The 57,671-nt window shown below is 45.7% G+C and carries 58 protein-coding genes and 1 riboswitch (2 of these 59 only partly in view); of the genes, 48 read left to right on the top strand and 10 right to left on the bottom strand.

What is annotated here, in order from left to right:
• Both FS666_RS00615 and FS666_RS00610 read right to left on the bottom strand, forming a co-directional pair.
• Positions 1-207: the beginning of a YqhG family protein gene (locus FS666_RS00615; RefSeq protein WP_120068446.1), read on the bottom strand. It extends 588 nt beyond the left edge of the window; the window shows 207 of its 795 coding nt (coding positions 1-207); its start codon is at positions 205-207; its stop codon lies beyond the left edge, outside the window.
• A complete protein-coding gene (locus FS666_RS00610; RefSeq protein WP_120068443.1) occupies positions 176-1,867 on the bottom strand; it encodes a DEAD/DEAH box helicase in 1,692 nt (563 codons plus the stop codon). The genes FS666_RS00615 and FS666_RS00610 overlap by 32 nt, the downstream gene beginning before the upstream one ends.
• A 135-nt stretch (positions 1,868-2,002) precedes the next feature.
• A riboswitch (glycine riboswitch) is annotated at positions 2,003-2,095 on the top strand.
• A gap of 173 nt (positions 2,096-2,268) precedes the next feature.
• Between FS666_RS00610 and gcvT the strand changes: the two genes are divergently transcribed.
• Genes gcvT through gcvPB form a run of 3 tightly spaced genes read left to right on the top strand, consistent with a single transcriptional unit; the run spans position 2,269 to position 6,197 of the window.
• Positions 2,269-3,375: a glycine cleavage system aminomethyltransferase GcvT gene (gcvT, locus tag FS666_RS00605; protein WP_120068440.1), complete on the top strand. Its 1,107-nt coding sequence runs from the start codon at positions 2,269-2,271 to the stop codon at positions 3,373-3,375.
• A gap of 21 nt (positions 3,376-3,396) precedes the next feature.
• Complete coding sequence (gene gcvPA, locus FS666_RS00600) at positions 3,397-4,740, top strand: aminomethyl-transferring glycine dehydrogenase subunit GcvPA (protein WP_120068965.1); 1,344 nt, start codon at positions 3,397-3,399, stop codon at positions 4,738-4,740.
• The gene (gcvPB, locus tag FS666_RS00595) at positions 4,737-6,197 is read left to right on the top strand and encodes an aminomethyl-transferring glycine dehydrogenase subunit GcvPB (RefSeq protein ID WP_144460220.1); all 1,461 of its coding nucleotides are present in this window, start codon (positions 4,737-4,739) and stop codon (positions 6,195-6,197) included. Before gcvPA ends, gcvPB begins: the two co-directional genes overlap by 4 nt.
• 47 nt (positions 6,198-6,244) lie before the next feature.
• On the opposite strand, the gene FS666_RS00590 is transcribed toward gcvPB, so the two are convergent.
• Positions 6,245-6,625 (bottom strand): rhodanese-like domain-containing protein, encoded by a 381-nt coding sequence (locus tag FS666_RS00590; protein ID WP_120068435.1) that lies wholly within the window; start codon positions 6,623-6,625, stop codon positions 6,245-6,247.
• Between the two features lie 421 nt (positions 6,626-7,046).
• Between FS666_RS00590 and FS666_RS00585 the strand changes: the two genes are divergently transcribed.
• Together FS666_RS00585 and FS666_RS00580 are read left to right on the top strand one after the other, a co-directional pair.
• Positions 7,047-9,602: a vitamin B12-dependent ribonucleotide reductase gene (locus tag FS666_RS00585; protein WP_144460222.1), complete on the top strand. Its 2,556-nt coding sequence runs from the start codon at positions 7,047-7,049 to the stop codon at positions 9,600-9,602.
• A gap of 118 nt (positions 9,603-9,720) precedes the next feature.
• Positions 9,721-10,605: a patatin-like phospholipase family protein gene (locus FS666_RS00580; protein ID WP_144460224.1), complete on the top strand. Its 885-nt coding sequence runs from the start codon at positions 9,721-9,723 to the stop codon at positions 10,603-10,605.
• A gap of 20 nt (positions 10,606-10,625) precedes the next feature.
• On the opposite strand, the gene FS666_RS00575 is transcribed toward FS666_RS00580, so the two are convergent.
• On the bottom strand, positions 10,626-10,979 hold the full coding sequence (locus tag FS666_RS00575; RefSeq protein ID WP_144460226.1) for an SA1362 family protein: 354 nt from the start codon (positions 10,977-10,979) through the stop codon (positions 10,626-10,628).
• Between the two features lie 378 nt (positions 10,980-11,357).
• On the opposite strand from FS666_RS00575, the gene FS666_RS00570 reads away from it, so the two are divergent.
• The 4 genes from FS666_RS00570 (at position 11,358) to aroD (ending at position 14,426) form a co-directional block, all read left to right on the top strand.
• A complete protein-coding gene (locus FS666_RS00570; RefSeq protein WP_144460228.1) occupies positions 11,358-11,840 on the top strand; it encodes a YqhR family membrane protein in 483 nt (160 codons plus the stop codon).
• Between the two features lie 127 nt (positions 11,841-11,967).
• The gene (locus FS666_RS00565) at positions 11,968-13,029 is read left to right on the top strand and encodes a M24 family metallopeptidase (RefSeq protein ID WP_144460230.1); all 1,062 of its coding nucleotides are present in this window, start codon (positions 11,968-11,970) and stop codon (positions 13,027-13,029) included.
• Between the two features lie 21 nt (positions 13,030-13,050).
• Entirely contained in the window at positions 13,051-13,608 is a 558-nt protein-coding gene (gene efp, locus FS666_RS00560; RefSeq protein ID WP_120068417.1) for an elongation factor P, read from the top strand.
• A 65-nt stretch (positions 13,609-13,673) separates the two neighbouring features.
• A complete protein-coding gene (aroD, locus tag FS666_RS00555; protein WP_144460232.1) occupies positions 13,674-14,426 on the top strand; it encodes a type I 3-dehydroquinate dehydratase in 753 nt (250 codons plus the stop codon).
• A gap of 88 nt (positions 14,427-14,514) precedes the next feature.
• Here the strand turns inward: aroD and FS666_RS00550 are convergent, their stop codons facing one another.
• A complete protein-coding gene (locus tag FS666_RS00550; RefSeq protein ID WP_120068412.1) occupies positions 14,515-15,048 on the bottom strand; it encodes a shikimate kinase in 534 nt (177 codons plus the stop codon).
• Positions 15,049-15,391: 343 nt separating this feature from the next.
• Between FS666_RS00550 and spoIIIAA the strand changes: the two genes are divergently transcribed.
• The 24 genes from spoIIIAA to FS666_RS00430 all read left to right on the top strand — a co-directional run bounded on the left by spoIIIAA (position 15,392) and on the right by FS666_RS00430 (position 36,518).
• Positions 15,392-16,306 (top strand): stage III sporulation protein AA, encoded by a 915-nt coding sequence (gene spoIIIAA / locus FS666_RS00545; RefSeq protein WP_144460234.1) that lies wholly within the window; start codon positions 15,392-15,394, stop codon positions 16,304-16,306.
• Positions 16,299-16,814: a stage III sporulation protein SpoIIIAB gene (gene spoIIIAB, locus FS666_RS00540; protein ID WP_120068406.1), complete on the top strand. Its 516-nt coding sequence runs from the start codon at positions 16,299-16,301 to the stop codon at positions 16,812-16,814. The genes spoIIIAA and spoIIIAB overlap by 8 nt, the downstream gene beginning before the upstream one ends.
• Before the next feature lie 18 nt (positions 16,815-16,832).
• Positions 16,833-17,036, top strand: a complete 204-nt coding sequence (gene spoIIIAC / locus FS666_RS00535) for a stage III sporulation protein AC (protein ID WP_018705962.1) — start codon at positions 16,833-16,835, stop codon at positions 17,034-17,036.
• A 24-nt stretch (positions 17,037-17,060) separates the two neighbouring features.
• Complete coding sequence (gene spoIIIAD, locus FS666_RS00530) at positions 17,061-17,444, top strand: stage III sporulation protein AD (protein ID WP_120068402.1); 384 nt, start codon at positions 17,061-17,063, stop codon at positions 17,442-17,444.
• Between the two features lie 27 nt (positions 17,445-17,471).
• Complete coding sequence (gene spoIIIAE / locus FS666_RS00525) at positions 17,472-18,656, top strand: stage III sporulation protein AE (RefSeq protein ID WP_120068400.1); 1,185 nt, start codon at positions 17,472-17,474, stop codon at positions 18,654-18,656.
• Positions 18,657-18,670: 14 nt separating this feature from the next.
• Positions 18,671-19,297, top strand: coding sequence for a stage III sporulation protein AF (gene spoIIIAF, locus FS666_RS00520; protein WP_164876244.1), 627 nt, complete (start codon positions 18,671-18,673; stop codon positions 19,295-19,297).
• The gene (gene spoIIIAG, locus FS666_RS00515) at positions 19,294-19,962 is read left to right on the top strand and encodes a stage III sporulation protein AG (RefSeq protein ID WP_120068393.1); all 669 of its coding nucleotides are present in this window, start codon (positions 19,294-19,296) and stop codon (positions 19,960-19,962) included. The genes spoIIIAF and spoIIIAG overlap by 4 nt, the downstream gene beginning before the upstream one ends.
• Positions 19,962-20,492, top strand: coding sequence for a SpoIIIAH-like family protein (locus FS666_RS00510; RefSeq protein ID WP_120068390.1), 531 nt, complete (start codon positions 19,962-19,964; stop codon positions 20,490-20,492). The genes spoIIIAG and FS666_RS00510 overlap by 1 nt, the downstream gene beginning before the upstream one ends.
• 207 nt (positions 20,493-20,699) lie before the next feature.
• A complete protein-coding gene (accB, locus tag FS666_RS00505; protein WP_120068388.1) occupies positions 20,700-21,200 on the top strand; it encodes an acetyl-CoA carboxylase biotin carboxyl carrier protein in 501 nt (166 codons plus the stop codon).
• A 12-nt stretch (positions 21,201-21,212) separates the two neighbouring features.
• Positions 21,213-22,568, top strand: coding sequence for an acetyl-CoA carboxylase biotin carboxylase subunit (accC, locus tag FS666_RS00500; RefSeq protein ID WP_144460236.1), 1,356 nt, complete (start codon positions 21,213-21,215; stop codon positions 22,566-22,568).
• A 16-nt stretch (positions 22,569-22,584) separates the two neighbouring features.
• On the top strand, positions 22,585-23,001 hold the full coding sequence (locus FS666_RS00495) for an Asp23/Gls24 family envelope stress response protein (RefSeq protein WP_164876243.1): 417 nt from the start codon (positions 22,585-22,587) through the stop codon (positions 22,999-23,001).
• A 130-nt stretch (positions 23,002-23,131) separates the two neighbouring features.
• Entirely contained in the window at positions 23,132-23,515 is a 384-nt protein-coding gene (gene nusB / locus FS666_RS00490; RefSeq protein WP_120068383.1) for a transcription antitermination factor NusB, read from the top strand.
• A gap of 16 nt (positions 23,516-23,531) precedes the next feature.
• Positions 23,532-24,398, top strand: a complete 867-nt coding sequence (gene folD / locus FS666_RS00485) for a bifunctional methylenetetrahydrofolate dehydrogenase/methenyltetrahydrofolate cyclohydrolase FolD (protein WP_120068380.1) — start codon at positions 23,532-23,534, stop codon at positions 24,396-24,398.
• 95 nt (positions 24,399-24,493) lie between these two features.
• Complete coding sequence (gene xseA / locus FS666_RS00480; protein WP_120068377.1) at positions 24,494-25,846, top strand: exodeoxyribonuclease VII large subunit; 1,353 nt, start codon at positions 24,494-24,496, stop codon at positions 25,844-25,846.
• Positions 25,843-26,073 carry an exodeoxyribonuclease VII small subunit gene (locus FS666_RS00475; protein ID WP_144460238.1) on the top strand — a complete coding sequence of 77 codons (231 nt, stop codon included), beginning with the start codon at positions 25,843-25,845 and terminating at the stop codon, positions 26,071-26,073. The genes xseA and FS666_RS00475 overlap by 4 nt, the downstream gene beginning before the upstream one ends.
• The gene (locus FS666_RS00470; RefSeq protein ID WP_164876242.1) at positions 26,070-26,954 is read left to right on the top strand and encodes a polyprenyl synthetase family protein; all 885 of its coding nucleotides are present in this window, start codon (positions 26,070-26,072) and stop codon (positions 26,952-26,954) included. Before FS666_RS00475 ends, FS666_RS00470 begins: the two co-directional genes overlap by 4 nt.
• Before the next feature lie 683 nt (positions 26,955-27,637).
• Positions 27,638-28,252 carry a hypothetical protein gene (locus FS666_RS00465; protein ID WP_120068368.1) on the top strand — a complete coding sequence of 205 codons (615 nt, stop codon included), beginning with the start codon at positions 27,638-27,640 and terminating at the stop codon, positions 28,250-28,252.
• 18 nt (positions 28,253-28,270) lie between these two features.
• Positions 28,271-30,154, top strand: a complete 1,884-nt coding sequence (gene dxs, locus FS666_RS00460) for a 1-deoxy-D-xylulose-5-phosphate synthase (RefSeq protein WP_390614528.1) — start codon at positions 28,271-28,273, stop codon at positions 30,152-30,154.
• Between the two features lie 4 nt (positions 30,155-30,158).
• Entirely contained in the window at positions 30,159-30,980 is an 822-nt protein-coding gene (locus FS666_RS00455; protein WP_120068365.1) for a TlyA family RNA methyltransferase, read from the top strand.
• Between the two features lie 181 nt (positions 30,981-31,161).
• Positions 31,162-31,611, top strand: a complete 450-nt coding sequence (gene ahrC, locus FS666_RS00450; protein ID WP_120068362.1) for a transcriptional regulator AhrC/ArgR — start codon at positions 31,162-31,164, stop codon at positions 31,609-31,611.
• A gap of 14 nt (positions 31,612-31,625) precedes the next feature.
• On the top strand, positions 31,626-33,299 hold the full coding sequence (gene recN / locus FS666_RS00445) for a DNA repair protein RecN (RefSeq protein WP_120068358.1): 1,674 nt from the start codon (positions 31,626-31,628) through the stop codon (positions 33,297-33,299).
• 119 nt (positions 33,300-33,418) lie between these two features.
• Positions 33,419-34,705: a SpoIVB peptidase gene (spoIVB, locus tag FS666_RS00440; protein ID WP_120068355.1), complete on the top strand. Its 1,287-nt coding sequence runs from the start codon at positions 33,419-33,421 to the stop codon at positions 34,703-34,705.
• Between the two features lie 221 nt (positions 34,706-34,926).
• A complete protein-coding gene (gene spo0A / locus FS666_RS00435) occupies positions 34,927-35,709 on the top strand; it encodes a sporulation transcription factor Spo0A (RefSeq protein WP_144460240.1) in 783 nt (260 codons plus the stop codon).
• 77 nt (positions 35,710-35,786) lie between these two features.
• The gene (locus FS666_RS00430; RefSeq protein WP_144460242.1) at positions 35,787-36,518 is read left to right on the top strand and encodes a glycerophosphodiester phosphodiesterase; all 732 of its coding nucleotides are present in this window, start codon (positions 35,787-35,789) and stop codon (positions 36,516-36,518) included.
• A gap of 126 nt (positions 36,519-36,644) precedes the next feature.
• On the opposite strand, the gene FS666_RS00425 is transcribed toward FS666_RS00430, so the two are convergent.
• Complete coding sequence (locus FS666_RS00425) at positions 36,645-36,893, bottom strand: DUF2627 domain-containing protein (protein ID WP_144460244.1); 249 nt, start codon at positions 36,891-36,893, stop codon at positions 36,645-36,647.
• A 200-nt stretch (positions 36,894-37,093) separates the two neighbouring features.
• Here FS666_RS00425 and bcd point away from each other — a divergent pair, with 200 nt between their 5' ends.
• The 10 genes from bcd to FS666_RS00375 all read left to right on the top strand — a co-directional run bounded on the left by bcd (position 37,094) and on the right by FS666_RS00375 (position 49,622).
• Positions 37,094-38,170 (top strand): branched-chain amino acid dehydrogenase, encoded by a 1,077-nt coding sequence (gene bcd, locus FS666_RS00420; protein ID WP_390614526.1) that lies wholly within the window; start codon positions 37,094-37,096, stop codon positions 38,168-38,170.
• An 89-nt stretch (positions 38,171-38,259) separates the two neighbouring features.
• Positions 38,260-39,684 carry a dihydrolipoyl dehydrogenase gene (gene lpdA / locus FS666_RS00415; RefSeq protein ID WP_144460247.1) on the top strand — a complete coding sequence of 475 codons (1,425 nt, stop codon included), beginning with the start codon at positions 38,260-38,262 and terminating at the stop codon, positions 39,682-39,684.
• A 39-nt stretch (positions 39,685-39,723) separates the two neighbouring features.
• On the top strand, positions 39,724-40,722 hold the full coding sequence (locus FS666_RS00410; RefSeq protein WP_144460249.1) for a thiamine pyrophosphate-dependent dehydrogenase E1 component subunit alpha: 999 nt from the start codon (positions 39,724-39,726) through the stop codon (positions 40,720-40,722).
• 14 nt (positions 40,723-40,736) lie between these two features.
• Entirely contained in the window at positions 40,737-41,720 is a 984-nt protein-coding gene (locus FS666_RS00405; protein ID WP_120068333.1) for an alpha-ketoacid dehydrogenase subunit beta, read from the top strand.
• A gap of 40 nt (positions 41,721-41,760) precedes the next feature.
• Complete coding sequence (locus FS666_RS00400) at positions 41,761-43,029, top strand: dihydrolipoamide acetyltransferase family protein (protein ID WP_120068330.1); 1,269 nt, start codon at positions 41,761-41,763, stop codon at positions 43,027-43,029.
• A 137-nt stretch (positions 43,030-43,166) separates the two neighbouring features.
• Positions 43,167-45,029 (top strand): methylmalonyl-CoA mutase family protein, encoded by a 1,863-nt coding sequence (locus FS666_RS00395; RefSeq protein ID WP_120068327.1) that lies wholly within the window; start codon positions 43,167-43,169, stop codon positions 45,027-45,029.
• Positions 45,022-47,190, top strand: coding sequence for a methylmalonyl-CoA mutase (gene scpA / locus FS666_RS00390; RefSeq protein WP_144460250.1), 2,169 nt, complete (start codon positions 45,022-45,024; stop codon positions 47,188-47,190). Before FS666_RS00395 ends, scpA begins: the two co-directional genes overlap by 8 nt.
• On the top strand, positions 47,183-48,202 hold the full coding sequence (gene meaB / locus FS666_RS00385; protein WP_244943808.1) for a methylmalonyl Co-A mutase-associated GTPase MeaB: 1,020 nt from the start codon (positions 47,183-47,185) through the stop codon (positions 48,200-48,202). Before scpA ends, meaB begins: the two co-directional genes overlap by 8 nt.
• Positions 48,203-48,416: 214 nt before the next feature.
• Positions 48,417-48,854, top strand: a complete 438-nt coding sequence (locus FS666_RS00380; RefSeq protein ID WP_120068317.1) for a BrxA/BrxB family bacilliredoxin — start codon at positions 48,417-48,419, stop codon at positions 48,852-48,854.
• 264 nt (positions 48,855-49,118) lie between these two features.
• Complete coding sequence (locus FS666_RS00375) at positions 49,119-49,622, top strand: L,D-transpeptidase (RefSeq protein WP_144460254.1); 504 nt, start codon at positions 49,119-49,121, stop codon at positions 49,620-49,622.
• Positions 49,623-49,682: 60 nt separating this feature from the next.
• Here FS666_RS00375 and prli42 read toward each other — a convergent pair whose 3' ends face one another.
• On the bottom strand, positions 49,683-49,787 hold the full coding sequence (gene prli42, locus FS666_RS19610) for a stressosome-associated protein Prli42 (protein ID WP_306463590.1): 105 nt from the start codon (positions 49,785-49,787) through the stop codon (positions 49,683-49,685).
• Positions 49,788-49,897: 110 nt separating this feature from the next.
• On the opposite strand from prli42, the gene mce reads away from it, so the two are divergent.
• Genes mce through FS666_RS00355 form a run of 4 tightly spaced genes read left to right on the top strand, consistent with a single transcriptional unit; the run spans position 49,898 to position 54,232 of the window.
• The gene (mce, locus tag FS666_RS00370) at positions 49,898-50,311 is read left to right on the top strand and encodes a methylmalonyl-CoA epimerase (RefSeq protein WP_120068310.1); all 414 of its coding nucleotides are present in this window, start codon (positions 49,898-49,900) and stop codon (positions 50,309-50,311) included.
• Between the two features lies 1 nt (position 50,312).
• A complete protein-coding gene (locus FS666_RS00365; protein WP_186306428.1) occupies positions 50,313-51,863 on the top strand; it encodes an acyl-CoA carboxylase subunit beta in 1,551 nt (516 codons plus the stop codon).
• A gap of 18 nt (positions 51,864-51,881) precedes the next feature.
• On the top strand, positions 51,882-53,003 hold the full coding sequence (locus FS666_RS00360) for a M20/M25/M40 family metallo-hydrolase (protein ID WP_144460259.1): 1,122 nt from the start codon (positions 51,882-51,884) through the stop codon (positions 53,001-53,003).
• 14 nt (positions 53,004-53,017) lie between these two features.
• Positions 53,018-54,232 (top strand): DNA polymerase IV, encoded by a 1,215-nt coding sequence (locus FS666_RS00355; protein ID WP_144460260.1) that lies wholly within the window; start codon positions 53,018-53,020, stop codon positions 54,230-54,232.
• On the opposite strand, the gene FS666_RS00350 is transcribed toward FS666_RS00355, so the two are convergent.
• Positions 54,233-54,697, bottom strand: a complete 465-nt coding sequence (locus tag FS666_RS00350; RefSeq protein ID WP_244943807.1) for a YueI family protein — start codon at positions 54,695-54,697, stop codon at positions 54,233-54,235.
• Positions 54,698-54,802: 105 nt separating this feature from the next.
• On the opposite strand from FS666_RS00350, the gene rnz reads away from it, so the two are divergent.
• The gene (gene rnz / locus FS666_RS00345; protein ID WP_144460263.1) at positions 54,803-55,726 is read left to right on the top strand and encodes a ribonuclease Z; all 924 of its coding nucleotides are present in this window, start codon (positions 54,803-54,805) and stop codon (positions 55,724-55,726) included.
• A gap of 400 nt (positions 55,727-56,126) precedes the next feature.
• On the opposite strand, the gene namA is transcribed toward rnz, so the two are convergent.
• Both namA and proC read right to left on the bottom strand, forming a co-directional pair.
• Complete coding sequence (gene namA / locus FS666_RS00340; protein WP_144460265.1) at positions 56,127-57,143, bottom strand: NADPH dehydrogenase NamA; 1,017 nt, start codon at positions 57,141-57,143, stop codon at positions 56,127-56,129.
• Positions 57,144-57,218: 75 nt separating this feature from the next.
• A protein-coding gene (proC, locus tag FS666_RS00335) for a pyrroline-5-carboxylate reductase (RefSeq protein ID WP_144460267.1) crosses the window boundary here: on the bottom strand, positions 57,219-57,671 show its 3' portion. Its footprint extends 375 nt past the window's final position; only the last 453 of its 828 coding nucleotides appear in the window; the start codon falls outside the window, past its right edge; its stop codon occupies positions 57,219-57,221.

Below are 57,671 nucleotides of genomic sequence, written 5' to 3'. Positions count from 1 at the left end.
CTGGTCCGTAATGAAAGTGACCTTCATCGGGTTCGGAATACCGCCTGTTTTTTCGAGATATGTCCAATAAAAGGGGCGGTTCATCAGTTCTTTATCCATTTCAACCGTCAGCTGTACAGTCAGAAATCCTTGGCCGTTTTCCTCGATTGTACAGCCGGTTGCCATAAAAAACTGTTCAAGATATTGATGTATTTCCCGTTGAAGCATCTGCTGCATCTTCCTTTCTTATCGTATCGGCAAATTCAATCATTGCTGCGAGATTGGCCATTTTCACTTTCATTTCTCCCTCTGACCTCGAAGTTTTGAAAATATCCATCATATGCTCCTCAATGCTTCCGCCGTCCAACTTGGCCAAAATGTCATCAAGCTCTCCCACAACCCGTTCAAACAGCTTTATTTTGTTCGTAAGTAAGTTTACAATATGCTCTTCAATTGTGTTTTTTACAGCGAAATTATAAATATGGACATCGTCTTTCTGCCCAAGGCGATGAACGCGACCGATCCGCTGTTCCAGCCTCATGGGATTCCAGGGCAAGTCGTAGTTGATGACATGGCTGCAAAACTGGAGGTTGATTCCCTCGCCGCCTGCCTCTGTTGCTATAAGCACTTGCACTTGGTTCTTGAATAAATCCCTCATCCAGTCTTTTTTGCTTCGTTTAAAACCGCCGCGAAAGGGGACGGACTTTATCCCGTGCTGCTGAAGGAACCACTGCAGATATAATTGTGTTGCTCTATATTCGGTAAAAATGATCACTTTATCATCAATTTTTTTGATCAATTCCAAGGCTTTTTCCGCTTTGGAATTTCGAGTGACCGCATCGATCTTTTGCTGAATCAATTGTATGCATTTCATGTATTGGGCTGACGGATTTTCTTTTTGCAGCATGTTTTTTAAAGTGAAAAAAACGGCTTCCCTGCTGCTGCATGCTTCCCGCTGGAGCGTCATGATCGAAAATGCAGGCATGGGGATATCAGTTTGGCGCAGAAGGCCGATGGATTCATACAGATCCTTTTCCTCATTGTTGAAATGAATCGGAATCGTCTCGACATGGCGCTTGGTCCATTCAATGCCGGTATCAACCCTCCTGTTCCGGATCATCACTTTATTTACCAGGCTCTTTAAATGTTCATTTTCTTTGGCTGACAGCCTTTTATTTTTATACTTCTCCAAAAAGCTTGATTGGCTTCCAAGATGGCCCGGCTTTAACAAAGAGACAAGGTAAAAGATTTCTTCGATTTTATTCTGGATGGGCGTTGCCGTCAGCAAAAGGCAAAATTTCTTTTTAAGAGACTGCACAAACTCATAATTTTTTGTTCTATGGTTCTTCAGTTTATGCGCTTCGTCAATAATGATCAGGTCAAAGGCCTGCTCGGCGATGATTTCCTTATGGGGGCTCCTTTTCGCTGTGTCAATGGATGACACTACACAGTCATATCGTTCCCAGACATAACTTTTTGTGGCTGCAACGGCATGTATGTGAAATTTTGAATTCAATTCAAAGGTCCATTGGGAAACGAGGGATGCGGGCACCAGAATCAGGGCTCTTTTTACCAATCCCCTGATCATGTATTCTTTTAATACCAGTCCGGCTTCGATGGTTTTGCCGAGCCCCACTTCATCTGCCAATATGGCTTTTCCATTCATGTCCTCTATCACTCTTGCAGCAGTTTCTTTCTGATGAGGCAGAAGGGTTAATTCCGGCAGGTGCTTTGGTGCCACGAGCCCTTCGAAATCGGGAACAAGAAGATGCTTTTCTGCTGTCAAAGACAGATTAAACAGCTTTTGGTCCGCCCATGGCCCGTCCTTTTCAAACCGGTCCAAAAAACCGGGCATCCAATTCCGGTTGAAGTTGACTGTAACAGACATGATAGAACCTCCCGAAGATTTATCAGAAAAAATTTGAAAAGTATGGCAAAGAATGATACGATACAAGTGACAGAAAGCCATGAAAGCCATATACATATTTTTTAGTATAACCATTCTTGAAAAGAATATAGGCGAATGAAGGCAAGAGGAGAGACTGTGACATAAAACAGCGCCGAAGGAGCAAGCAAATCCCGCGAATCTCTCAGGCAAAAAGACTCTTGTCCGACGCAGCTCTGGAGAGTGTTCCACGCAGTGGAGCCACCAAAGGGGAAAGCCGGAACGCACCCGGTCAAACTTTCAGGTGCCAAGACAGAGAAACCTTTTACGGGGCTTTTCTGTCTTTTTTTATGCCCTTATACTGCACAGCAGCAAACTAAAATCCAAGGAGGAATGTAAAAACAATGTCCGAATTAAAGAAGACCCCATTATATCCTTTGTATAAAGAATATGGGGCCAAGACAATCGATTTTGGCGGTTGGGACATGCCGGTCCAATTTTCCGGCATTAAAGAAGAGCATGAGGCAGTAAGAAAGAATGCCGGTATTTTCGATGTATCCCATATGGGTGAAATCATTGTCAAGGGGAAAAACAGTCTCGACTTTCTGCAAAAAATGATGACGAACGATTTTTCCAGGCTTAAAGACGGAGGCGCCCTCTATACGGCGATGTGTTATGAAAATGGCGGTGTGGTTGATGATCTGCTTGTATACAAGCTGAGTGAAGAAGAATATTTCCTCGTCGTCAACGCTGCAAATACCGAAAAAGACTATGAATGGTTAAAGCAACATGCACCTGAAGGCGTCAGCGTTGAAAATGTTTCGGACCAATATGCATTGATCGCCATCCAGGGTCCGAAAGCCCAGTCAATCCTGCAGAAGCTTTCGAAAAATACAAATTTGGATGACATCGGTTTTTTCAAATTCAGGCATGATGTGGAACTGGACGGTGCCCATGCATTGGTTTCCCGTACGGGATATACAGGCGAGGATGGATTCGAGATCTATTGCCAAGCGGATGATGCGGAGAAATTGTGGAGAACCCTTTTAGAAATAGGCAAGGATGAAGGGCTTGTACCGTGCGGTTTGGGAGCCAGGGATACACTGCGGTTTGAAGCGGCGCTTCCATTGTACGGACAGGAACTTTCACCTGAAATCACACCATTGGAAGCGGGAATTGGTTTTGCCGTCAAGTTGAATAAAGAGGCCGATTTTATCGGCAAAGAGGCTTTGAAAAGGCAAAAGGAACAAGGTGTGGAAAGAAGGATTGCAGGAGTTGAAATGATCGACCGGGGGATCCCGAGAAACGGCTACAGGGTTTTTTCGGGCGATAAGGAAATTGGCTATGTCACCTCCGGAACACAATCTCCCACATTGAAGAAAAATATCGGCCTTGTTTTAATCGGCGCTGACTATAATGAAGAGGGAAATGAAGTGGAAATAGAAGTTCGTAAAAAACGCCTGAAAGCAAAAATCATTCAGACACCGTTTTATAAGCGCCCAAAAAAGTAGGATGGAGGAGAATGGAACATGATCAAACATCGTTATCTGCCCATGACAGAGCAGGATAAAAAAGAGATGCTGGAGGCGATCGGAGCGGATTCAATTGATGAGCTGTTTTCCGATATTCCGGAAAAGGTCCGGTTCAAAGGCGAATACAATATAAAACAAGCAAAATCAGAAACGGCATTAATGAAAGAGCTTGCAGGACTTGCAGCCCAAAATGCCGATTTGATAAACAATACAAGCTTCCTTGGGGCAGGGGTATACGATCACTATATCCCGGTAATTGTAGACCATGTAATATCCCGGTCGGAATTTTATACAGCCTATACTCCGTACCAGCCGGAAATTTCTCAGGGTGAACTGCAGGCTATCTTTGAATTCCAGACAATGATTTGTGAACTTACCGGAATGGACGTGGCCAATTCGTCGATGTACGACGGCGGCACTGCTCTTGCCGAAGCGGCGATGCTGAGCGCCGGGCATACAAGACGCAAAAAAGTGCTTGTATCGCAAACCGTGCATCCCGAATCCCGGGAAGTATTGAAAACTTATGCTAAGGGTCAGCATATCGACGTGGTTGAAATCCCGTACAAGGATGGCTTGACAGACATGGAAGCCTTGAAGTCCGAACTCGACAAAGACGTTGCTGCTGTCGTTGTCCAATATCCGAATTTTTTTGGTCTCATTGAGCCATTGAAGGACATTGAACCGCTTGTACATGATGTAAAAGCGCAATTCGTCGTATCCAGCAATCCTCTGGCGCTCGGCATTCTTGCCTCTCCGGGAAGCCTTGGCGCAGATATTGTCATAGGTGATGCCCAGCCATTTGGGATACCGGCAGCATTTGGCGGACCGCATTGCGGATATTTTGCCGTATCGAAAAAATTGATGAGAAAAGTACCGGGAAGACTGGTGGGACAAACAGTGGACGAGGAAGGAAAAAGAGGTTTTGTTTTGACGCTGCAGGCACGGGAGCAGCACATCCGCAGAGACAAAGCCACTTCCAATATTTGCTCGAACCAGGCGCTGAATGCGTTGGCCGCATCTGTGGCGATGACCGCATTAGGAAAAAAAGGCGTCAAAGAGATGTCCGCCCAAAATATTCAGAAAACGCATTATGCGAAAGAAGCTTTCAGGAAAAAAGGATTTGATCTTCCTCTGGATGGGTACCACTTCAACGAATTCGTTGTGAAGCTTAACAAACCGGTCCATGAGGTGAATGAAAGTCTTCTTGAAAAAGGCATCATCGGCGGTTATGATCTTGGGCGCGATTATCCGGAGCTTGAAAACCATATGCTTATTGCAGTAACAGAGCTGCGGACAAAAGAAGAGATCGATCAATTTATTACAGAATTGGGGGATCATCAATGAGTGAAGTGGTTATGCCGTTAATATTTGAAAAATCCACACCCGGGCGTATAGGGTACAGTCTGCCCGGCCTCGACGTTCCTGAAGCCGATATTGAGCAATGCATCCCATCAGGATATTTGAGGGAAGAGGAGCCTGATTTGCCCGAGGTTTCCGAATTGGATATCATGAGGCATTATACCGAGCTGTCGACCCATAATCATGGAATTGACTCAGGATTTTATCCGCTCGGTTCATGTACGATGAAATACAATCCAAAGATCAATGAAGCTGTCGCCCGCTTTCCGGGCTTTGCCCACATACACCCACTTCAGCCTGAGTCATCTGTACAGGGTGCTTTGGAACTGATGTATGATTTGCAGGAACATTTGAAAGAAATTACAGGTATGGACGAAGTCACTCTGCAAACCGCTGCAGGAGCCCATGGTGAGTGGACCGGCCTCATGATGATCAGGGCTTTCCATGAAGCGAACGGTGATACGGACAGGACAAAGGTCATCGTACCGGATTCCGCCCACGGAACCAATCCGGCATCGGCCACTGTCGCAGGGCTTGAAACCATAACGGTCCGCTCCGGAGAAGACGGACTCGTCGACTTGGAGCATCTTAAGTCGCTTGTCGGGCCGGATACGGCTGCATTGATGCTGACGAATCCAAATACCCTCGGATTGTTTGAGGAACAAATTCTCGAAATGGCAGAAATCGTCCATGGAGCCGGGGGCAAGCTTTATTATGACGGTGCCAATCTGAATGCGGTCATGTCAAAAGCCCGTCCCGGCGACATGGGCTTTGATGTTGTCCATTTGAACCTTCATAAAACTTTCACCGGTCCGCATGGGGGCGGCGGGCCCGGATCAGGCCCGGTCGGCGTGAAAAAAGATTTGATTCCATTTCTTCCAAAGCCGGTCATCACGAAAAAAGATGATCAGTTTATCATCGACTATGACAGGCCGAACGCCATCGGAAGGGTAAAGCCGTATTACGGAAACTTTGGCATTAATGTGAGGGCTTATACCTACATTCGTTCAATGGGTCCCGACGGGCTTAAAGCCGTAACGGAATATGCCGTTTTGAATGCGAACTATATGATGAGAAAACTTGCTCCATATTACGATTTGCCGTATGACACGCACTGTAAGCATGAATTTGTGCTAAGCGGATCCCGCCAGAAAAAACTTGGGGTCAGAACATTGGACATCGCCAAGCGCCTGCTTGATTTCGGCTACCATCCGCCAACCATTTATTTCCCGCTCAATGTGGAAGAGTGCATGATGTTCGAGCCGACCGAGACGGAATCGAAAGAAACGCTTGACGGATTTATCGATGCGATGATCCAAATTGCCAAGGAAGCCGAAGAAAATCCTGGAATTGTCCAGGAAGCACCCCACAGTACAATCGTTAAAAGAATGGATGAAACACAGGCGGCCAGAAAGCCGGTTCTGCGTTATAGTAAAGAATAAAGAGAACAGCCTCTTCATGATCGAAGAGGCTGTTTCCAGTTTTCTTTTTATTTGCTCTTTATTTTTCCGGTCCATTGTTTAAATCCGCCCTGCAAATGATAGAGCTGGCGGTAACCTTTCCTGTACAGCTGCTGGGCAGCCCTGCCGCTTCGCAACCCGCTTTGGCAATATAAATAAACAGGTTTATCTTTCCTGATCTCTTTCATTCTCATTTTTAATTGAGACATGGGGATATTGCGCGCGCCAAGTATATGCCCTCCCTCATATTCTTTTTGCTCCCGGACATCAATCAACTGCGCTTTTCTATATCCGGCTCGGAAGTCATCTTGGTTCAGCGTCTTTAAAATTTTTTTCTGCTGAAAATAATTATACAAGGAAAATACAATAACAGCCCCCAAAATAATAAGCAGTGTATAAAGCAATGACAATGTAAAAGCCCCTTTCTAGTATATACCCTAATTCTATTATATTCGGCACAGTACAATGAATCAAAGGTTTTCTCCGTACTTTCCCCTTGGAAAAATGAAGGCCGGAAGCGTCCATACGGGATGTATAATCCGGTTAATCTGTCAATTAAAGAAAAAGTCTAAAATTGTTGAAAAAAATCGGTTTATGGAAGAATTTCCTGCAATCGCTTTGTTTTGCTTTCAAATCCTCGCATTTGGAGATTTGACAAATCGTTATCAATTATTTCTGAAAACACAACATATAGTATAGTTATTTTAAATAAAAATCAATATATTGTGTTTAAGGATTGATTTTCGGGATATAAATATGGTAACTTATCAATGACAGATACATACAAACAGTAAACATTCTTCAAATCGTTTTTATAAAGGAGTTGGCAAAATGTCTGTTGCATTTACGAAAAAACCGAGCTTAAACATAGAGAGGCTCAATGAGGACATCCAATTATTCAAACATGTACATCCGATTACACCCGACATGAAACTCACCCAAAAAGGCGTTTCACGGCTTGTCATGATTGACCGATATGCATATAAGGATACGGAAAAAATCACTCTGTCTGTCGGTGACTTCGTCGTTTTGACCATAAAAGAAGATCCCAAATTTCCGGCAAGAGGGCTCGGATTCATCAAATCAATCGACTGGGAAGAAAAAAATGCAGCTGTTATCGTCGAAGAAGAATTCCTTACTGCGCTGGAAGACGAGAAAGAGAGGGAAACAGGAGTCATTGTCCGCCCGCTCGACATCATTGAGAAGCCGCTAGAAGTCTTTTATGAGCAGATTGCCAAAAGAAATGCAACAGGCCTTGCTTCAGTTGAAAAAACGGAAGAGAAGAGACAGGAATGGTTTCAGAAGTTCTATGAAGAGCTTGTCAATTTGAATTTTGTTCCGGCCGGCAGGGTGCTCTATGGAGCCGGTGCAGGAACCGACGTCACTTATTTTAACTGCTATGTTATGCCTTTTGTGGCGGATTCACGCGAAGGCATCTCTGAGCACAGAAAACAAGTGATGGAAATTATGAGCCGCGGCGGAGGCGTCGGTACGAACGGTTCCACTTTACGGCCGCGCAATACACTTGCACGGGGCGTCAATGGTAAGTCATCAGGCTCCGTATCCTGGCTCGACGATATTGCAAAGCTTACGCATCTGGTCGAACAGGGCGGATCCCGCCGCGGAGCCCAAATGATCATGCTCGCGTCCTGGCATCCGGATATCGTGGAATTCATCATTTCCAAAATGCAGAATCCAAGAATTTTGCGCTTTTTAATCGAGAATACAAACGATCCAATCATCAAAAAGCATGCAAAGGATAAACTGAAATTTACTCCGTTGACGCAGGCGGAAGAAGCAATGTACCAGGGAGTGCTTAATTACCGGACAATGCCGGGATATGGCGGATTCAGCGAAGAAATATTCCGCAACGCAGAAGAGAAGCTGAAGGAAGGCGGCACATACTCCGTCCATAATCCTGAATTTTTAACTGGAGCCAATATTTCTGTCTGCATTACAAAGGAATTCATGGACGCTGTTGAAAATGACGGCGAGTACGAGCTTTGCTTCCCTGATGTTGAAAATTACAGCGAAGAAGAAATGAAGGCGTATAATGAGAAATGGCATGAAGTCGGCGATGTGCGCGAATGGAAAAAGCTTGGCTACAAAGTCAGGACTTATAGAAAGATCAAAGCGAAAGAGCTTTGGAATCTCATCAATATTTGCGCGACCTATTCTGCTGAGCCCGGAATATTCTTTATTGACAATGCCAATGAAATGACAAATGCGAGAAGCTACGGCCAAAAAGTTGTGGCAACTAACCCATGCGGCGAACAGCCGCTGGCCCCATATTCCGTATGTAATCTTGCAGCCGTCAACCTGGCCCGGATGGCCGACCGTGAAAATAAGACAGTCGACTTTGAACGATTAAAGCAAACGGTCAAGGTAGGCGTCCGGATGCAGGATAATGTCATAGATGCAACGCCGTATTTTCTCGAAGAAAATAAAAAGCAGGCACTTGGAGAGCGCCGTGTCGGCCTTGGTGTCATGGGATTGGCGGATCTGCTTATTTACTGCGAGAAAGAATACGGTTCGCAGGAAGGCAATGAGCTTGTTGACAAAGTGTTTGAAGTGATCGCTACAACTGCCTATCGCGAATCGGTGGAACTCGCAAAAGAAAAGGGAAGTTTCCCGTTTTTAAATGGGAAAAACGAGGATGAAACAGCGAAACTTCGTGAAGCATTCACCCAAACCGGCTACATGAAGGGCATGCCGGAAGATATCCATGAAGCAATCAAGAAACACGGAATCCGGAATTCACATCTGTTGACAGTGGCGCCAACGGGTTCCACAGGAACGATGATCGGGTGTTCAACAGGCCTTGAGCCATATTTCTCCTTCACTTATTACAGAAGCGGAAGGCTCGGAAAATTTATCGAAGTCAAGGCTGATATTGTACAGGATTACCTGAAGGAGCATCCAGAGGCGGAAGAGGACCGCCTGCCGCATTGGTTTGTAACAGCAATGGAACTGTCTCCTGAAGCCCACGCTGATGTACAGTGTGTCATCCAGAGATGGATTGACAGCTCCATCTCAAAAACGGTCAATGCGCCGAAAGGATACTCAGTGGAACAAGTGGAAGCAGTATACGAACGTTTGTACAAAGGCGGGGCAAAAGGCGGTACGGTCTATGTAGACGGCAGCCGGGATTCACAGGTCCTTACATTAAAAGCAGAAGAAAATACTTTAGAAGAAGAAAAAGACGAGAAACAGGCTGACCGTCCTGTCGTCCTGGTCGATACAATCCAGGACCTCAGGTCCACCAGCGTCACAATCGGTTCTGAGTTAGGAAATACATGCCCTGTCTGCCGAAAAGGACAAGTTAAAGAAATCGGCGGATGCAATACATGTGATAATTGCAATGCACAGTTGAAATGCGGGATTTAAATATAACATGGAAAAGCTGGCCGATAAACGGCCGGCTTTTTTCTGCTTTAAGCGTTCTTAATATATGCCCTTCCTTAATATCAATATAGAGACAACACGAGGAAGGGCGGCACAAAAAATGGAAATTGACGGCGTATTCTCCGGCGGGGGAATCAAAGGGGTCGCTTTGATCGGGGCATATGAAGTGTTGGAGGAGAGGGGCTTTACCTTTAAAAGGTTGGCCGGAACGAGTGCAGGGGCCATCATCGCATCTTTGATTGCTGCCGGGTATACCAGCAAAGAGATGGCGGACATGATGAAGGAAATGGAGATGGATGATTTCCTGGACCAGAGGAAAACGTTTTTGCCATTTCATCTGGCGAGATGGCTGTTGCTCTATTTCAGAATGGGTTTGTATCGTGGAGATCTGCTGGAGGAATGGCTCGGCAAGATGTTGGCAAAGAAAGGGATTTATACGTTTAAAGACTTGCCGCCTGAAACACTGAAAGTCATTGCCAGCGATTTGTCAACAGGGAGGATGCTTGTTCTGCCGGATGACCTGGAGCAGTACGGCATACCGAAGGAAAATTATCCGGTCGCGCGTGCCATCCGGATGAGCTGCAGCATCCCGTATTTTTTTGAACCGGTCAAACTGCGCTCGCTCAGCGGTACCAATATCATCGTGGATGGGGGGATATTGAGCAATTTTCCAATCTGGCTTTTTCAAAAGGAAAATCAGAAGCAATTGAGGCCTGTTATTGGCATTAAATTGAGCCACCGTATGGAACAGCAGCCAAAACGAACGATTAATAATGGCCTGCAGCTATTTGAAGCATTGTTTCATACGATGAAAGATGCTCATGACGCAAAATATATTTCGAGAAAACATGAACAAAATATTATTTTTATTCCAACAGAAGAAACATTTGCTGCGGAATTTACTATAAACGAGGAAAAAAAAGAAGCCCTTTTGAGAAAAGGGCGGGCAAGGGCTGAGCAGTTCTTAAAATCATGGACATATTAGTATCCCACTTGGCAGACAGATTAAAATATGGCTCTGTCTTTTTTCTTGCTTTTCTTTCCCTCTATTACAGTCAAGTGGGCAGTCGACCGTCTGCGAAGCGGTCGATTTCGAAAATGGTTGCTTGTTTGCGATGCGGACTTTCGTTTTTTCGCCCGCATTTTGGATTGTTTCGCTGCTCTCGCAAACGCATTTTTCTCTCTGCCGCTTTGGGATCTATTTGTCCAAATCCGGTAGATGATAAATACGAAAGCAACAGCCGCTCCCATAAATAAGATCTGTTTAAATAAACCAACAGGGTTATTTATTAAGTAGGAGCCAAGTCCAATTGCAGCAAAAATGAAAATTCCGCTTATGATCCAATTCCGTGCTTTCAAGAGCGCCACCTCCTCGGGAATAGTGGATATCTTTCCCAAAAAGAACATCCTTTATACATAATCAGTTTTGAGATTTAAATGAAATGATCCTCACTTTCCTTTTCCACCAGAAACTATGTTTTAAACGGGGGAAGAGCGTCTTCATTCGCCTGAGCGGCTGTTTGCCGCTTTTGTTTGATAATTGTACCCTGGACGTCAATCACCCAGGGTTAAATGAACGTATTTATAGTATGTCTTTCATTGAAAATTCGAATCTCCGTAAAGCCTCTGAGTAAGTATCTAACTATATTTTACTAAATAAATGTAAATATAACCAGACAAAAAAGCTTTATGAAACAAATTAGACATAAAGGACATGCTATGGATGAGGTGGTTATCATGGAAGAAAAAAATTATTATGCGGTTCCGCTTATTACGATGGCAGTGGTCACAGGGTTTATTGCAGGGGTCTTTGGAAGTCTGTTAGGATACACAGTATATTACTTGAATTTTACTGAGATTACTCCTGGAGTCATTCTTGCTCCCTGGAACGGCGGTTGGAAGGACGGCTGGGCAGGAATACTGCTGGCCGCTTTATTATATGGACTTGTTTCCATCTTGGCAGCGCTTCTTTATTATGGGACGTTAAGAAAAAGAAAATCATTTTGGTGGGGTGCTGCTTACGGGGTTATATTGTTCCTGTTTGTTTTTCTTGTCCTGTATCCGTTGTTTCCCGGAACGAAGTCATTATTAAAATATGATATCAATTCAATATTGACCGGACTATGCGCTTATGTTTTATATGGGGTTTTTATCGGGTATTCAATATCCTACGAATACGAGGAATTTATTTATTTAAAGCAGCTGAAGCTGAAACAATGACGAGGTTTATTCATGTTTTTTCCATTCTTTTATGTTAAACTGTTTATGCCAGAATAATCCTATTTTTTCTAGCCTTCAGAAGCCCTGTTTCAAAGGGAAAGAGCTTATATTCAGGGAGAGAATAATAATGAATAAAATTGAAAAAATACGTCGGTATTTCGCTGAACTCGACATTGACGGACTTTTAATCTCAAGCCCGTATAATCGCAGGTACGCAACAAATTTTACGGGCACGGCGGGAGCTGCCCTGATTACAAGTGATGCCGCGTATTTCATTACCGATTTCAGGTATACCAGACAGGCGGAAACCCAGGCCAAAGGATATGAGGTGATCCGGCACAGCGGGTCAATCATTGAGGAAATAGCTGAAAAAGCGGAAAAGCACGGAATTGAAAAGCTTGGTTTTGAACAGGATTATGTGACTTATTCTGAATGGATGAAGTTTGAGGAAGGTCTGCAGGCTGAATTGGTGCCGGTGTCTGACCTGATCGAAGAACTGCGCATGGTAAAGACGGAAAGCGAAATTGCTGTTATCAAAGAAGCGGCGGATATTGCGGATGCGGCTTTTAAGCATATTCTTGACTATATCAAGCCGGGAACCCGTGAAATTGAAATCGCCAACGAACTTGAATTTTTCATGAGGAAATGCGGGGCAACCTCTTCGTCTTTTGATATCATTGTTGCTTCCGGTTCAAGATCCGCGCTGCCCCATGGAGTGGCAAGTGAAAAGGTGATCGAATCGGGTGATTTTGTCACTTTGGATTACGGCGCGCTGCATAAAGGGTATGTATCAGATATTACCCGGACAGTGGCTGTCGGAGAGCCTTCCGAACGGCTCAAAGAGATTTATCAAATCGTTCTTGAGGCACAAATGGAAGCGGTGGAGAAAATAAAACCGGACATGACGGGCGTTGAAGCGGATGCGATTGCAAGGGACTTGATTTCCGAACATGGCTATGGAGAGTACTTTGGCCACTCTTTGGGCCATGGAATCGGCCTTGAGGTTCATGAAGGGCCGGGACTGTCCCCCCGGTCGGAGACGAAGCTGGTACCGGGCATGACGGTAACTGTCGAGCCGGGTATCTATCTGCCCGATTTGGGCGGGGTCCGGATTGAGGATGACATTTTGATCACCGATTCCGGCAGCGAGAGGCTGACACACTCAACAAAAGAATTGCTTATTTTATAATTTGCATTGGGAGGCAGTAAGATGATTTCGGTAAATGATTTTAAAACAGGATTGACAATTGAGGTTGACGGCGGGATATGGAGGGTCCTTGAGTTCCAGCATGTCAAGCCGGGAAAAGGAGCTGCATTTGTCCGCTCCAAGCTGCGGAATCTCCGTACAGGGGCCATCGCTGAAAAGACATTCCGTGCGGGAGAGAAAGTGAATAAAGCGCAAATTGACAATAAAAAGATGCAATATTTATATTCAAGCGGAGACCAGTATGTCTTTATGGATCAGCAGACATATGAACAAATCGAGCTTCCCGCCTCGCAGATTGAACATGAATTGAACTTTTTGCTGGAAAACATGGAAGTCCATATCATCATGTTCAACGGTGAAACACTTGGGATCGAATTGCCAAATACGGTAAACCTTAAGGTAACCGCAACGGAACCGGGAATCAAAGGGGATACCGCTTCTGGAGGCTCCAAGCCGGCTACGATGGAAACCGGGCTTGTTGTCCAGGTGCCTTTCTTTGTAAACGAAGGGGACACATTGGTCATCAATACTTCCGATGGTTCCTATGTTTCAAGGGCATAATCGCATTAGCTCCAGCCGCGGGTCATCCCGCGGTTTTTGATGGTTTTAAAGAGGTGGGAATAAGCTTGGACGGAATTTTAAAAAAACAGAAGATCCCTTATATCTGTACGCCCTTAACCGGGAAGAACAAAGAGGAAATCATGGATGAGATTGATCTGGTTTTGCCTGAAAAACCGGATATGCTCGAATGGAGAGCGGATTTTTTACATAAATTGGATGACCTTCCGTACGTCTTCTCCGTTCTCGAAGGAATCGCCGAAAAAAGCGATTTGCCGCTTCTTTTTACCATCCGTTCGATTCATGAGGGCGGCCAGCAGATTTCTTTGTCGGAAGAGCAGAAAATGAAGCTGATCAGTGAAGTTTGCAAAAATGATGCCATCAGCTTGGTTGATTATGAGGTTTCCAGTGATTCTGCCAATATAAAGGAATTGAGACGGGTTTCACAAAAACATGGTAAACAACTGATTCTGTCTTATCATAATTTTAATTGTACTCCTTCTGAAGAAGAAATAATGAAGAAGCTGTTCCTTGCCGAATTTTATGGTGCGGATATTGCCAAGGCCGCCGTCATGCCCAAAACGGAAGGTGATGTTTTGAGGCTGCTTCAGCTTACGAACAATGCCGGCAAGGCATTGGATATACCCCTGATTACGATGTCTATGGGGAGCCTTGGCGCTATCAGCAGGATCATTGGCTGGTCGTACGGTTCCATTCTTACATTCGGCTCGGGAGTGAAGGAATCGGCTCCCGGCCAAATTCCGGTCAGGAGGCTTAGGCAATTGATTGCCATGTTGAAGGAAGATATGGCTGCAGAATAGGGCGTGTCTAAAACATCAGGCGAAAGAAAGTGCTTTTGTTTTCTTTCGCCTGATGTTGTTTTTTAATCTTGTAAAATTAGGGCTCGTTTTAGTCGGAGGTTGAATTTGAATATATGTCAACTATTTTCTCCGCAACTTCTTCCGGTGATAGATTGTCTGTCAATATGTGGAAATGATGATTATTGTACAAAAGCTTTCGCTCCGAATATAATTCCTTTATCTCGTTTAAATCGCGCCCCTGCAAAACCGGACGGGTTTCAACAAGCTGTTCAAAGCGGTTTTTCCAGGCTTCCCAGGATATATCCAAAAAGATGACAACAGTATTTGCCAGGCATGTTTTCCTTGTCTCTTCGTTTATAAATGCCCCCCCTCCGAGAGAGATCACTTGCCCCTTCCCGCTTGTTTTTAATTCAATGATATTTTTTTCATATGTACGAAAGGCTTTTTCACCATGCTTCTTAAAAATCTCTGTCGCTGTCATTCCAAATTTTTTTTCGATCTCCTGGTCGATATCTATAAAACTCCGGTTCAATTTTTTTGCGGCAAGTTCACCCGCCGTCGTTTTTCCTGCCCCCATAAATCCGATCAGAACAACACTTTTTTTATCAGAATCTTTTCCCATGAAAATGTGCACCTGCTTTTCATTAAACTTAATACTACTATATCACGTTAAGTGAGAGATACGCTTGATCAATTTTTATAAGAGGATGTTCAAAAGTCACCAAATGATAAGCTGCGAATCTCTTCGTTGGCTTGTTTCTCCGCTACTCATGTATTTAAAAGCATACATTCCGCTGCTCGAAACTGCGCCGCCTCGACCTTCTTGCTTCTAATTTGGCAACTTTTGAACACGCACTATAAAGGGTTCCCCCGGCGTTTCTTTGCCATCCGTAAAAGCGGCTGGTCATAATTGAAGCCTGGCCGAATACATATTAGGTAGAAAAGAAGTGTGGGAGAGGGTCGCATTGGAAAATATCATTCGCATCCTGCCAACTGAGATCTCCAAACTAATCAATGTCCTGCCCGATGAAACGAAAGATGGGATAGAAGAGATCCGTCTCCGGGTCAACCGGCAGGTGGAAGTGACTGCAAGGGAAGTGACAAGCTGCCTGCCTTATCTGTTTACACAAAGCGATGCGGAGCAGCTGATCAGCAATTTGGCCGGCCACTCTTTTTATACGTTGGATGAAGAATTGAGAAGAGGCTATATCACGATTGAAGGCGGACACCGGATCGGGCTTGCCGGAAAAGCCATATTGGAAGAAGGCAGGGTAAAGGCCCTGAGGCATTTGGCTTCTTTTAATATAAGGGTCGCCAGGGAAAAAATCGGGGCGGCTGAGCGTTTCATCCCTTTTATATATAACGAGGGATGGAAGCATACAATGATCATCGGACCTCCCCAGACAGGGAAAACAACATTGCTGCGGGACCTTGCGAGAATCGTATCCACCGGCTGCCCAAAAAACCGGATTCCTGCCATGAAAGCGGGAATTGTCGATGAAAGGTCCGAAATAGCCGGTTGTATGCACGGAATACCTCAATTGCAGTTTGGAACACGGGTTGATGTGCTTGATGCTTGTCCGAAAGCAGAAGGGATGATGATGATGATCAGGGCGCTGAGCCCCGACGTACTTATTGTGGACGAGATTGGCCGCAGGGAAGATAAGGAAGCCATCATGGAAGCAGTCAATGCCGGTATTACCTTAATGATGACAACCCATGGAAATGGCTTGGAAGAAATAATAAAACGGCCATTGCTAAGGGAAATCATTGAGCAGCAGGTCTTTCAGCGCTTTATTGAATTATCGCGGAATGATGGCCCTGGCACCGTCGTTTCCATTAAGGACCAAAACGGACAAGTTGTGAGCGCCCATGTTTAAACTGATCGGAGCCCTGCTCATCATCGGAACGACAACATGGGCCGGATTTGAAGCCTCGAGCCATTTGACCCGCAGGCCGAAACAGCTGCGCATCATTAAAGACTCCTTGCGGGCATTGGATGCAGAAATCATGTACAGCCATACGCCCCTTGGGGAAGCTGCAAAAAAAATATCTTTGCAGATGCCTGAACCGGCTGCACGCTTATATGAAATTTTTTCCGAAAAGCTTTCCAAAACGGATGCAGTAGTCAAGTCTGCATGGAAGGAAAGTCTCGATGAGATATGGCATGACACGGACATGAAAGCTGGAGAATATGAAATCCTGATGCAGTTTGGGGAAAGTCTTGGACGGCATGACCGGTACACCCAGCAAAAACAAATATTGCTTGCTGTCACCCATCTTGACAGGGAAGAGTCTGAAGCAAGGGAGAAGCAGAAGAAATACGAAAAAATCATGAAAAGCCTGGGCGTTTTATCCGGACTGTTGTTTATTATCCTGCTTTTTTAAAGGATGGGAGGTTAGATGATGGGCATTGATGTGGACGTGATTTTCAAAATAGCGGGAGTCGGCATCGTTGTTGCTTTTCTGCATACAATTCTTGACCAGGTCGGGAAAAAGGAATATGCCCAATGGGTCACTTTGTTCGGGTTTATCTATATTTTGTTCATGGTCGTCACAATTGTCGATGGCCTTTTTCAAAAAATAAGATCGGTCTTCTTATTTCAATGACGGGAGGGAGCGGCCATTGCCATACTGCAAATAGCGGGCATCGCCCTCATCGCCACTTTCTTGGCCCTTATCATCAAAGAGCAGAAGCCGACATTCGCTTTTTTGCTGATCCTGTTCACGGGATGCGCCATTTTTTTATTTCTTGTCGACCAGATACATGGAATCATTTCGACCATTGAAATTTTGGCTGCAAATGCAGGCATCAATACGATGTATGTAAAAACAATACTAAAAATAATCGGGATTGCCTATATTGCTGAATTCGCTTCACATATAAGCAAAGATGCCGGAATGGGAGCCATGGCGGCAAAAGTTGAATTGGCAGGGAAAATACTCATCCTGGCTTTGGCTGTCCCCATTTTGACTGTTCTGATTGACACCATCATCAACATGATGCCGGTCAGGTAACAGCGTGATATGCGAAAGGGGAAGAGTATGCGGAAAACAATCCAGCTGTTCTTATTCTGCTTCGTCATTTTCACAGGCGTCTCCGCCCAGGCAGAACAGGAGGAAAAATCATCAAATGATATCATCACAGAAATGGTGGATGAACAGATCGAAACGCTGGGAATTGAGGAACTAAGCGGATTTTGGGAAGGCATCATGGATGAATATGGGGGATATTTGCCTGAAAGCCAGAGGGGGACGCTTCTTGAATTTTTAAAGGGAGAGAAGTCCTTTTCCATAAAGGAGTGGTTTCGGGGCATCGCGGCATTTGCTTTTCAGGAGCTGACAATGAATGGAAAGCTTCTCGGAACACTATTGCTTTTGACAACCTTCAGTGCATTTTTGCAATCGCTGCACACTGCATTTGAGAAAGGTTCCGTATCCAAAGTTGCCTATGCGGTTGTATTTATGGTCCTTATTATCATTGCCCTCAACAGTTTCCGGGTCACGGCAGACTATGCGGTGGCGGCAATTGAATCGATGTCACAGTTCATTTATGCTCTGATTCCGCTCATTCTCGCATTGATCTCCTCCTCGGGCGGCGTTACTTCTGCTGCATTTTTTCACCCTGTGTTGATCTTTTTGATCCAGACGAGCGGTCTCCTCATACAAACCGTTGTATTGCCTCTTTTGTTTATGGCTTTGCTTTTGGGGATTGTCAGCGCGTTAAATGAAAATTATAAGGTGACGAAGCTGTCCAACTTGTTAAAAAAAGCGGGCATAGGCATTCTTGGCGCATTCATGGCCGTGCTTCTGGGCGTTATTTCCATTCAGGGGACGGCAACGGCAGTTACAGACGGTGTCGCGATCAGAACTGCAAAATATGTTACCGGCAATTTTGTGCCGGTCGTGGGAAGAATGTTTACGGATGCAGCAGATACTGTATTGACTGCTTCCGTACTGATAAAAAATACAGTCGGTTTGGCCGGGGTCGCCATCATCCTGATGATTGCCGCTTTTCCTTCGGTGAAAATACTGATCATTGTTTTTGTCTATAAGCTTGCAGGTGCATTGCTTCAGCCTGTCGGCGACGGTCCCATTATTAATTGTCTTGATGCGATCAGCAAATGCATGATGTATGTTTTTGCGTCATTGGCAATTGTTTCTTTTATGTTTTTCCTGTGCATAACCATTGTCATTACATCAGGGAACGTTACTATGATGATTCGCTGATAGGGGGGAGCTTCGTGCAGATAATTTCGGAATGGGTAATCAATATCGTCATTTTTATTTTGCTGGCAATGATTGTGGACATGCTCCTTCCGGATTCGGCGATGAAAAAATATGTGAAGCTGGTTGTGGGGCTGCTGTTGATCTCCATTGTCGTAACACCCATATTTAAATTTCTGTCCAATGATTTTGATAAGGCCCTGGATTCATTTTTAAACAGTCAGAGTAATCCGGGCATTGCTTTGGAAAAAACAGCTGAGGAAAAAAAAAGAGAAATAGAAACATCACAGCATGCATATATATTAGAGCAAATGGCTGTCCAACTTAAAGAGAAAGCTGAAAAGGAGATGATTGAAAGTCATGGCATGACCATAACCGATATCGATATATCAAGTACTTCTTCTCCCGCGCAGGATCCGGAAAGCGTTTTAGAGTCTATTAAAAAAATAACGGTCCATATCGAGCCTATGTCGAAAAAAGAGTTGGTGGCCGAGGTGGAGCAAGTTTCAATCCAGATTAAGGACCCGCCGGGTAATGATAAAGCCGGCCGGGATGAAAAGATCAGGTCCACGCTCGCGAGCGAATGGGACGTGCCAGAATCGAAAATAGAATTGGTGGCGAAGGGAGGAACCGGTGATCCATGAGTAAAAATAACGGTCCTCTTGATTGGTTGAAAAGTTTATGGACAGAAGGCACTAAGGGAGATCCTTCACAAAAGAAAAACAATAAATTGTTTTACGTTCTCATTCTTGTGCTTGTGGGTGCGGCTTTAATGATCATCTCCGATTTATGGAAAACGGGGGAAGAAAAAGACTCAATAGCAGCGATGAAAGAACTGGAAGCCGGTGCTGATGATGAAGAAGCTTTTGGGAGAAAAAAGGATTCCGAAAACGGCATGAAAGAATTGGAAAATCAATATGAAAATCAATTGAAAGAAGCTCTTGAGCAAATAGTGGGCGTACATGATGTGACCGTTATTGTAAATGTGGAGGCTACCGAAAAAACAGTCTTGGAAAAAAACCTGACATTAAAAAATCAAACAACAGTGGAAGAAGACAAAGAGGGCGGAACTAGAAAAATAGAAGATCAATCAACTGAGGAGCAGCTTGTTCTGATCAAGGAAGGGGACAAAGAGGTTCCGTTTGTTCTCGAAACGAGAAAGCCGGAAGTTAAAGGTGTCCTTGTGGTAGCCGGCGGAGCCGAAAATATTCAGGTAAAAAAATGGATTGTAGAGGCGGTAACAAGAGGTCTTGAGGTTCCAAGTCATAAAGTGGCTGTCATGCCGAAAAAGTCAAAGGGGGATTCATAATGCTTTTGAAAAAACAGACAGTTTGGCTCCTGACCATGCTGAGCCTTGTCGTGGTACTGTCCGTATATTATGTCACATCCGATCCGGCCAAGAATGACTTGGCAACTGGTGGAAAAGAACAGGCTGCGGATGATATGGCAGCCAGTGATAAAGACATGAAGGTGATCACTGAGGCATCGGGAGACGAGGCCTTTGAGGCTGTCCGGCTGGAAGTCCAGGATAAACGAAGCAAGGAAATAGCAGATTTAACGGCTCAAGTAGCTTCTCCCGATTTGACTGCCGAGGAGAAAAATGAACTATATACAAAAATGCAGGATCTGCAAGCAATGGAAACAAAGGAGAAGACTTTAGAAAGCCTCATCAAGTCTCTTGGATACGATGATGCATTGGTCCGGACGGAAAATGATGAAATGCTCATTACGGTTAAAGCCAAAGAGCATTCCCGGGCAGATGCAGCCCGTATCCTTCAGGTGGTCAGGGAGGAAGTCGGTACACATACAGTTGCCACAGTCGAGTTTCAAACGAAATAGGAAATTGGCGGAGGGGAGGATTCCTGTCCGTCTTTCTTTTTGGCCTTGCCGTCTTGCTGAGCTTGTCGCCCCTAATCGGCCGCCCTTCGCTTTTTCTATTGATTTTTACTATTTATTTCTGTATATTAACCCTGTCGTCGTTGAATTTATATATCTTGTTATATTATGATATTAAGAGCTACTCATAATTTTTAAGGGGTGTCGTGTATGCTGAAGATTCAGGAAATCCGCGAAATTATAAAACTTATTGATCAATCAGACATTGAGGAGTTTGTCTATAAACATGATGGCTCAAAAATCGAATTGAAAAAAAGAGTAAACAGACCTGTTGAGGAGACGGTTCGCTATGTGACAGAGCAGGTTCAGGCACCGCAGCCTGTAATCCGCCAGGAAGCCGCACCTGAAGTGCCTGCGGTGGAAGCACCGGCAGCCGAAGCGACACCGGCACAGGAAGCTGAAAAAAGCAACTTACATAAAATCGTTTCACCGATGGTGGGAACTTTTTATCAGGCTCCCTCTCCCGACAGCGATCCATATGTGAAAGTTGGTTCAGAAGTCACTTCGGATTCCATCGTTTGCATTGTTGAAGCGATGAAGCTGTTCAATGAGATTGAAGCGGAAGTTGAAGGGAAAATAGCGGAAATACTTGTGAAGGATGGAGAGCTTGTAGAATATGGCCAGCCGCTATTTTTAGTTGAGCCCAAGTAAGGAGCGAAATACATGATCAAAAAACTTTTAATTGCAAACAGGGGAGAAATTGCCGTCCGTATCATACGTGCCTGTATGGAGCTGGACATAGAAACAGTCGCTGTTTATTCCGAAGCCGATAAAGAGGCGCTGCACGTGCAGTTGGCGGATGAAGCCTATTGCATCGGGCCGGTCGTCTCCAAAGACAGCTATTTGAACTCGGCCAATGTCATCAGTGTAGCCAAACTGACGGAATGTGACGCCATTCACCCCGGCTATGGGTTTTTGGCGGAAAATGCGGATTTTGCAGAGCTTTGCCGCGAGTGCAATATCATATTTGTCGGTCCCAGCCCGGAAGCCATAACGAAAATGGGAACGAAGGATGTGGCCCGTTCAACGATGAAAGCTGCCGGTGTGCCGATTGTACCCGGATCGGACGGAATTGTTGAAACAATGGATGAAGCAAAGAAAATAGCCGGGGAAATCGGATATCCCGTGATCATCAAAGCCACAGCAGGCGGCGGGGGCCGCGGAATCCGTGTGGCCAAAACGGAAGAAGAGCTGATCAAAGGAATTGAAATCACCCAGCAGGAGGCTGCTGTCGCATTCGGAAACCCAGGGGTGTATATTGAAAAATATATCGATGATTTCCGCCATGTTGAAATCCAGGTGCTGGCTGATACCCATGGAAACACTATCCATTTGGGAGAGAGGGACTGTTCCATCCAGCGGAGGCTCCAAAAGCTGCTGGAAGAAACTCCGTCGCCCGCGCTGACACCGGAAATGCGGGAAAAAATGGGGCAGGCAGCTGTAAAGGCGGCAGAAGCGGTTGATTATACCGGTGCGGGAACAGTGGAGTTTATTTTTGACCACAGAAATCAGGAATTTTACTTCATGGAAATGAACACGCGAATTCAGGTAGAGCATCCCGTTACCGAAATGGTGACAGGGATTGACCTAATAAAAGAGCAGATCTATATTGCATCAGGCAAAGAGCTGTCCGTGAAACAGGAAGAAATCGAATTTAACGGCTGGTCTATTGAATGCCGGATCAACGCTGAAAACCCTGAAAAAGGCTTTATGCCTTCAGCAGGGAAAATAGAGATGTACCTGCCCCCGGGAGGCATGGGAGTACGTGTGGATTCAGGTGTATACCCTGGTTATACGATCCCGCCTTACTACGACTCCATGATTGCCAAACTGATCACCTACGGTTCCACAAGGGAAGAAGCCATTGCGAGAATGAAACGTGCGCTTGAGGAGTTCATCATCGAAGGGGTTTACACGACGATTCCTTTCCACCTGCAGCTTCTTGAAAATGAAACGTTTGTAGGCGGAGATTTCAACACAAAGTTCCTGGAACTGCATCCTGTCATGAATAAAAAATAAACCGGAGGTGCTTTTAATGGAAGAAAAATTAACCATGCTTGAAATGACGCAGGAAAACGGCCAAGATTATGGCAAGATTGAAATAGCCCCTGAAGTGATTGAAGTAATTGCCGGTATTGCCGCTTCTGAAGTGGAAGGCGTCGCCCAAATGAGGGGCAACTTTGCATCCGGAGTTGTTGAAAGGCTTGGAAAGAAAAACCACGGAAAAGGAATCCGGGTGGAACTTTCGGAAGAAGGAATCATTGTCGATGTATTTTGTCTGATGAATTTCGGCGTCTCCATTCCGGCCGTCGCCCAAAAAGTGCAGGACAATATCCGCCAGGCATTGCTCAACATGACGGCACTTGAAGTTGAAGAAGTGAATATTCATATTGTTGGTGTGACATTCGATCAAGGCAAACAGGAATCTGAAGAAGAATTTGAGACGGAATAGACCAGGCCAAAGGTGAAACCCCTTTGGCATTTTTAAATGGTGGACCGAATGCTTGTTTTTCTTCTTGTGTGGTAAACTAAGAAAAACCCAAAGGGCACCAAATGCCTATATTAAAGGAGCTTTTTTGATAATGAAAAGAAGAGAAGCGCGCGAAAAAGCTTTACAGGCTTTATTTCAAATAGATATGAGCGGCATTCCTCCCGAAGAGGCTCTGGAGAATGTACTGCAGGAAGGACAATCCGATGGCTTTTTGCAGGATTTGATTATTGGTACTGCCGCCAATTTAAAAGAAATTGACGAAGAAATCAGCCGCTGTCTGAAAAAGTGGTCCATTGACCGCCTTGGCAAGGTTGACTTGAATGTACTTCGGATCGGCACGTATGAATTGAAATTTACCGAAGTTCCTCCAAATGTGGCCATCAATGAAGCGATTGAAGTGGCAAAAACATTCGGAGATGAAAAATCGGGACAGTTTGTAAATGGAATATTATCGAAAATCAAAGGAGAAGAGTAGAAAAGGAGGGCCAACAATGACAGCCGAGTTGATCGACGGGAAAAAAATATCGCAGGAAATTAGAAAAGGGCTTGAAAAAGAAGTAGCTGAATTGACAGCCAAAGGAATGAAACCTGGACTTGCGGTCATTTTGGTAGGGGATAATCCTGCCTCAAGAACCTATGTGACATCCAAACAAAAAAGCTGCAGGGCCATCGGAATGGAATCAGTATTGATTGAATATCCCGCTGATGTCAGTGAAAAAGAGCTCCTTGACAAAATTACGGAATTGAATGCTGATGACAGCATTCATGGGATATTGGTCCAGCTCCCGATCCCTCCGCACATTTCGGAAACAAAAGTCATAGAAACCATTTCCCCGGAAAAAGATGTTGATGGCTTCCATCCCATTAACATTGGAAAAATGATGACCGGCCAAGATACATTTTTGCCATGTACCCCATTTGGTGTCATGGAAATGCTAAAATACATTGGAATCAACCCTGAAGGCAAGCATGCTGTCATCATCGGCAGAAGCAATATCGTGGGGAAACCGATGGGGCAATTGCTGTTGAATGAAAATGCCACGGTCACATATTGTCACTCAAGAACAAGTGATTTGCAGTCTTTTACAAAACAGGCAGATATATTGGTTGCTGCCGTCGGGAGAGCGAAAATGGTCAAAGCGGAACATATTAAACAAGGTGCAGTGATCATAGATGTCGGCATGAATAAAGATGAGCATGGCAAATTATGCGGAGATGTGGACTTTGAAGACGTAAAAGACAAGGCAGCTTATTTAACGCCTGTTCCCGGCGGGGTTGGCCCGATGACAATCACAATGCTGTTGTACAATACAGTGAAATCGGCACAAAATCGTTTAAATGATCGCAATGGCAATTAAATAATAGTAGAATATAAGGTGAACTGGTAGAAAAGCTGTCAGCTATAACAAAGGGACAGCTTTTTTGTTGAATCGCGAAAGGCGGCAGTTTGGATATGAGAAAACCGCAATATTTGACGGTAAAAGCTTTAACAAAATACATAAAAAGAAAATTCGATGCAGATCCCCACTTGGAGCAGGTGTATGTAAAGGGAGAAGTCTCCAACTTTAAAAGGCACTCAAGCGGGCATATGTATTTTACATTGAAAGATGAAGATGCCAGGATCATGGCCGTCATGTTTGCCAGGTTTTCTTCCGGAATGAAGTTTATCCCTGAAAATGGCATGCACGTTCTTCTCAGAGGGAACGTAAGTGTCTATGAAATGAGCGGCCAATATCAAATCTATGTGCAGGAGATGCTGCCCGATGGAATAGGCGAGCTTTTTCTTGCTTTTGAGCAGTTGAAAGAAAAACTTGGAAAAGAGGGGCTGTTTTCACAGGAATCCAAGAAGCCCATACCGGCGTTTCCAAAGGTGATCGGCATTATCACATCCCCGACAGGTGCAGCAATACGGGATATTATCACCACGATCAAACGCCGCTATCCTTTGGGAAAGATACTGGTCATCCCTGCCCTGGTACAGGGGAAAAATGCTTCAAAGTCGATAGCGGATGCAATCCAAAGAGCAAATGCAGAGACCGTCGCCGATGTTTTGATAGTCGGACGCGGCGGAGGGTCCATGGAAGAGCTATGGGCATTTAATGAAGAGATTGTGGCCAGGGCTATTTTTCAATCCGGCATCCCTGTCATCTCGGCTGTCGGCCATGAAACAGATGTGACAATAGCGGACTTTGTTGCCGATCTCAGGGCTGCTACTCCGACAGCGGCAGCCGAATTGGCAGTCCCTCACATTGAAGATCTCATGGAGCAGCTTCTGCAGCGCAAAACCCGGCTTTACCAAGCCATGGGAACTATCATCAAAACAAGGCGCAATCAATTGAATTACATGGAGCAGTCATATATTTTGAGGAACCCGCACAAGCTGTATGAGCAAAAATGGCAGCTGCTTGATCAGAGGAAGGAAACTCTTAACGCAGCGCATAACCATATTATTTTACATAAGAACAGCCGTTATGCAGAGCTGCGGGACAGACTCGCAAGAAACCATCCTTCTGCTCTCGTGGAAGTGAATAGGGAAAGGGCTGCAAGAGCTGAAAAGAGGCTCCAGCAGGAAATGCGTGCGGCCATAAGAGCGAAAATCACTGAGTTTATGGGAAAAACGGCTACGCTTGATGCGCTTAATCCATTAAGTATACTTCGCAGAGGTTTCAATATAGCGCATACGGAAGAAGGAAAACTGGTCAAAAGTGTCCGGCAGGCAGAAATCGGAGATCCATTGATGTTGACACTGGCGGATGGAAGATTATATTGTACAATCGATAACAAAGAAGAGGGTGCGAAAGAATGAGCGGGAAACTGACTTTTGAGGAAGCCCTTGAGCAGCTTGAAATGATCATAAAAAGGCTGGAAGAAGGGGACATTCCATTGGAAGAAGCGCTTGAAATATATCAAAAGGGGATGGAGCTGTCCAAAGCCTGCCATGATAAGCTAAAATATGCCGAGGAAAAATTGACGAAAGTTTTAACAGAGAACGGTGAAGAGGAATTCTATGTCAGTGAGGAGGATCAAGCTTGACGGATACTTTAAATATCTTCATGGAAAAACACAAGGAAATTTTAAACAAAGAATTGAAGAATCGCATCTCCAAGCTCGATACTCCGCCCAAATTGAAGGAAGCAATGGCATATTCCCTTGATGCCGGAGGAAAAAGGATCAGGCCGCTTCTTCTTTTTGCAGTGATAGACTCATTCGGAAAAGATACGGCTGCCGGTCTGTCAACGGCTGCTGCCTTGGAAATGATCCATACTTATTCATTGATTCATGATGATCTGCCGAGTATGGATAATGACGATGTTAGAAGGGGAAAGCTGACAAACCATAAAGTGTTCGGTGAAGGGATGGCTATTTTGGCAGGCGATGGACTCCTGACATTCGCCTTCCAGTTAATCTCCGGGGATCAATATTTGCAAGACGGGCAAAAGGTGGAGCTGCTCCATTTACTGTCCAAATGTGCAGGGCCGGAAGGTATGGTCGCAGGCCAGGTTGCAGATATGGAAGGTGAAAATAAAGAACTCGGCATAGATGAACTGGAATATATCCATACACATAAAACCGGCAAGCTTTTGACGTTCAGTGTTCTCGCAGGAGCCACCATAGGCGGTGCAGACCGCAGGCAGATGGAAAGTTTTGAACAGTTTTCGCACCATTTGGGGCTGAGTTTTCAAATCAGTGATGACATTCTGGATGTGACTGGGGATGAGGAGCTGATGGGAAAGCCGGTAGGAAGTGACACCGGGAGACATAAAAGCACATACCCGTCGGTACTTACACTTAAAGGTGCCAAGGAGCATCTTTCCCTCCACATAAAAGAGGCGAAGAAAGCACTTGGCCAAACAAATTTAAATACTGAAATACTGAGTCGAATCACCGACCTGATAGCCGACCGCACCCATTAATACTAATGTTTGTGTTGAAACACCGGTTATGATATAATTTTACGCAGATTATCGGATGGTGCAGTATTCTAGTCGGCCTACCGGTTCTGAAGGTGAGCCTAAAAATTCACTAAAGGGCACATCGATGAAGTTCCTTGTTCCGGCTTGAGGAGCCCAGCCTTGGGTCGGAGCTGGGAGTAAAGGTATAAGGGCGATCCGCAAAGGCATGTGGGCGTAGACCCTTTTACCGCGGAGGCTTCGCTTTGTTCGGCTGGCTTAAATGCATTGCTCGAAAGCGAAGTATAGACCTGCAACGTGATGAAGGGCATCACTAGCAGCGTAGCCTGCCTTGAGTGAAACATGAGGGGATTATGGTTATAAGAAGGCGGCCCGGTTGGCCATCGGTGCTGTTTTCTTCAGCCCATATGAAATCAGTTTTGCAAAAGAGGCTAGGAACCAGGTTAAAGGCTGTTGGGGAAATCTCCTAGACTGTTCCAAGGGACATATGAAGGGGATTATAGTGCGGACTAAGTGGCAATCCAGTCTGGCATTTGGCGACAATGCCAAGATGGGTTTAAAGGGAAACCGCCGTCATGGCGACATACGGTACCTGTCTGGGAAAACCTACTGGACCTAAGCCGTAATTTTTACTCTTCTTATGACCATCCGAGTTAATGAAGAAGAACGGTGAATGAACGTTTGTTATGAATGAATTGATAAAAAATTCCATAAAATGGAGTATTAGCATTGCCGTTATCACTTTTGTGTTAGCGGCTATTTTTTCAATTGCTTCTAACGGTGTCCTGATTGGGTTATCGTGGACTTATGGCCTTCTTGTTGTTCTATTTATTGTATTAATCGGGATCTTTTTTGATATGATTGGGATTGCTGCAGCTGCTGCAAATGAAACGCCATTCCATTCAATGGCTTCAAGAAAGATATACGGCGCTAAACATTCCATCCGGATTGTGAGGAATGCCGACCGTGTGGCAAGCTTTTGCAATGATGTCATAGGGGACATATCCGGCATCATCAGCGGAACGGCTTCCGCGCTTGTTGTTATCCAAATCGCCCAAAGCGCCGGCCTGTCCAGCAATCTTTCGGCCGAATACGCAATCAACGTTGGGCTGACAAGCCTTATTGCAGCACTGACAGTAGGGGGAAAGGCGCTCGGCAAATCTTTTGCCATTACCCACTCACGCGATATCATTTTTCATGTGGGAAAGGTAATGCAATTTCTTGAAGAAAGACTCCATCTCCCAATTATTAAAGACAATAAGAAGAAAAAGCCGAAGCAAAAAAACAAGAAACGAAAGTGAGTGATCCTTTTGGATCTCATGTCAATTAAAGATCCTTCTTTTCTTAAAGATCTTAATAAGGAACAATTGGAGGAACTGAGCTCCAGCATACGGCGCTTCCTCATTGAAACATTATCAAAAACCGGCGGACATATCGGTCCGAATCTGGGAGTGGTCGAGCTGACCATCGCCCTCCATAAATGCTTTGACAGCCCAAAAGACAAGATACTTTGGGATGTCGGCCACCAATCCTACGTGCATAAAATCTTGACGGGAAGGGCCGGCCAATTTGATACTTTGCGCCAATATAAAGGGTTATGCGGATTTCCTAAGATGTCGGAAAGCGAACATGATGTATGGGAAACGGGCCACAGCTCCACATCTTTATCCGCAGCCATGGGAATGGCGATCGCCAGGGATGTAAAAAAAGAGGACAATTATGTGATTCCAGTCATAGGAGATGGAGCCCTTACCGGTGGAATGGCTTTGGAGGCTTTGAACCATATCGGGCATGAACAAAAAGACATGATTGTCGTGCTGAATGACAATGAAATGTCCATTGCGCCAAATGTAGGGGCGTTGCATAATGTTCTCGGACGGCTCCGGACAGCCGGGAAATATAAATGGGCAAAAGAAGAGCTTGATTATTTACTGAAAAAGATTCCTGCTGTTGGCGGGAAGCTGGCTGCCACTGCCGAAAAGGTGAAAGACAGTTTAAAATACATGCTTGTTTCCGGCATATTTTTTGAAGAAATGGGCTTTACCTACCTTGGCCCTGTCGATGGACACGATTATGATGCATTATTTGAAAACCTCGCCTATGCGAAAAAAACAAAAGGCCCTGTCCTTTTGCATGTTATTACAAAAAAAGGGAAAGGGTACAGCCCTGCTGAACATGATAAAATCGGAACTTGGCATGGGACAGGCCAGTATAAAATTGAAACAGGAGACTTTATTAAACCTGTCAACACTCCGCCTTCATGGAGCGCTCTGATAAGTGAAACCGTCAGGAAGCTTGCGAGGAAGGATGAACGCATTGTAGCCATCACACCGGCCATGCCGGTCGGTTCGAAACTCGAAGGTTTCGCTTCCGAGTTTCCGGACCGGATGTTTGATGTCGGGATAGCGGAGCAGCATGCCGCTACGATGGCAGCAGGTCTGGCCACACAAAAAATGAAGCCTTTTTTGGCTATATATTCCACTTTTTTGCAAAGAGCCTATGATCAGGTGCTGCATGATATTAGCAGGCAGAACTTGAACGTTTTTATTGGCGTTGATCGTGCCGGCCTTGTCGGTGCTGACGGCGAGACGCATCAGGGCGTATTTGATATAGCTTTTTTACGAAATTTGCCGAATATGGTCTTAATGATGCCAAAAGATGAAAACGAAGGCCAGCATATGGTTAACACGGCTTTGAAATATGACGACGGTCCGATTACACTGCGTTTTCCCCGAGGCAACGGCTGCGGGGTGCCTATGGACGAAGAGTTGAAAAAAATTCCTATCGGATCCTGGGAAGTGTTGAGAAAGGGGAAAGATGCCGCCATTTTGACATTCGGCACGACAATTCCCATGGCACTTGAAGCAGCCAATCGTTTGGAAAAACAAGGCATATCCGTTCAGGTCGTGAATGCGCGATTCATCAAACCAATGGATGAAGCCATGCTGCACGACATTTTTCAAGCGCATATGCCTATCCTTACAATTGAAGAAGCCGTCCTTCAAGGCGGGTTCGGAAGTGCTGTTTTGGAGTTTGCTCATGACCATGGCTACCACCATGCATTCATTGACCGCCTCGGTATTCCCGACCGATTTATCGAACACGGAAGTGTCAAGGAGCTTCTGAATGAAATCGGATTGACACCGGACAATATAGTAGTCAAAATAAAGTCGCTTTTGCCAAAGAAGCAAAAAAGGGCCTGAACAGATGAAAGCAAGAAAGCAAAGACTTGACGTTTTACTGGTTGAAAGAGGATTGATCGAAACAAGGGAGAAAGCAAAAAGGGCCGTCATGGCGGGGCTTGTATTTTCAAATGAAACAAGGTTGGATAAACCGGGGGAGAAAGTGAATGATGATATTCCGCTGAAGGTCAAAGGCAGCATGATGCCGTATGTGAGCAGAGGCGGATTAAAGCTGGAAAAGGCATTAAATGCGTTTGATCTCTCGGTCAAAGACAAAGTCGTGCTGGATATTGGGGCGTCAACAGGAGGATTCACAGACTGTGCGCTCCAGCACGGTGCCAAAATGTCCTATGCACTTGACGTAGGATACAATCAGCTCGCATGGAAGCTTCGCCAGGACGACCGGGTGGTTGTAATGGAAAGGACAAACTTCAGGTACGTTACCCCTGAAGACTTCCCTGGTGAAAAACCGGATTTCGCTTCCATTGATGTCTCATTCATTTCCCTGAGGTTAATATTGCCCGTTTTAAAAAATCTGCTCGTTCCGCACAGCGATGTTGTCGCTTTGATCAAACCGCAGTTTGAAGCAGGAAAAGAGCAGGTCGGAAAAAAAGGCATTGTCCGCGATCCGAAGATTCATGAAGAAGTCATCCGCAGAATCAAGGACATGGCGATTGCTGAAGGCTATGATATCATGGACCTTTCCTTCTCCCCCATTACAGGCGGAGAAGGAAATATTGAATTTTTAATCCACTTGAGGTGGGAAGGCGGCCGGAACACCGGAACTGATAAGAGCCCGGTAACGGCAGCGGATGTGGTCAAAGAGGCCCATGGGGCATTTGAATAAAATAAATGGGGAAAAGGGGTAATCTAAAGAAGATTGCCCTTTTTTCGGTGTTAAAGAATGTACAAATTGGCCTGGGTCATCCGATAGGCAGGCGCTTGCGCCTTTGTTTTTGGTTCATTATAATACTTGATAGTGAACGTATAAAAATACAAAATGCTGTAAATGTAATGAGGTGAATATATTGAGCAAAGGACGGCGGCATTTAAAAATCCGTGAAGCGATTGGAAACAATGAAATAGAAACTCAGGATGAACTGGTTGATTACCTTAAAAATCAGGGCTTCAATGTGACACAGGCGACAGTATCGCGCGATATAAAAGAATTGCACCTTGTAAAAGTGCCATTGCCCGATGGCCGGTACAAATATAGTCTCCCGGCGGACCAGCGTTTTAACCCGCTGCAAAAATTAAAGCGGTCGCTGACTGACTCGTTTGTCAGCATCGATAACTCGGAAAACCTTTTGGTGCTGAAAACGCTTCCTGGAAACGCCCAGGCGATTGGAGCGTTGATTGATAATCTAGATTGGGATGAAATTATGGGGTGTATATGCGGGGATGATACATGCCTCATCATATGCCGGACACGGGAAAACGCCGAAGATATCAATGACCGATTTGTAAACATGCTTTAATAGGGGTGAAGCCTTTGTTACAGGAGTTGACGATCAGAAATTTTGCAATCATTGACCAGATTTCCATTTCATTTTCTGAAGGCCTGACGGTTTTGACCGGGGAAACAGGGGCTGGAAAATCCATTATCATTGATGCGGTCCATTTATTGGTCGGGGGCCGCGGGTCCTCGGAATACGTCCGGCATGGCGCGCCAAAAGCGGAAATTGAAGGTCTATTTTTCATCCATGATAATCATCCCTGCTATGCAAAAGCTGCCGATTTGGGCATTGAAATCGAAGAGGGGATGCTTATTCTGCGCCGTGAAATTTCAAGCGGCGGAAAGAGCGTCTGCCGGATCAACGGAAAGCTTGTGACATTGACGGTTTTGAGAGATCTCGGCGGAACGCTGATCGATATCCACGGCCAGCATGAGCATCAGGAATTGATGAATGAATCCATGCATTTATTTCTTCTTGATGAATTTGGCAAGGAGGAAATAGCGAAGAATCTTGTCGCTTACCGCAAAAAGTACGCTGAATTGGTCGAAATAGAAAAGAAAATCAATGAACTGAGCAAAAATGAACAGCAGATGGCACACAGGCTGGACCTTTTGCAGTTCCAGGTCCAAGAGATTGAAAAAGCCGGTTTGAAACTGAACGAAGATGAAAGGCTTGAGGAAGAAAAGAAACGTCTGGTCAATTACGAAAAGCTGTTTGAATCGCTGAAAGCCGGGTATGAAAATCTGCATGAGGATCAAAAAGGCTTGGATTTTGTCGGACAGGCTATGAATTTCATGGAAACGGCAGCCGAAATAGACAACAGATACAAGGAAATGTTCGAGTCGATCTCAAACAGTTTTTATTTGCTTGAAGATACGGCAAGTGCATTGAGGAATGAACTTGATTTATTGGAGTTTGATCCGCACAGATTGGACGAAATTGAAACGCGGCTGAATGAAATTAACCAGCTTAAAAGGAAATACGGCTTTACCGTAGGGGATATTCTTGAGTATCTGGAAAAGATAAAAGAAGAATCAGAGTCAATCATCCACCGAGACAGCCGGATTGAACAGCTCCAAGCGGAACGGACATCCATTAGGGAAGAAGTCCTGAAGCTCGGTAACAAGTTAAGCCTGCTGCGCAAAAAATGGGCAGAAAAACTAAGGAGCGCCATTCATAAGGAATTAAAGGGGCTGTACATGGATAAGACCGTTTTTGATGTAGTATTTCGCAAACAGGATGAAAATATGAACGGAATGGATGACGTGCAATTTTATCTTTCCACGAATCCGGGAGAACCTTTGAAGCCTTTATCAAAAGTGGCATCGGGAGGCGAGTTGTCAAGAATCATGCTGGCACTTAAAACGATTTTTTCGAAAAGGGTCACTTCCGTTATCTTCGATGAAGTAGATACCGGTGTCAGCGGTCGTGTGGCCCAGGCCATGGCCGAAAAGATTCATCATATTTCCAAATACTCGCAAGTGCTTTGTATATCGCATTTGCCGCAGGTAGCGGCAATGGCTGATACTCACTTGCTTATATCGAAAAAAATCACTGACGGAAGAACCCGGACAGTGATTAAAAACCTTAATGAAGCCGAGAAAATAAATGAAATCGGCCGCATGATCTCCGGTACTGAAATCACTTCAATTACGAAAAAGCATGCCAAGGAACTGGTTGAGTCTGCCTATACATTGAAAAACGGTTAAAACGCTTGAAATCCTATCCTTCAATGGGCATCTTTTTTTCCCGCTCCCGGTTATAAATGCCCGCCGGTGAGGTCAAATTATAACTGTGGACTAGAAGGCGAGGAGAGTGAAATGGACATATGAAAGATCGACTAAGACAAATGACAGGTGGAATTCTCCTTGTTTCACTTCTTCTTCTAGGCTTTTCCAATCCTTTTCAGCAATTTATTAATATGCCTTCAAATATTACATTGCTGGAAGGGCAGGAGCATGTGATTTCTAAAGGCGAAGCCGTCACGGCGATGGCGGATTCCCCCGAAAGCTTCTCATACTCGGAACAGGCAAATTCCGTTTCATTAACTGCTGAAACTCCTGGAAAGGACGAGCTTTTTCTACAAATTGCCGGCCTGCCCGTAAAAAAAGTTGATGTGAATGTCCTGAAAAATTTTAAGGTTTTTCCTGGCGGCCAATCCATCGGCGTAAGGCTTAATACGCTGGGAGTCCTTGTTGTCGGCCATCATCTGGTTTCGACAAAAGATGCCAAGGCCTCTCCCGGGGAAGAGGCAGGAATTCAGGTAGGGGACATTATTACAAAAATCAACGGAAAGAAGATTGAAAAAATGGAACAGGTGGCCCCGTTTGTAGAAGATGCTGGAAAGAGCGGAAAAGCGCTTGATTTGACCGTGCAGCGTGAAAAAGAACAATTTCAAACAAAGCTGCTGCCGTTGAAGGATGAAAAGGAACAAGAATATAAATTGGGTTTATATATAAGGGACTCGGCCGCTGGAATCGGAACGATGACTTTTTATGAACCGAAATCAAAAAAATACGGGGCTTTGGGCCATGTTATTTCAGATATAGACACAAAAAAACCAATTGTTGTTGATAACGGACAAATCGTAAACTCTACGGTAACTTCGATCGAAAAAGGGAAAAATGGCAATCCCGGTGAAAAATTGGCGCGTTTTTCGGGTAACCGTGAAGTAATTGGCAACATCACTTTAAACAGCCCGTTCGGGATATTTGGAAAACTAAACAAAGACATTAAAAATGGAGCAATGGACAAAGAAATGCCTATCGGATTATCCCATCAGGTAAAAGAAGGACCGGCAAAAATATTGACTGTCGTTGAAGGAGATCAAGTGGAGCCTTATGATATCGAGATAGTCAGTACCATTCCCCAAAAATTTCCGGCTACTAAAGGAATGGTCATTAAAGTGACAGACAAACGCCTATTGAATAAAACAGGCGGGATTGTTCAAGGGATGAGCGGAAGCCCGATTATACAGGACGGAAAATTAATCGGGGCAGTCACCCACGTTTTTGTAAATGATCCGACCTCCGGCTATGGTGTCCATATCGAATGGATGCTGCATGAAGCGGGAATTGATATTTATGAACAACAAAACTTGGATAAAGTTGGTTGAGGGCACACGCCCTCTTTTTTTATAAAGAAAATTCGACAATGTTAGTAAATTTTATCTAAAAAAGGCGAATTCAGTTGAAAATATTAGCAAATAAAAGCATTTATTGTTTTTTTTCCTTCTTTTGAAAGATTTTAGAGGAATTTAACTTTCATTGGCGTATTTGTTTGTTAGAATATAGTAAAAGCAATCTTTATTCTTTTTTATAATGGGGAGGAAGAGAATTGAATAAAATAAAAGTCGTACTTGCTGATGATAACCGTGAGCTTGTTTCTTTATTGGAGGACTATATGTCAACACAGCCGGATATTGAAGTGATTGGAACCGCTCACAACGGACAGGAGTGCCTGGATTTATTGGGGAAGGTGGAGCCGGATGTATTGGTATTGGACATTATCATGCCTCACTTGGACGGTCTGGGAGTTCTTGAAAGATTGCGGAATTCCGACATCCGATTTCCAAATGTCATTATGCTGACAGCCTTCGGCCAGGAAGATGTGACGACAAAAGCAGTGGAACTCGGTGCATCTTATTTCATTCTCAAGCCGTTTGACATGGAATATTTGGCGAATCATATTCGCGGGGTCAGTGAAAAGGGGATGCCTTCCTTTAAGTCAACCCCGCATTCTAAAACCCATGAAGAGAAAAAACCACAAAATCTTGAAGCGAGCATCACATCGGTCATCCACGAAATTGGGGTGCCGGCACACATTAAGGGGTATTTATATTTGCGTGAAGCCATTTCAATGGTCTATCACGATATTGAGCTTCTTGGAGCCATCACGAAAGTACTTTACCCGGACATTGCAAAGGAATTCAATACTACGGCCAGCCGGGTTGAAAGGGCGATACGCCATGCTATCGAGGTCGCCTGGAGCCGCGGGAATATAGATGCCATTTCCTCCTTATTCGGCTATACGGTCAGCATGTCAAAGGCTAAGCCGACAAATTCGGAATTCATTGCAATGGTTGCGGATAAATTGCGGCTGGAGCATAAAGCTTCGTGAATTCGCTAAATCATCTTTGGCGCATATAATGCCTAAAAAGGGTATGATGTAAATATCCTACTTTAGGCGGTGAGCAGATGACGTTTATTTTTGCACATCGGGGATCTGCCGGGACTCACCCGGAAAATACGATGGAAGCCTTTTTAGCCGCAGAAATGGATGGGGCAGACGGAATTGAGCTGGATGTACAATTAACGGCGGATGGGGAAATCGTCGTGATTCACGATCTAACTGTCGACAGAACCACGAATGGGAGCGGTTTTGTCAACGAGCTTACTTTCAACGAGCTGTCCAAACTGAAGGCCAATTTCCATTCCCTCCATTTTTTTAAAAAAAGCTGCCGGATTCCTTCTTTGCGCGAAGTGTTTGAATGGCTGGAAGGCAATCATCTTTTATGTAATATCGAGCTGAAAAATGCTGTCAATCCATATAGGGGCATGGAAGAAATGGTTATTGAGCTGGTGCATGAGTTTTGCCTGGAAAAGAGGGTGATCATCTCCTCGTTCAACCACAAATCGCTTGTTCTCAGCAGGGAAATCGAACCTGGAATCACAACAGCCCCATTATACAATGAAGTTTTATACAAGCCTTGGGACTATGCAGCGTCCCTTGGGGCAGGCGGCATTCATCCGAAACTGAAATCAATTTCCGATAGGGAAATCATGGACACAATGGCATGCGGCATTGCTGTCAGGCCATATACAGTAAATAAAGAGAAAGACATGAAGAGGCTCTTTGCCATCAATTGCTCAGGCCTGATTACCGATTATCCGGGGAAAGCCTACCGGTTAAGGGAGCAATATCAATAATAAAAGATCTGCAAGCTTTTCGCAGATCTTTTATTATTGATATGTCCAGCTTCGACGGACAGGAGGTGCTAGTGCAGGCGAAGCGACAGGACGTCGCTGCTTGAGCCTGCCGACGGACAGAAGGTCCTAGTGCCGCCGTTCCCTTTTCTTGAAACGGTCCTGAACTTTGTTTCTTTTTCGGTCACGGTGTAAAATAAAGCCGCCGATAAATCCTAATCCTATGAGAAAGAAAAGCAGGCCGCCGAGAAATTGCATCCATAAATATGGAAAAGGACGCTGTAAAACGCCAAACAACATATCTCTCATTAATTTTATGCCATATCCTGCCAATAGGCCGGGCAGGACCAGCAATAGGAGTGCTATAATTCGAGCCATGGAAATCTCCTTATCAATATTATCTCAAAAAAATCATATCTTAACGGAATCATTTGTCAAGCATCGAGCTTTTCGCTACAATCAATTGTAAAATAATAAACTTTTTGGGCCGGACATTTTTCTAATATAAAACCGGCCATTATAAATAGGTTTGGAATAAAAAATAAAAACGGGGTGAGCTTGTGAAAATATTTGAAACGATGGCCCGGGATGATTATGAGCAATTATTGTTTTGCCAGGATGAACAGTCGGGGTTAAAAGCGATCATAGCCATACATGACACGACGCTTGGACCGGCTCTCGGCGGGACAAGGATGTGGACCTATGACAATGAAGAGGCTGCAATCAATGATGCATTGCGCCTTGCCAAAGGCATGACCTATAAGAATGCGGCGGCCGGTTTGAATCTTGGCGGCGGGAAAGCCGTTATTATCGGTGATCCGAAAAAAGACAAAAACGAAGAGATGTTCAGGGCCTTCGGCCGGTTTATTCAAGGATTGAACGGCCGTTACATAACAGCTGAAGATGTAGGGACTACTGTAGAGGATATGGATCTCATCTATGAGGAGACAAATTTTGTCACGGGGTCTTCCGCCTTCGGCTCTTCCGGAAACCCTTCACCGGTAACTGCCTACGGGTGTTTTGTCGGCATGAAAGCAGCGGTGAAGGAGGCGTTTGGCTCCGATTCGGTAGAAGGAAAGACTGTTGCTGTACAGGGTGTCGGAAACGTTGCATTTGAGCTTTGCCGGCATTTGCACGAAGAGGGTGCCAGGCTGATCGTTACAGACATTAATAAAGAGGCGGTCCGCCGGGCTGTAGAAGCCTTCGATGCAAAAGCAGTGGATCCCGGAGATATATACGGAGTGGAGGCAGATATTTTTGCGCCTTGTGCGCTTGGTGCCATCATCAATGATCAAACGATTCCTCAGCTTAAAGCGAAAGTGATAGCCGGCTCTGCAAATAACCAACTGAAGGAACCCCGCCATGGGGACATTATCCATGAAAAAGGAATTGTATATGCGCCTGATTATGTTTTAAATGCCGGCGGAGTCATAAATGTTGCCGATGAACTCCACGGCTATAACCAAGAGCGTGCGCTTAAGAAAGTCGAAACAATCTACAATAATGTTGAAAAGGTCATTAACATCTCCAAGCGCGATCGTATCCCCACATACGTGGCCGCAGACCGGATGGCAGAGGAACGGATAGAAACGTTACGGAAATCAAGAAGCCAATTTTTACTTAATGATAAGCATATTCTGTACAATAGAATTTAAAGATGTTTAAATGGGCAAAAGCGGAGTGAAACACTTCAAGCTTACGCATGGCATGATCGACTCGGTTTTGAAATAAGGGGGGCACTCAGATGGCTCATGAGTATGATGTGGTGATAATTGGAGGGGGTACAGGCGGATATGTGGCTGCCATCCGGGCTTCACAGCTCGGTTTGAAAACGGCAATCGTCGAAAAAGAAGCCCTCGGGGGAACATGTTTACATAAAGGCTGCATTCCGAGCAAGGCATTGCTCCGCAGTGCGCAAGTGTTCAGCACTGTAAAACAAAGTGAAGATTTCGGGGTTGAGACAGAAAAAGCGATCTTGAATTTCAAAAAGGTCCAGCAGAGAAAAGCGGGTATCGTTGACCGGCTGTATAAGGGTGTCCAACATTTGATGAAAAAAGGAAAAATAGATGTCTATGATGGTTTTGGGCGGATATTGGGACCCTCCATCTTTTCTCCGCTTCCCGGAACTGTATCGGTTGAGATGACAGATGGCAGCGAAAACGAAATGCTTGTCCCCAAAAACGTCATCATTGCAACGGGGTCACGCACAAAATCACTTCCGGGACTGGACATTGACGGTACATATATTATTACATCCGACGAAGCCCTTGAGATGGAGCAGCTTCCAAGGTCAATGATTATCATCGGCGGCGGGGTGATCGGCATTGAGTGGGCATCAATGCTTGCAGATTTCGGTGTGGAAGTGACAATCCTTGAATATGCCGAACAATTACTGCCCTCCGAAGATCAGGAAGTGTCCAAAGAATTGGAGCGCCTTTTTAAAAAGAAAAAAATCAATGTGGTGACAAGGGCGAAAGTGCAGCCGGACACATTTATGAAGGATGGCGGCTTTGCAAAAATCTCGGCTGAAGTCGATGGCCGGTTCAAAGAGTTTACAGGAGAAAAAATTCTTGTTGCCGTCGGAAGGAATCCGAACTCTGATAATATCGGACTTCAGAACACGGATATTGAATTGGACAACGGGTTTATCAAGGTAAACGAATATTATCAAACAAAGGAATCTCATATATATGCTATAGGAGATGTCATTGGGGGATTGCAGCTGGCGCACGCCGCCTCCCATGAAGGTATAAAGGCAGCAGAGCACATTGCAGGAGAAGATCCGTCCCCGATTATTTATGATCATGTACCAAGGTGCATATACAGCACTCCGGAAATAGCCGGAGTGGGGTTGACGGAAGATGAAGCAAAAGAAAAAGGCTTTAAGGTCAAAACAGGAAAGTTTTCATTCCAGGCCATTGGAAAGGCCCTCATATTCGGCGAAACCGACGGATTTGTGAAAATTGTATCCGATGAGGATACAAATGATATTCTCGGTGTACATATGATCGGTCCGAATGTAACTGACTTGATTTCAGAAGCGGGCTTTGCCCGCGTCCTTGATGCGACCGCCTGGGAAATTTCGCAAACGATCCACCCGCACCCTTCCTTGGGCGAGGTGATGGGCGAAGCGGCACTTGCAGTGGACGGACGCGCCATACATATATGAAGCAAACATGAAATTTAAATCCATCGGGAGGTAGAAAGGATGGCAAAAAACCGTCATAAAGAGCTTGGGCTGAGCGATCAGGAAGTCTTGGAAATGTATGAGACCATGCTGCTTGCCCGCAGGATAGATGAACGGATGTGGCTTTTGAACCGGTCCGGAAAAATCCCGTTTGTCATTTCCTGCCAAGGGCAGGAAGCTGCACAAGTAGGGGCGGCCTATGCCCTTGACCGGGAAAAAGACTATGTTCTCCCCTATTACAGGGATCTGGGAGTTGTTCTTGCTTTTGGCATGACTCCAAAAGAAATCATGCTTTCCGGCTTTGCAAAAGCAGAAGATCCGAACTCCGGGGGAAGGCAGATGCCCGGCCATTTTGGAAAGAAGAAAAATCGGATTGTCACCGGTTCTTCGCCTGTTACGACACAGGTTCCCCATGCAGTGGGAGTTGCCCTGGCAGCCAGGATGGAAGGAAGCGATCAGGTCGCCTTTGTAACCTTTGGTGAAGGTTCTTCAAACCAGGGAGACTTTCATGAAGGGGCGAATTTTGCCGGCGTACACAGGCTTCCGGTCATTTTTATGTGTGAGAACAATAAATATGCGATTTCCGTTCCGATTGACAAGCAGCTTGCATGCGAGAAAGTATCAGACCGTGCAGCAGGCTATGGAATGCAAGGTATCACCATTGATGGAAATGATCCGCTTGAAGTATACAAAACGGTAAAAGAAGCTGCTGCCCGCTGCAGGAATGGCGAGGGGCCTGTGCTCATTGAAACTGAATGCAATCGGCTGACACCCCATTCGTCTGATGACGATGACCGCACTTACCGGTCATCGGATGAGATGGCAAAAGCAAAAAGCCAGGACCCCATCATTTTGTTCGGATCCTATCTGAAAGAAAATGGACTGATGGATAACGAACTGGAAAAAGAAATTAATGACCGGATCATGGAGCAGGTGAACGAGGCGACGGATTATGCGGAGGAAGCACCATACGCATCGCCGGAAGATGCCTTGAAACACGTGTATCATGAAAAGGCGTAAGAGGGGGGAGCTTTATGGCAGTCATTTCATATATCGAAGCAGTTACGGCAGCGCTCAGGGAAGAAATGGAGCGGGATGAAAAAGTTTTTGTTCTTGGTGAGGATGTAGGGAGAAAAGGCGGGGTTTTCAAAGCGACCCAAGGGTTGTATGAATTGTTTGGTGATCAAAGGGTCATCGACACTCCTTTGGCTGAATCGGCCATAGCGGGCGTTGGAATCGGAGCCGCCATGTATGGATACAGGCCGGTCGCCGAAATGCAGTTTGCAGACTTTATTATGCCTGCAGTTAACCAGATTATATCTGAGGCCGCCCGCATCCGGTACCGTTCGAATAATGATTGGTCATGCCCGATCGTCATCAGGGCGCCATACGGCGGAGGTGTTCACGGTGCTCTTTATCATTCACAGTCGGTCGAAGCCATTTTTGCCAACCAGCCCGGTTTGAAAATAGTCATGCCATCGACGCCATACGACGTGAAAGGTTTGCTGAAAGCGGCAATCAGGGATGAGGATCCCGTATTGTTCTTTGAGCATAAAAGGGCTTATCGATTAATTAAAGGCGAAGTGCCCGATGAGGATTACGTACTGCCGATCGGCAAGGCCGATGTTAAACGGGAAGGCGATGATATCACTGTCATTACGTATGGATTATGTGTCCATATGGCCCTGCAGGCGGCAGAAAAGCTTGCCAAAGACGGCATCAGCACGCATATCCTTGATCTGCGTACAGTTTATCCGCTTGATCAGGAAGCGATCATAGAAGCAGCTTCCAAAACAGGGAAAGTATTGCTGATCACGGAAGATAATAAGGAAGGCAGCATTATTGGCGAGGTAGCCGCCATCATCGCCGAAGAGTGCCTGTTTGACCTGGATGCACCCGTCAGGAGACTGGCAGGCCCTGACGTGCCGGCCATGCCGTATGCCCCGACAATGGAAAAATTCTTTATGATTAATCCAGATAAAATTGAAAAGGCCATGAGGGAGCTTGCGGAATTTTAATGGTACCCATTAATCATGCGGTAAAGGAGGCTTGTTTTATTTGGCTGTGAAAAATATAACAATGCCCCAGCTCGGAGAGAGTGTGACTGAAGGAACAATCAGCAAATGGCTTGTTGGGCCCGGGGATGAGGTCAAAAAGTATGACCCCCTTGCTGAAGTCTTGACTGATAAAGTGAATGCTGAAATACCTTCTTCTTTTTCTGGCACAATCAAGGAGATCATTGCCCAGGAAGACGAAACACTCGCAGTTGGGGAAATCATATGCACGATCGATACACAAGAGACGGATTCAGGGGAAGAGCCTTCGGTTAAGGACGAGGGAGAGATTGCTTTTGATGCGCGTACAGACCAAGATGATAAAATGAAAAATCGGAATAAAGCCCGTTATTCACCCGCTGTGGTACGGATGGCCCAGGAATATGACATCGATCTGGGGCAGGTTGATGGAACCGGTCTGGGAGGGCGCATTACACGGAAAGATTTGCAGAAATTGATCAATGCAGGAAAGATCCCTGCTAAGGATGAACCAAGCGGCCAGCCAAAGCAGAAGGTTGTTTCTGCCAGTCACGGTATCGCTTTTCAGCCTGTACAAATTCCTGTCCTTCCGGGGGATACAGAAATTCCGATCACAAACATCCGGAGAACGATTGCCGCCAACATGGTCCGGAGCAAACAGGAAATTCCGCATGCCTGGATGATGGTGGAGGTTGATGTAACAGGGCTTGTCCAATTCCGTAACTCTATTAAAGATGAGTTCAAGCTGAAAGAAGGCTTTAATCTGACTTATTTCGCTTTCTTTGTCAAAGCGGTGGCACAGGCTTTAAGGGAATATCCGATGATCAATTCCGTGTGGGCCGGAGACAAAATCATTCAGAAGAAAGATATCAATCTATCTATTGCAGTGGCAAGTGAAGATGTATTGTATGTTCCTGTTATCAAAAACGCGGATGAGCAATCCATTAAAGGGATCGCCAAGGAAATTGCCGGGCTGGCAAATAAGGCAAGGAACGGCAGGTTGAGAACCGATGATATACAGGGTGGAACTTTTACTGTCAATAATACCGGTTCTTTCGGTTCGGTGCAGTCCATGGGAATCATTAATCATCCTCAGGCTGCCATTTTACAGATTGAATCAATCGTGAAACGGCCGGTGATATTGAAAAACGGGGGGATCGCCGCCCGTGATATGGTAAACCTCTGTCTGTCAATGGACCACCGGGTCCTCGATGGTCTCGTGTGCGGCAACTTCTTAAAAAGGATAAAAGAAATACTGGAGAATATTTCAAAAGAAAATACTTCCGTCTATTAGAAAACATACCCGTACTCTATTCGCGAGTACGGGCGTTTTATTAAGTTGTCCGGGTTCCATTACTATAATAAAATGGTAATGGAACACTAAATATTTTTGGAATCGTTTGCATTAATGGAGAGGAAGGGTGTAAGCGCATGTTCACTGACCAGGCAAAAAAAACAGCCTTCAAAAAAGCCTCAATCAGCGATTGGGAAAAGGCTGCGCAATCATCATTGAAGAATGCTTCCCTGAAAGGCCTTTACACTGATACGTATGAAGGTATTCAATTATCTCCCCTTTATACGCAACATCAAATCGATTATGGACGGTTAGACCAATACCCTGGAGAGGGCAGCTTTTTGCGGGGCTTTTATGATCCGGAGGAAAAACGCTGCTGGCGCATAGCCCAAACGCTGAAAGAGAATGATTGGGATAAATTAAAGCTTCAACTCGAAAGTTCCCTCCAACGCGGACAGGAGACAATTGCTTTTGACCCTTTGCAGCTTAAGAAGCCCGATGACGTATGCTTCAAAGAATTGAACGATATCATTGCATTGGATCGAATACCGCTGCTCATTTTTTCCGGCAGCCGTTTTGGCCTCATCGCCAAAAAGCTGCTTGCTTCAAATATTAACGTTGCGGGGGCAGTTGCAGCGGATATCGTATCAATGGACCTTTCCGAAGGTTTCATCCCTGACACCGACAGCGGGCAAATGAAAGATTGGGTTTCACAGATCAAGCAACTTGATCGGCAGCTGCCTCAGCTTCGTACGATCATGATTGATACAAAGCCATACAAGGAAGCCGGAGCCCAAGTGATTCAGGAACTCGGTGTTTCTTTGGCATTGGCAGTGTTTTATATTGAACAAATGAAAAAAGCGGGATGGACTCCGGCAAAAACGGCATCCAAACTGATTTTTCGATTTGCCATCGGCAGTGATTTTTTTATGGAACTGTCAAAACTCAGGGCTTTCCGGGTACTTTGGAAGACGATTGCCGATGCATACGGAATACCGGCAGGTGAACAGCCGGTTCCTATTAGTGCAGAAACAGCCAATCTTACAAAATCTGTACTGGATCCCTATGTGAACATACTCCGTGCGGGAAACGAAGCATTTGCCGGAATTTTGGGAGGAGCCGATTACCTTCATGTAGGGCCATTTGATGAATTGTCAGGGCGGTCCACCGATTTTTCAATGAGAATCGCCAGAAATACTCAACTTCTTTTGAAAGAGGAGTCGTTTTTGGGCCAGGTTGTCGACCCGGCTGGAGGCTCTTATTTTATCGAGACATTAACATCAAGTTTAGTCCATCAGGGATGGAGGTTTTTCCAGGAAATTGACAAGAAAGGCGGAATGATTGAAGTCTTGCTGACAGGGTGGCTTCAAGGGAATATTAAAAGAACGAGCGCCGGTAGATTGATAGATATGGAAACGAGAAAGTGCCGGGCTGTCGGCGTGAATGTCTATGCCATGGCCGGCGAGCAGGTCCGTTTTCCGGCGGAAGACAGCTCATCTTGCGCGGCAAGAAAAGGGAGGATGAAAGCCGAGCCGCTGCCGGGAGTAAGGCTTGCGGAGAAGTTCGAAAGCCTGCGGCAAAGGTCGCACAAGCTGGCGCTAAAAGGAGAAGCTCCATCTGTAGGCCTGATCTGTCTTGGGGAATTGAAGTCATATAAACCGCATGCGGACTTTGTTTCGGGTGTTTTGGCTACAGCAGGAATCCAAGCTGTCTGGAGTGAGGGCTTCCGGGACTTGACCGGCATCAAGCGGTACATTGGAGAATCTCCGGAAAAAGATTTTTGTTTGTGCGGGCCCCCTTCCCTTTATCCGGAATTTGCCGCAGAAATCGGACGCTGGGTAAAAGAAAATTTGCCAAATGTCCGCCTGGATATTGCCGGCAGTTTTACCGAAGAAGAATTAGCGTCACTTCAAATGGACGGCACCTTTTATTCCGGTCAAAATATTTTTGAAAAGTTGAATGGAATGTTTAACCGATGGGAGGCGGATATAAATGGATAAAAAGCCTGACTTCCAATCGATTGAACCCAAATTTGCGGGGTCTCCCAAAATTCAGAAGGCTTTTAAAAACAGCAGCTTTGAAACAAATGAGCAAATCAGTATAAAAGCTTTATATACGAAAAAGGATCTCGAGCAAGTAGAGTATGCAGATACAATGCCGGGGATTCCTCCGTATACACGCGGACCGTATCCGACGATGTACGTAAACCGTCCATGGACAATCCGGCAATATGCAGGGTTTTCAACCGCCGAGGAAAGCAATGCCTTTTACCGCCGCAATTTGGCGATGGGACAAAAAGGGCTGTCTGTTGCATTTGATCTGGCTACGCACCGGGGCTATGATTCAGACCACCCGCGGGTAGAAGGAGATGTCGGAAAAGCAGGGGTGGCCATCGATTCCATCCTGGACATGAAAATATTATTTGATGGAATCCCGCTTGACCAGATGTCGGTCTCAATGACGATGAACGGTGCTGTCATTCCGGTGCTGGCATTTTACATCGTGACTGCTGAAGAGCAGGGGGTACAAAAGGAGCAGCTATCGGGTACGATCCAAAATGATATTTTAAAAGAATATATGGTAAGGAACACGTATATCTATCCTCCGGAAATGTCGATGAGGATCATCGGAGATATTTTTGAATATACGTCCAAATATATGCCGAAGTTCAACAGCATCTCTATTTCAGGATATCATATGCAGGAGGCGGGGGCTCCGGCGGATATAGAGCTGGCCTACACTCTTGCAGATGGGTTGGAATATGTGAGAACAGGCTTGAAGGCAGGCCTTGGCATAGATTCGTTCGCCCCGCGCCTTTCGTTTTTCTGGGGAATTGGGATGAATTATTTCATGGAAGTGGCAAAGCTGCGGGCGGCAAGAACGATGTGGGCAAAGCTCATGAGCCCTTTTGAGCCGAAAAATCCCAAGTCATTGGCGCTTCGTACGCATAGTCAAACGTCCGGATGGAGTTTGACGGAACAGGATCCTTATAATAATGTGATACGGACGTTAATTGAGGCGCATGCCGCGGCTATGGGACATACCCAATCCCTTCATACGAACGCTCTTGATGAAGCGATTGCCCTTCCGACGGATTTTTCGGCACGGATTGCCCGGAATACACAGCTTTTTTTGCAGGAAGAAACCGGCTTGACGAATGTCATTGATCCATGGGGCGGATCGTATTACGTCGAAACATTGACCGATGAGCTGATGAAAAAGGCCTGGGCCCACATCGATGAAATTGAAGAGCTTGGAGGCATGACGAAAGCGATTGAAACCGGGCTTCCCAAAATGAGGATTGAAGAAGCTGCCGCAAGACGGCAGGCATTAATTGATTCCAAAAAAGAAACAATCATTGGAGTAAACCGCTACCGTCTGGAGCATGAAGAAGAGATTGATATATTAAATATAGACAATACGGTTGTAAGAAAGAAGCAGCTTGAGCGGATCAGGCAGCTCAAGGAGCAGCGTTCCGAAGAGAGGGTCCAGGAAGCTTTGAAAAAGCTTTCTGAAGGAGCAGCGGGCAGCTCGGAGAACCTTTTGGAGCTTGCTGTTGACGCTGCAAGGGAAAGGGCGACGCTGGGCGAAATTTCTTCCGCCATTGAAAAAGCTTGCGGCAGGCACAAGGCGGTAATCAGGTCAATCAGCGGTGTATACGGCTCCCATTTTTCCAACGAGGAGGAAATTGCCCTGATAAAGGAAATGACTGATGAATTCATGGAAAACGAAGGGCGGAGGCCAAGAATTTTAATTGCCAAAATGGGCCAGGACGGACATGACCGCGGAGCGAAAGTCATTGCGACCGCTTTTGCTGATCTCGGCTTTGACGTGGATATCGGTCCTTTGTTTCAAACTCCCGAAGAAACGGCGAGGCAGGCCGCTGAAAATGATGTCCACGTCATTGGAGTCAGCTCCCTGGCTGCCGGCCATCGGACTTTGCTGCCGAAGCTGATGGAAGAACTGAGAAAAATCGGCAGGGAAGATATCATTGTGGTCATTGGCGGTGTCATCCCTCCGCAGGACTATGATTTCCTTAAAAAGAACGGCGCCTCCGCAATTTTCGGCCCGGGAACGGTCATTCCTGTCGCTGCCCAAAAGGTGATCGAAGAAATATATGCCAGGCTTGGTTATGAGGAAGCGGGCGAGCTTGATGAATGAAGATATTCGGAAGAAATTCATCAGGCGAAAGCCGATCGAAAAAAGTGTCGATGACATAATCGAAGGATTGCTCTCGAGGGACCGCACCATGCTTTCAAAGGCTATTACTTTGATTGAAAGCAATGCCGGCCGCCATAAAAAACCGGCGGACGAAATGCTGGAGCGCCTGCTTCCATTGGCGGGCGATTCAATCCGGATCGGCATAACAGGGGTTCCGGGGGCCGGAAAAAGTACGTTCATTGAAGCTTTTGGCCTTTTGTTATGCAATAAGGGCCACCGCGTGGCGGTCCTTGCGGTGGATCCAAGCTCAACTTTGCATGGGGGCAGCATATTGGGGGATAAAACACGGATGGAGCGGCTGGCAAATCACCCGAATGCTTTTATCAGGCCTTCTCCCTCCGGAGGGATACTAGGCGGTGTACACCGGAAAACCCGAGAGACAATCATTGCTTGTGAAGCTGCGGGCTACGATGTTTTATTGATCGAAACGGTCGGCGTCGGCCAGAGTGAAGTGATGGTCAGGGGCATGGTAGACTTTTTCATGCTGCTTGTCTTAACAGGGGCAGGCGATGAATTGCAAGGGATGAAAAAAGGGATCATGGAGCTTGCGGATGCAATCATTGTAAATAAGGCTGACGGCAGAAACCTGGAGCTGGCCAAAAAAACACAGAGGGAGTATAAACAAATCCTGCATTTTCTGCAGCCGGCGACAAAAGGGTGGACAACCCCGGCTCTCACCTGTTCCGCTTTATATCAAGAAGGGATCGACGAAGTTTGGGAAATGGTCTTAAGGTATATGAAGTTGACTAAAGAGTCGGGCCTGTTTTTCGAAAATCGTAAAATACAGGCGAAGGAATGGCTTTATGCCCAAATCAAAGAACAGCTGGAAAGCTCCTTTTTCGGAAATGACAAAGTCAAAACACTTGTGCCCGAGATTGAAAAGAAGGTAATGGGTGGGGAAATGACTGTCACTAAAGCAAGCGGCCTTTTGTTTGATGCTTTTTATAACTAATGAAAGAGCATTTAAAAAGGGACAGCCCTTTGGCTGTCCAATGAAACATCTAGGGAGTTTAGGGGTATGGACTAGATGTATTTTTATCATACCCGAACTTTTTGCAGTTAAACCAAAACTTTTGATGAAATTCTGATATTTGATAAAACAGCCGGCAAATTGTTATGATAGCAGTAGTAAAACTATGAATGTTTTTGAAAGGGGAATGTAATAGATGAGCATGGATTTTAATTTATATGTCAATGATATCGTGCGCCAGGCCCGTGAAGATATGGAACAGGCCGGCTATGAACAGCTCCAAACGCCGGAAGAAGTGGAGGAAGCCCTGTCAAGAAAAGGGACAACCCTCGTCATGATCAATTCCGTATGCGGCTGTGCCGGAGGGGTGGCCCGTCCTGCAGCGGCGCATGCGATTCACTATGATAAGCGCCCTGACCATCTTGTAACGGTGTTTGCCGGCCAGGACAGGGAAGCGACGGCGAAAGCGAGAAGCTATTTCACTGATTATCCGCCATCTTCTCCTTCTTTTGCTTTGTTGAAAGATGGAAAAATCTGTACAATGGTAGAACGCCATGAAATTGAGGGGCACGACCCGATGTCTGTTGTAAACAAGCTTCAGCAATATTTTGATCAGTATTGCGAGGAAGTTTAATTTCAGAGTAAGAAAGTATAAGGTTTTTTAGCTTTAAAATATTGAACAAAGCCTTTTGTTGTCTAGCTCCAGCGCCTATCGACTAGCAGACTTCGCACCTCCTCCTACGATAAGTCAACATCGGCTCGTTCCTCGCCGTGTTTCCTTTATCTCGTCGGAGGCACTCCAGTCTGTACGTCGATGGGCAAGGCGCTTGCGCTTTTCTAATTTCAAAATGAATCAGTTTTCACCCTAAGAGCAAACTAGTGAAAAAGGGTGAAGAACGTGCGTGTTTTTTTGATTTTATTTATACTGGCCGGTTCTCCATTTTGGCCGTTCGATGCCGAAGTTTTGCCGGGAGATCCATTAATCATTGTAAATAAGAAAACGAATGAACTTGCTTGGGTCGACCAAGGGGAAATCCGATTGCGGACCAAAGTGGCGACGGGGAAAACGAACGATCTGACCCCTGAAGGAATATTTACGGTAAAGGTAAAAGCGGTAAACCCATATTACCGGAAAAAGAATATTCCGGGGGGCGACCAGCGAAACCCGCTCGGGTCGCGATGGATCGGCTTCGATGCAGAAGGGACGGACGGGAGGATCTACGGCTTGCATGGGACAAATCAGCCCCATTCAATTGGAAGCTATGTTTCGGAAGGGTGTATCCGCCTTCCGAAAATGTCCCTTGAAAGTCTGTATGCCCAGGTGGAAGCCGGAACGAAAATCCTGATAACCCATTCCGATAAGTCTTTTGAACAATTGGCCAGTGAAGCCGGAGTACGATAAAAGGCCTTGCCAACAGCAGGGCCTTTTTCCAATATGGAAAATATGGATGTCTAATATTTCTCATAACATGAATGACAATCCGGCCATCACTGTGGTGGCTATCATGGCAAACAGCATTAAGTATATGATCAGTCGTTGGACTTTTTTGTTAGACAACTTTTTCACTCCTTGTCTCTTCACTTTACATTCTATTTTATATTGAATATTTTAAAGAGACAAGCATGTATCATGACTCTGCTGCCAGAGGAGGAAACATCGGAACGGAGGACAAGCGCATGGAAAAAGTGGATCATATCGGTATAGCGGTCAAGTCGATTGACGAAGCAATGGTGTTTTACACAGAGACGCTCGGTTTTCGCTGTACGGCCATTGAGGAAGTAAAAACCCAACAGGTGCGCGTTGCTTTTATTGATGCAAATAATGTGAAAATAGAACTTTTGGAATCGCTTGACGAAAAAGGCCCGATTTCAAAATTCATTGAAAAACGCGGAGAGGGAATCCATCATATCGCAATAGGCGTTCAATCCATCGAAGAACGAATATCCGAACTGAAAGAAAAAGGCATCCGAATGGTGGATGATGTACCGAAAGAAGGTGCCGGCCAATCACTCGTCGCGTTCCTGCATCCGAAATCCGGACATGGCGTCTTGTATGAACTATGTGAAAAAACACACATGGAGGAGAAGTGAGTTGACGGATATATACGATAAGATCAATGAACTGTATGATCGCCGCAGGGAGGCGGAACTTGGCGGCGGAGACGAACGGATTGCGAGACAGCATGAAAAGGGGAAGCTGACGGCAAGAGAAAGGATCGAACTGCTTTTGGATGAAGGCACATTTGTCGAACTAAACCCCTTTATAGAGCATCGATCTTCTGATTTTGGACTGGAAGAAATGAAATATCCGGGTGATGGAGTGGTCACCGGTTACGGGAAAATAAACGGCCGGCCGGTTTATCTTTTTTCACAGGATTTTACCGTTTTCGGCGGGGCGCTTGGTGAAATGCATGCTGAAAAGATTGCAAAGGCGATGGATTTGGCGGCGAAAAATGGGGCCCCTTTTATCGGGTTGAACGATTCCGGGGGTGCGAGGATCCAGGAAGGTGTCGTTTCACTTGACGGGTACGGCCATGTCTTTTACCGCAATGCGATTTATTCGGGGGTCATCCCGCAAATTTCTGTCATAATGGGACCATGTGCCGGCGGGGCCGTATATTCTCCCGCGATTACCGACTTTGTTTTCATGGTCGATAAGACAAGTCAAATGTTTATCACTGGGCCGAAAGTGATAGAGACTGTTACAGGTGAAAAAATTTCATCTGAAAACCTCGGCGGATCGAAAGTACATAACACAATCAGTGGAAACGCGCATTTCCGGGCGGATAGTGAAGAAGAGGTCCTTTTAATGGTGAGAAAGCTGCTGACTTACCTTCCGCAAAATAATCAGGAGAAGTCCACAAGGGAAAAATGGATTGCCGGAGACGAGCTAAGGCCGGATTTGGCTGATGCTGTGCCATATGATGCCGTAAAGCCTTATGATGTCCGTGAGGTCATCGGCCAAGTCGTTGACGACAATTCCTTTTTTGAAGTCCAGAAGGAATTTGCCAAAAACATCGTCGTCGGCTTTGCCAGAATCCGCGGGGAAGCGGTCGGGCTTGTATGCAACCAGCCCAAGTTTCTTGCCGGCGGCCTTGATATTGACTCGTCGGATAAAGCGGCAAGGTTTATCCGCTTTTGCGACTCCTTTAATATTCCAATTATTACGTTTGAGGATGTCACCGGATTTTTTCCCGGTGTGAAACAGGAGCATGGAGGAATCATCAGGCATGGGGCCAAAATCCTCTATGCCTACTCCGAAGCGACGGTGCCGAAAATTACGGTCATTTTGAGAAAAGCTTACGGAGGAGCCTACGTGGCGCTGAACAGCAAATCGATCGGTGCCGACTTGGTCTTTGCCTGGCCAAATGCAGAGATAGCGGTCATGGGGCCGCAGGGAGCGGCTAATATCATATTTGCCCGTGAAATTGCCCAAAGTGAAAATCCTGATGAGACAAGAAATCAAAAGATCGCGGTGTATCGGGAAAAATTTGCAAACCCGTATGTAGCGGCTGCCCGGGGAATGGTGGATGATGTCATTGACCCCCGTGAAACAAGACTGAAATTGATTCAGGCTTTGGAAATGTTGCATAATAAACAGGAAGAAAGGCCACGGAAAAAGCACGGAAATATCCCATTATAGACCAGGAGGAGTAAAAGCATGATCAACGAAAAGCGGTTGCTCGATGAATTTCTCGAATTGGTGAAGACAGACTCGGAAACAAAGAATGAAGCGGCTATATCCAAGCTGCTCAAGAAAAAATTCGAGGACCTTGGAGTAGAAGTGTACGAGGATGATACGAAGGAGCAGACGGGGCATGGGGCCGGCAATCTAATCTGTACCCTTAAAGGAACAAAAGACGATGCAGCGCCGATCTATTTTACCTCTCATATGGATACGGTCGTTCCGGGCAACGGAGTGAATCCATCCATCAGAGACGGATATGTCGTGACGGACGGGACGACAATTCTGGGAGCGGATGATAAGGCAGGGCTTGCAGTCATGCTGGAAGCCGTGAGGACTTTGAAAGAAGAAGACATTCCGCATGGGGATATCCAATTCATCATCACTGTGGGAGAAGAATCCGGATTGGTCGGCGCCAAAGCCCTTGATTCCAAGCTTGTCAAAGCCGAATACGGTTTTGCTTTGGACAGTGACGGACCTGTCGGGGATATCGTTGTGGCAGCTCCGACCCAAGCGAAAGTAAAAGCGGTTATCCATGGGAAAACCGCACATGCAGGTGTCGCTCCGGAAAAAGGGGTATCGGCCATCACCATTGCTGCAAAGGCGATTGCAAAAATGCCGCTTGGCAGAATCGACGAGGAAACGACAGCCAATATAGGAAGATTTGAAGGCGGCAAAGCAACGAATATCGTTGCCGACCGGGTAGATTTACTGGCGGAAGCTCGTTCTCTTGTAGAGGAAAAAATGATTGCGCAGACTGAAAAAATGAAGGCGGCTTTTGAGACGACGGCCAAGGAGATGGGCGGAAGCGCAGAAGTTGAAATACAAGTCATGTACCCCGGCTTCAAATTTTCAGACGGAGACCATGTTGTTGAAATTGCCAAAAGAGCTGCCCAAAAAGTTGGGAGAAAGCCGCGTTTATTGGCAAGCGGCGGCGGAAGCGATGCCAACATCATTGCGGGATTCGGCATTCCGACGGTTAATTTGGGTGTCGGATATGAGGAAATCCACACAACGAATGAACGGATGCCAATCGCGGAATTGAATAAACTGACTGAAATGGTTGTTGCGGTGATTGAAGAAGCGGCAGCCGATTAAGGATTGATGGAGAGATGAAGAAATTTTATCCGAAAAGCGGGCGGGTAATTCTTCATGTAGATATGAACAGCTTTTTTGCTTCGGTAGAAATTGCGGATGATCCTTCTTTGAAAGGAAAGCCTTTGGCCATTGCCGGCGATGCCAAACAAAGAAAAGGGATTGTTGTCACATGCAGTTACGAAGCACGGAAATACGGGGTTAAAACGACGATGCAGGTTTGGGAGGCGAAAAAGCTTTGCCCGAAGCTCATCGTCAAACAACCGGACCACGAGCGCTATCGGCTTGTTTCAAGAGCCATTTTTGACCTTTTGCGAAAGTACAGCGATCTTGTCGAACCTGTATCCATTGATGAGGGATACGTTGACATTACGGATTGCCAGGAGCTTGGGAGCCCGGTTCAGATAGCCGAAATGATCCAGAAGGATTTATTGAACACCCTTGACCTGCCATGCAGTATTGGAATTGCTCCCAATAAGTTTCTCGCTAAAATGGCTTCCGACATGAAAAAGCCGCTGGGAACCACTATCCTGAGAAAAAGGGACATACCGTCCGTTCTCTGGCCATTGCCGGTTATTGAAATGCACGGGATTGGGGAAAAAACAGCAGAAAAACTGGGGGCTATCGGAGTAAAAACGATTAAGGACCTGGCCCGGGCAAATGACTGGCAGCTTCAATCCGCCATCGGCATCCGCGGACTCCGGCTGAAAGAACGGGCAAACGGGATAGACCCCCGGAAAGTCGATCCTGAAGCGGCAGCCGTGAATAAAAGCATCGGCAGTTCGATTACATTGCCGAGGGATATTTCCAATCAATCCGAGCTTCTTTCTGTTTTGGAAAAGCTTTCGGCCAATGTGACAGCCAGGCTGAAGAGAAAACAATATGTGACAAAAAACGTTTCTGTCATGATTAAATATAAAAACCGCGAAACCATTACCAGAAGCAGGATGCTTGATAACCCGATTGTTGAGCCCCATGATATTTTCAAAGCTGCTAAGGCGCTGTTTATTAAAAACTGGAATGGCCATCCGGTTCGGCTTTTGGGGATTACAGGACAAGACCTGTTAAAAGCGGATCATGCTTTTGAACAGCTGAACTTGTTCTCTTATGAAAAAGAGGCAAAAAAAGAGCCGCTATATGATGCCATCAATCGGATGAAAAAGAAATACGGCCCTTCTATTCTGCGTACAGGTTCCGAAGGCTCCCATCCTGAAAATAAAAAGGAATCCTGATCATTTTCTTTTAAACATATTTTTAACGAGCGAAAAGGGAGCTTTTTTGTTTTTTGTTTTCTTTTGCAACCCGGATAATTTGGATGTTTTCTTTTTGATATAAATGTCTTTATTATCAATGGCATGCTGATAAGTAAGAACAAGCCCGATATCTGTTGAGTGGTCTTTATCCCTTACAATGGAAAAAGGGATTTTCTTTTGGCGTGCCTTTTGTATATAATCGGACAAGAAGGAATAGCCCAGTTCGCCATTTAGCAAGAGGGTGGTTTTCGGATGTTCGTTCATCAGTTTTTCAACCTCGGGATAGATGCCCGGTTCCATCACTTGGCTTTTTGTGAGGGCGACTACTATCCTTTCCCTGATCGTACCGAGAAATTTCTTCCGTTCTTCAAGTTTTGTCTGCTTCGGGCCGTACATTCCTTTTTCCAAATAGTCTTCAATATTGGCGCGTTTCAAGAGCAACACCTCCGCGATAATATATTCCGTTGAAATGGTCCGGGTGAATGCCGCCGTGCGTTATGTCACCCATTAATAATATGTAAATTTGAAAGATAGAAGGCAGGTGAGCTGATGAATCTTCTGTTTCTCGGCACAGGCGCAGGAGTTCCCGGAAAATTGCGGAATGTATCTGCACTGGCCTTAATGCTTTTGGAAGAAAGAAATGCGGTTTGGTTGTTCGACTGCGGCGAGGCAACGCAGCACCAAATCCTGCATACATCATTAAAACCAAGGAAAATCGAAAAAATATTCATTACCCATCTCCACGGGGACCACATTTTCGGTTTACCGGGATTATTGGGCAGCCGTTCCTTTCAGGGCGGGACTTCAGAGCTGATTGTTTACGGACCGAAGGGAATTCGGCAATTTCTGGAGGTTTCGCTTAAAGTGAGCGGAACGCACTTGAAATATCCACTCTCTATCATAGAGTTCGATGACGGCACGATTTTCGAAGATTCTCAGTTTAAAATCGAAGCTTTGCTTTTGGATCATGCTGTTCCGAGCTTTGGATTTCGCATTACCGAAAAGGACAAGCAGGGGGCGCTGGATGCAAAGAAGCTCATGGAAGCAGGTATACCGCCCGGCCCCATTTATAAGCGGCTGAAGGACGGAGAAACTGTCACATTTGATGATGGAAGAACCATCAATGGAAGCGACTTTGTCGGACCGCCCCAAAAAGGCCGTATCCTCGCCATACTCGGCGATACGCGCCCATGTAAAAACGCTGTTGAACTTGCGCGGGATGCCGATCTGTTAGTTCATGAATCCACTTTTTCGGGGGAAAATGAAGAAATGGCAAGGGAATACTTCCACTCTACTACGCTTCAGGCGGCAGAAATTGCCCGGGAGGCGAATGTGCGGATGCTTTGCCTGACTCATATCAGCTCGAGATATACAAAGGAAGACTGGAAACAGTTGGAGAAAGAAGCGCAGTCAATCTTCCCTGAAACAAAAGTAGTTTCGGATTTTGCAAATATAGCCATACCCTCTATTTGAAGGTATGGCTGTTCTATATTATAAAATAACGAGAAAGAAATCATCCAATGCCCGCGCATGAGGTTTTTACGCCCATGCGGCCACTGGAGGCCGTGTCCAATGCCCGTGTATGGGGTTTACCCGCCATCGCGGTCACTGGAGGACGAGTCCAATGCCCGTGTATGGGATTTTTACGCCCATGCGGTCACTGGAGGACAAGTCCAATGCCCGCGTATAGGGTTTTTACGCCCATGCGGTCACTGGAGGACGAGTCCAATGCCCGCGTATGGGTATTTACGCCCATGCGGTCACTGGAGGCCGAGTCCAATGCCCGCGTACGAGGTTTTCCCGCCATCGCGGTCACTGGGGACCGATGCCAATAACCGATTTAAGTTTGATCCGGATTTTTCCGCTTTTCTTATTACCAGCCCCGTTGATATTGCACCGGAGGTTCGATTTCATAGCCAAGCTTTTCAGCTGCGGTCCTTGGCCAGTATGGATCCCTTAAAAGGGCGCGTGCGAGGAAGATAAGGTCGGCGCGGTTATTTTGCAATATTTCTTCTGCTTGAATCCCTGTTGTGATCAGGCCGACAGATCCTGTGGGGATTTCTGCTTCCCGCTTGATTTTTTCGGAAAATGGCACCTGGTAGCCAGGGTATGTTGAGATTTTCGCCGGAGCGACAGCTCCTGAGCTGACATCGATCAAATGAACCCCGTCTTCTTTCATCCACTTAGCCATCATTACATAATGGGAAGGATCCAAGCCTTCCTCAAGATAGTCATTGGCTGAAACCCGGACAAAGAGCGGCCCGTCCCATACTGCTTTTACCTCTCCGATCACTTCTTTTAAAAAGCGGTAGCGGTTTTCCATGGTTCCGCCGTATTCGTCCGACCGATGGTTGGTGATCGGCGAGAGGAACTCGTTGATCAGATAGCCATGAGCCCCGTGAATTTCAATAATATCAAAACCGGCTTGTTTAGCCCGTTCCGCCGCTTTTCCAAACGCTTTGACAGTTTCCTTTATATCATGGACGCTCATTTCTTTCGGCGTCTTCATTTTTTCATTAAATGGGATTGCGGAAGGAGCCAAAATTTCGCCTTCAAGCTCGGCTTTCCTCCCCGCATGGGCGATTTGGATGCCTGCCTTCGCACCATGTGCTTTGATCATTCCGGCAAGCTTCGTCAATCCTTCTACATGCTCATCGCTCCAAATCCCCAAATCCTGCGGGCTGATCCTTCCTTGGGGAGTGACCGCAGTCGCCTCCACGATAATCAGGCCGACCTGCCCGACAGCGCGGCTTGTATAGTGGGTATAATGCCAATCATTGGCCATGCCGTCTTCATTATGGCAGGAGTACATGCACATAGGAGACATGACAATGCGATTTTTCAATGTTACATTGTTTATTTCATATGGTTCAAACAGTTTCACAGCCATTCAGTAAAAGCCCCTTTCGTCATCTGGTCATTCATTATTATACCAAGATGGGGCAAAAGAAACCCAATGGCAGGCTCAGACCGGATGTTTCGATTCATGGATTTGGCCCAGGCGCTTTGATTGCTCCGCTGCTGCCTTGATGCATTGAATAAAGGCTTCTTCGACCTTGTTCCTTTGGAGCACTTCGATTCCGGCTTCCGTTGTTCCGCCCGGACTTGTTACAGCTTTGCGCAGCTCGGAGGCAGCGCAGTCCGAGGAGCTCAACATTTCTGCAGCTCCTGCCAATGTTTGGAGAATAAGCTGCTTTGCCATATTGGAATCAAGGCCGATTTCCTGGGCGGATTGCTCCATCGCTTCCACTACATAGTAGATATATGCAGGGCCGCTCCCGGAAAGGGCTGTTATGGCATCGAGCTTGTTCTCTTCGACAACAGCAGTCATTCCAATAGATGAAAACACTGTAGCAGCAAGTTTCTTTTGATGATCGGAAACACGTTGATTGAACGAAACAGCCGTCGCTGATTTTCC

Origin of the sequence: Siminovitchia fortis (assembly GCF_007681465.1) — a bacterium.
In the GTDB taxonomy this organism is placed as follows: domain Bacteria; phylum Bacillota; class Bacilli; order Bacillales; family Bacillaceae_C; genus Siminovitchia; species Siminovitchia fortis.
Note: the sequence above shows the minus strand (reverse complement) of the source record. Positions and strands in the feature narration are given on the sequence as shown.

What these genes read in the sequence shown, in the direction of transcription:
- FS666_RS00610 (WP_120068443.1), bottom strand. Translation starts at nt 1,867, where the DNA reads ATGTCTGTTACAGTCAACTTCAACCGGAATTGGATGCCCGGTTTTTTG.
- gcvT (WP_120068440.1), top strand. Translation starts at nt 2,269, where the DNA reads ATGTCCGAATTAAAGAAGACCCCATTATATCCTTTGTATAAAGAATAT.
- gcvPB (WP_144460220.1), top strand. Translation starts at nt 4,737, where the DNA reads ATGAGTGAAGTGGTTATGCCGTTAATATTTGAAAAATCCACACCCGGG.
- FS666_RS00585 (WP_144460222.1), top strand. Translation starts at nt 7,047, where the DNA reads ATGTCTGTTGCATTTACGAAAAAACCGAGCTTAAACATAGAGAGGCTC.
- FS666_RS00580 (WP_144460224.1), top strand. Translation starts at nt 9,721, where the DNA reads ATGGAAATTGACGGCGTATTCTCCGGCGGGGGAATCAAAGGGGTCGCT.
- FS666_RS00570 (WP_144460228.1), top strand. Translation starts at nt 11,358, where the DNA reads ATGGAAGAAAAAAATTATTATGCGGTTCCGCTTATTACGATGGCAGTG.
- FS666_RS00565 (WP_144460230.1), top strand. Translation starts at nt 11,968, where the DNA reads ATGAATAAAATTGAAAAAATACGTCGGTATTTCGCTGAACTCGACATT.
- efp (WP_120068417.1), top strand. Translation starts at nt 13,051, where the DNA reads ATGATTTCGGTAAATGATTTTAAAACAGGATTGACAATTGAGGTTGAC.
- FS666_RS00550 (WP_120068412.1), bottom strand. Translation starts at nt 15,048, where the DNA reads ATGGGAAAAGATTCTGATAAAAAAAGTGTTGTTCTGATCGGATTTATG.
- spoIIIAB (WP_120068406.1), top strand. Translation starts at nt 16,299, where the DNA reads ATGTTTAAACTGATCGGAGCCCTGCTCATCATCGGAACGACAACATGG.
- spoIIIAC (WP_018705962.1), top strand. Translation starts at nt 16,833, where the DNA reads ATGGGCATTGATGTGGACGTGATTTTCAAAATAGCGGGAGTCGGCATC.
- spoIIIAE (WP_120068400.1), top strand. Translation starts at nt 17,472, where the DNA reads ATGCGGAAAACAATCCAGCTGTTCTTATTCTGCTTCGTCATTTTCACA.
- spoIIIAG (WP_120068393.1), top strand. Translation starts at nt 19,294, where the DNA reads ATGAGTAAAAATAACGGTCCTCTTGATTGGTTGAAAAGTTTATGGACA.
- FS666_RS00510 (WP_120068390.1), top strand. Translation starts at nt 19,962, where the DNA reads ATGCTTTTGAAAAAACAGACAGTTTGGCTCCTGACCATGCTGAGCCTT.
- accB (WP_120068388.1), top strand. Translation starts at nt 20,700, where the DNA reads ATGCTGAAGATTCAGGAAATCCGCGAAATTATAAAACTTATTGATCAA.
- accC (WP_144460236.1), top strand. Translation starts at nt 21,213, where the DNA reads ATGATCAAAAAACTTTTAATTGCAAACAGGGGAGAAATTGCCGTCCGT.
- FS666_RS00495 (WP_164876243.1), top strand. Translation starts at nt 22,585, where the DNA reads ATGGAAGAAAAATTAACCATGCTTGAAATGACGCAGGAAAACGGCCAA.
- nusB (WP_120068383.1), top strand. Translation starts at nt 23,132, where the DNA reads ATGAAAAGAAGAGAAGCGCGCGAAAAAGCTTTACAGGCTTTATTTCAA.
- folD (WP_120068380.1), top strand. Translation starts at nt 23,532, where the DNA reads ATGACAGCCGAGTTGATCGACGGGAAAAAAATATCGCAGGAAATTAGA.
- xseA (WP_120068377.1), top strand. Translation starts at nt 24,494, where the DNA reads ATGAGAAAACCGCAATATTTGACGGTAAAAGCTTTAACAAAATACATA.
- FS666_RS00475 (WP_144460238.1), top strand. Translation starts at nt 25,843, where the DNA reads ATGAGCGGGAAACTGACTTTTGAGGAAGCCCTTGAGCAGCTTGAAATG.
- FS666_RS00465 (WP_120068368.1), top strand. Translation starts at nt 27,638, where the DNA reads ATGAATGAATTGATAAAAAATTCCATAAAATGGAGTATTAGCATTGCC.
- dxs (WP_390614528.1), top strand. Translation starts at nt 28,271, where the DNA reads ATGTCAATTAAAGATCCTTCTTTTCTTAAAGATCTTAATAAGGAACAA.
- FS666_RS00455 (WP_120068365.1), top strand. Translation starts at nt 30,159, where the DNA reads ATGAAAGCAAGAAAGCAAAGACTTGACGTTTTACTGGTTGAAAGAGGA.
- spoIVB (WP_120068355.1), top strand. Translation starts at nt 33,419, where the DNA reads ATGAAAGATCGACTAAGACAAATGACAGGTGGAATTCTCCTTGTTTCA.
- FS666_RS00430 (WP_144460242.1), top strand. Translation starts at nt 35,787, where the DNA reads ATGACGTTTATTTTTGCACATCGGGGATCTGCCGGGACTCACCCGGAA.
- FS666_RS00425 (WP_144460244.1), bottom strand. Translation starts at nt 36,893, where the DNA reads ATGGCTCGAATTATAGCACTCCTATTGCTGGTCCTGCCCGGCCTATTG.
- bcd (WP_390614526.1), top strand. Translation starts at nt 37,094, where the DNA reads ATGGCCCGGGATGATTATGAGCAATTATTGTTTTGCCAGGATGAACAG.
- lpdA (WP_144460247.1), top strand. Translation starts at nt 38,260, where the DNA reads ATGGCTCATGAGTATGATGTGGTGATAATTGGAGGGGGTACAGGCGGA.
- FS666_RS00410 (WP_144460249.1), top strand. Translation starts at nt 39,724, where the DNA reads ATGGCAAAAAACCGTCATAAAGAGCTTGGGCTGAGCGATCAGGAAGTC.
- FS666_RS00405 (WP_120068333.1), top strand. Translation starts at nt 40,737, where the DNA reads ATGGCAGTCATTTCATATATCGAAGCAGTTACGGCAGCGCTCAGGGAA.
- FS666_RS00395 (WP_120068327.1), top strand. Translation starts at nt 43,167, where the DNA reads ATGTTCACTGACCAGGCAAAAAAAACAGCCTTCAAAAAAGCCTCAATC.
- scpA (WP_144460250.1), top strand. Translation starts at nt 45,022, where the DNA reads ATGGATAAAAAGCCTGACTTCCAATCGATTGAACCCAAATTTGCGGGG.
- meaB (WP_244943808.1), top strand. Translation starts at nt 47,183, where the DNA reads ATGAATGAAGATATTCGGAAGAAATTCATCAGGCGAAAGCCGATCGAA.
- FS666_RS00380 (WP_120068317.1), top strand. Translation starts at nt 48,417, where the DNA reads ATGAGCATGGATTTTAATTTATATGTCAATGATATCGTGCGCCAGGCC.
- mce (WP_120068310.1), top strand. Translation starts at nt 49,898, where the DNA reads ATGGAAAAAGTGGATCATATCGGTATAGCGGTCAAGTCGATTGACGAA.
- FS666_RS00360 (WP_144460259.1), top strand. Translation starts at nt 51,882, where the DNA reads ATGATCAACGAAAAGCGGTTGCTCGATGAATTTCTCGAATTGGTGAAG.
- FS666_RS00355 (WP_144460260.1), top strand. Translation starts at nt 53,018, where the DNA reads ATGAAGAAATTTTATCCGAAAAGCGGGCGGGTAATTCTTCATGTAGAT.
- rnz (WP_144460263.1), top strand. Translation starts at nt 54,803, where the DNA reads ATGAATCTTCTGTTTCTCGGCACAGGCGCAGGAGTTCCCGGAAAATTG.
- namA (WP_144460265.1), bottom strand. Translation starts at nt 57,143, where the DNA reads ATGGCTGTGAAACTGTTTGAACCATATGAAATAAACAATGTAACATTG.